Origin of the sequence: Pantoea sp. USHLN298, assembly GCF_037149395.1 — a bacterium.
GTDB classification, from domain to species: domain Bacteria; phylum Pseudomonadota; class Gammaproteobacteria; order Enterobacterales; family Enterobacteriaceae; genus Pantoea; species Pantoea astica.
Genome location: NZ_JBBCRO010000004.1, coordinates 519,043 through 575,499 on the forward strand (window position 1 = coordinate 519,043; position 56,457 = coordinate 575,499).

General features: G+C 56.5%; 47 protein-coding genes, 1 rRNA gene and 1 riboswitch. Of the genes, 19 read left to right on the forward strand and 29 right to left on the reverse strand.

Features of this window, described 5'->3' with window-relative positions:
* Positions 1-402: 402 nt before the first annotated feature.
* On the forward strand, positions 403-798 hold the full coding sequence (locus WFK59_RS13330) for a transposase (protein ID WP_233985563.1): 396 nt from the start codon (positions 403-405) through the stop codon (positions 796-798).
* Between the two features lie 924 nt (positions 799-1,722).
* Here the strand turns inward: WFK59_RS13330 and WFK59_RS13335 are convergent.
* Together WFK59_RS13335 and WFK59_RS13340 are read right to left on the reverse strand one after the other, a co-directional pair.
* Positions 1,723-2,682, reverse strand: a complete 960-nt coding sequence (locus WFK59_RS13335; RefSeq protein ID WP_336755971.1) for a DMT family transporter — start codon at positions 2,680-2,682, stop codon at positions 1,723-1,725.
* Positions 2,683-2,757: 75 nt separating this feature from the next.
* Complete coding sequence (locus WFK59_RS13340; RefSeq protein ID WP_233985565.1) at positions 2,758-3,585, reverse strand: AraC family transcriptional regulator; 828 nt, start codon at positions 3,583-3,585, stop codon at positions 2,758-2,760.
* Between the two features lie 121 nt (positions 3,586-3,706).
* Here WFK59_RS13340 and WFK59_RS13345 point away from each other — a divergent pair, with 121 nt between their 5' ends.
* Positions 3,707-4,240, forward strand: coding sequence for an isochorismatase family protein (locus WFK59_RS13345; protein WP_233985566.1), 534 nt, complete (start codon positions 3,707-3,709; stop codon positions 4,238-4,240).
* 227 nt (positions 4,241-4,467) lie between these two features.
* Here WFK59_RS13345 and ssb1 read toward each other — a convergent pair whose 3' ends face one another.
* Positions 4,468-5,022: a single-stranded DNA-binding protein SSB1 gene (gene ssb1 / locus WFK59_RS13350; RefSeq protein ID WP_094122154.1), complete on the reverse strand. Its 555-nt coding sequence runs from the start codon at positions 5,020-5,022 to the stop codon at positions 4,468-4,470.
* A 224-nt stretch (positions 5,023-5,246) separates the two neighbouring features.
* On the opposite strand from ssb1, the gene uvrA reads away from it, so the two are divergent.
* Together uvrA and WFK59_RS13360 are read left to right on the forward strand one after the other, a co-directional pair.
* Positions 5,247-8,075 (forward strand): excinuclease ABC subunit UvrA, encoded by a 2,829-nt coding sequence (gene uvrA, locus WFK59_RS13355; RefSeq protein WP_262287794.1) that lies wholly within the window; start codon positions 5,247-5,249, stop codon positions 8,073-8,075.
* 229 nt (positions 8,076-8,304) lie between these two features.
* Positions 8,305-9,369: an NAD(P)-dependent alcohol dehydrogenase gene (locus WFK59_RS13360; protein WP_233985568.1), complete on the forward strand. Its 1,065-nt coding sequence runs from the start codon at positions 8,305-8,307 to the stop codon at positions 9,367-9,369.
* A gap of 52 nt (positions 9,370-9,421) precedes the next feature.
* Here the strand turns inward: WFK59_RS13360 and WFK59_RS13365 are convergent, their stop codons facing one another.
* The 6 genes from WFK59_RS13365 to dnaB all read right to left on the reverse strand — a co-directional run bounded on the left by WFK59_RS13365 (position 9,422) and on the right by dnaB (position 14,781).
* Complete coding sequence (locus WFK59_RS13365) at positions 9,422-9,745, reverse strand: MmcQ/YjbR family DNA-binding protein (RefSeq protein WP_094122151.1); 324 nt, start codon at positions 9,743-9,745, stop codon at positions 9,422-9,424.
* Positions 9,738-10,163: a secondary thiamine-phosphate synthase enzyme YjbQ gene (locus WFK59_RS13370; RefSeq protein ID WP_094122150.1), complete on the reverse strand. Its 426-nt coding sequence runs from the start codon at positions 10,161-10,163 to the stop codon at positions 9,738-9,740. The genes WFK59_RS13365 and WFK59_RS13370 overlap by 8 nt, the downstream gene beginning before the upstream one ends.
* A 510-nt stretch (positions 10,164-10,673) precedes the next feature.
* Positions 10,674-11,867, reverse strand: coding sequence for an amino acid aminotransferase (locus tag WFK59_RS13375; protein WP_233988233.1), 1,194 nt, complete (start codon positions 11,865-11,867; stop codon positions 10,674-10,676).
* Between the two features lie 42 nt (positions 11,868-11,909).
* Complete coding sequence (locus WFK59_RS13380) at positions 11,910-12,524, reverse strand: YitT family protein (protein ID WP_159861699.1); 615 nt, start codon at positions 12,522-12,524, stop codon at positions 11,910-11,912.
* A 241-nt stretch (positions 12,525-12,765) separates the two neighbouring features.
* On the reverse strand, positions 12,766-13,245 hold the full coding sequence (locus tag WFK59_RS13385; RefSeq protein WP_233985569.1) for an Lrp/AsnC family transcriptional regulator: 480 nt from the start codon (positions 13,243-13,245) through the stop codon (positions 12,766-12,768).
* Between the two features lie 129 nt (positions 13,246-13,374).
* Positions 13,375-14,781, reverse strand: coding sequence for a replicative DNA helicase (dnaB, locus tag WFK59_RS13390; protein WP_233985570.1), 1,407 nt, complete (start codon positions 14,779-14,781; stop codon positions 13,375-13,377).
* A 96-nt stretch (positions 14,782-14,877) separates the two neighbouring features.
* On the opposite strand from dnaB, the gene WFK59_RS13395 reads away from it, so the two are divergent.
* Complete coding sequence (locus tag WFK59_RS13395; RefSeq protein WP_336755972.1) at positions 14,878-15,861, forward strand: quinone oxidoreductase; 984 nt, start codon at positions 14,878-14,880, stop codon at positions 15,859-15,861.
* Between the two features lie 205 nt (positions 15,862-16,066).
* Here WFK59_RS13395 and pspG read toward each other — a convergent pair whose 3' ends face one another.
* The 3 genes from pspG to WFK59_RS13410 all read right to left on the reverse strand — a co-directional run bounded on the left by pspG (position 16,067) and on the right by WFK59_RS13410 (position 18,859).
* Positions 16,067-16,333, reverse strand: coding sequence for an envelope stress response protein PspG (gene pspG, locus WFK59_RS13400; RefSeq protein ID WP_233985572.1), 267 nt, complete (start codon positions 16,331-16,333; stop codon positions 16,067-16,069).
* Between the two features lie 176 nt (positions 16,334-16,509).
* Positions 16,510-17,502, reverse strand: a complete 993-nt coding sequence (dusA, locus tag WFK59_RS13405; RefSeq protein WP_233985573.1) for a tRNA dihydrouridine(20/20a) synthase DusA — start codon at positions 17,500-17,502, stop codon at positions 16,510-16,512.
* Between the two features lie 106 nt (positions 17,503-17,608).
* Positions 17,609-18,859 (reverse strand): conjugal transfer protein TraF, encoded by a 1,251-nt coding sequence (locus WFK59_RS13410; RefSeq protein WP_233985574.1) that lies wholly within the window; start codon positions 18,857-18,859, stop codon positions 17,609-17,611.
* 451 nt (positions 18,860-19,310) lie between these two features.
* Here WFK59_RS13410 and zur point away from each other — a divergent pair, with 451 nt between their 5' ends.
* Positions 19,311-19,832: a zinc uptake transcriptional repressor Zur gene (zur, locus tag WFK59_RS13415; protein WP_094122141.1), complete on the forward strand. Its 522-nt coding sequence runs from the start codon at positions 19,311-19,313 to the stop codon at positions 19,830-19,832.
* A gap of 73 nt (positions 19,833-19,905) precedes the next feature.
* Here zur and WFK59_RS13420 read toward each other — a convergent pair whose 3' ends face one another.
* From WFK59_RS13420 to WFK59_RS13435, 4 genes are all read right to left on the reverse strand, one after another.
* Positions 19,906-20,118, reverse strand: a complete 213-nt coding sequence (locus WFK59_RS13420) for a CsbD family protein (RefSeq protein WP_094122140.1) — start codon at positions 20,116-20,118, stop codon at positions 19,906-19,908.
* Positions 20,119-20,289: 171 nt separating this feature from the next.
* The gene (dinF, locus tag WFK59_RS13425; RefSeq protein ID WP_336755973.1) at positions 20,290-21,612 is read right to left on the reverse strand and encodes an MATE family efflux transporter DinF; all 1,323 of its coding nucleotides are present in this window, start codon (positions 21,610-21,612) and stop codon (positions 20,290-20,292) included.
* Positions 21,613-21,713: 101 nt separating this feature from the next.
* Positions 21,714-22,328 (reverse strand): transcriptional repressor LexA, encoded by a 615-nt coding sequence (gene lexA, locus WFK59_RS13430; protein WP_094122139.1) that lies wholly within the window; start codon positions 22,326-22,328, stop codon positions 21,714-21,716.
* Between the two features lie 106 nt (positions 22,329-22,434).
* Positions 22,435-22,803, reverse strand: a complete 369-nt coding sequence (locus WFK59_RS13435; RefSeq protein ID WP_233985576.1) for a diacylglycerol kinase — start codon at positions 22,801-22,803, stop codon at positions 22,435-22,437.
* Between the two features lie 128 nt (positions 22,804-22,931).
* Between WFK59_RS13435 and plsB the strand changes: the two genes are divergently transcribed.
* Positions 22,932-25,355 (forward strand): glycerol-3-phosphate 1-O-acyltransferase PlsB, encoded by a 2,424-nt coding sequence (gene plsB, locus WFK59_RS13440; protein WP_233988234.1) that lies wholly within the window; start codon positions 22,932-22,934, stop codon positions 25,353-25,355.
* Between the two features lie 284 nt (positions 25,356-25,639).
* Here the strand turns inward: plsB and ubiA are convergent, their stop codons facing one another.
* The 4 genes from ubiA to WFK59_RS13460 all read right to left on the reverse strand — a co-directional run bounded on the left by ubiA (position 25,640) and on the right by WFK59_RS13460 (position 28,324).
* Positions 25,640-26,524, reverse strand: coding sequence for a 4-hydroxybenzoate octaprenyltransferase (gene ubiA, locus WFK59_RS13445; protein ID WP_336755974.1), 885 nt, complete (start codon positions 26,522-26,524; stop codon positions 25,640-25,642).
* Between the two features lie 11 nt (positions 26,525-26,535).
* Positions 26,536-27,048, reverse strand: a complete 513-nt coding sequence (gene ubiC / locus WFK59_RS13450) for a chorismate lyase (RefSeq protein ID WP_262287793.1) — start codon at positions 27,046-27,048, stop codon at positions 26,536-26,538.
* An 86-nt stretch (positions 27,049-27,134) separates the two neighbouring features.
* Positions 27,135-27,545 (reverse strand): phosphate-starvation-inducible protein PsiE, encoded by a 411-nt coding sequence (gene psiE / locus WFK59_RS13455; RefSeq protein WP_094122135.1) that lies wholly within the window; start codon positions 27,543-27,545, stop codon positions 27,135-27,137.
* Positions 27,546-27,616: 71 nt separating this feature from the next.
* The gene (locus tag WFK59_RS13460) at positions 27,617-28,324 is read right to left on the reverse strand and encodes a UTRA domain-containing protein (protein WP_336755975.1); all 708 of its coding nucleotides are present in this window, start codon (positions 28,322-28,324) and stop codon (positions 27,617-27,619) included.
* Positions 28,325-28,539: 215 nt separating this feature from the next.
* On the opposite strand from WFK59_RS13460, the gene WFK59_RS13465 reads away from it, so the two are divergent.
* The 6 genes from WFK59_RS13465 to WFK59_RS13490 all read left to right on the forward strand — a co-directional run bounded on the left by WFK59_RS13465 (position 28,540) and on the right by WFK59_RS13490 (position 34,804).
* Positions 28,540-29,601 (forward strand): ABC transporter substrate-binding protein, encoded by a 1,062-nt coding sequence (locus tag WFK59_RS13465; RefSeq protein WP_336755976.1) that lies wholly within the window; start codon positions 28,540-28,542, stop codon positions 29,599-29,601.
* Positions 29,602-29,621: 20 nt separating this feature from the next.
* Entirely contained in the window at positions 29,622-30,434 is an 813-nt protein-coding gene (locus WFK59_RS13470; RefSeq protein WP_336755977.1) for an alkaline phosphatase family protein, read from the forward strand.
* Complete coding sequence (locus WFK59_RS13475; RefSeq protein WP_233985582.1) at positions 30,431-31,276, forward strand: ABC transporter permease; 846 nt, start codon at positions 30,431-30,433, stop codon at positions 31,274-31,276. The genes WFK59_RS13470 and WFK59_RS13475 overlap by 4 nt, the downstream gene beginning before the upstream one ends.
* Positions 31,277-31,287: 11 nt before the next feature.
* A complete protein-coding gene (locus WFK59_RS13480; RefSeq protein WP_233985583.1) occupies positions 31,288-32,073 on the forward strand; it encodes an ABC transporter permease in 786 nt (261 codons plus the stop codon).
* Positions 32,074-32,075: 2 nt separating this feature from the next.
* Positions 32,076-33,068 carry an ABC transporter ATP-binding protein gene (locus tag WFK59_RS13485; protein ID WP_233985584.1) on the forward strand — a complete coding sequence of 331 codons (993 nt, stop codon included), beginning with the start codon at positions 32,076-32,078 and terminating at the stop codon, positions 33,066-33,068.
* A gap of 110 nt (positions 33,069-33,178) precedes the next feature.
* On the forward strand, positions 33,179-34,804 hold the full coding sequence (locus WFK59_RS13490) for a Na/Pi cotransporter family protein (protein ID WP_233985585.1): 1,626 nt from the start codon (positions 33,179-33,181) through the stop codon (positions 34,802-34,804).
* Positions 34,805-34,886: 82 nt separating this feature from the next.
* Here WFK59_RS13490 and panS read toward each other — a convergent pair whose 3' ends face one another.
* From panS to lysC, 3 genes are all read right to left on the reverse strand, one after another.
* Complete coding sequence (panS, locus tag WFK59_RS13495; RefSeq protein WP_094122128.1) at positions 34,887-35,804, reverse strand: ketopantoate/pantoate/pantothenate transporter PanS; 918 nt, start codon at positions 35,802-35,804, stop codon at positions 34,887-34,889.
* Between the two features lie 181 nt (positions 35,805-35,985).
* Positions 35,986-36,678 carry an aquaporin Z gene (gene aqpZ, locus WFK59_RS13500; RefSeq protein WP_336755978.1) on the reverse strand — a complete coding sequence of 231 codons (693 nt, stop codon included), beginning with the start codon at positions 36,676-36,678 and terminating at the stop codon, positions 35,986-35,988.
* A 222-nt stretch (positions 36,679-36,900) separates the two neighbouring features.
* The gene (gene lysC, locus WFK59_RS13505; protein WP_233985587.1) at positions 36,901-38,253 is read right to left on the reverse strand and encodes a lysine-sensitive aspartokinase 3; all 1,353 of its coding nucleotides are present in this window, start codon (positions 38,251-38,253) and stop codon (positions 36,901-36,903) included.
* Between the two features lie 116 nt (positions 38,254-38,369).
* Positions 38,370-38,563, reverse strand: a riboswitch (Lysine riboswitch).
* 402 nt (positions 38,564-38,965) lie between these two features.
* Between lysC and pgi the strand changes: the two genes are divergently transcribed.
* The 5 genes from pgi to WFK59_RS13530 all read left to right on the forward strand — a co-directional run bounded on the left by pgi (position 38,966) and on the right by WFK59_RS13530 (position 45,099).
* Positions 38,966-40,612 carry a glucose-6-phosphate isomerase gene (pgi, locus tag WFK59_RS13510; RefSeq protein WP_336755979.1) on the forward strand — a complete coding sequence of 549 codons (1,647 nt, stop codon included), beginning with the start codon at positions 38,966-38,968 and terminating at the stop codon, positions 40,610-40,612.
* A gap of 567 nt (positions 40,613-41,179) precedes the next feature.
* Entirely contained in the window at positions 41,180-41,428 is a 249-nt protein-coding gene (yjbE, locus tag WFK59_RS13515; RefSeq protein WP_233985589.1) for an exopolysaccharide production protein YjbE, read from the forward strand.
* Between the two features lie 193 nt (positions 41,429-41,621).
* Complete coding sequence (locus WFK59_RS13520) at positions 41,622-42,269, forward strand: YjbF family lipoprotein (protein WP_336755980.1); 648 nt, start codon at positions 41,622-41,624, stop codon at positions 42,267-42,269.
* On the forward strand, positions 42,266-43,009 hold the full coding sequence (locus tag WFK59_RS13525) for a capsule biosynthesis GfcC family protein (protein WP_233985591.1): 744 nt from the start codon (positions 42,266-42,268) through the stop codon (positions 43,007-43,009). Before WFK59_RS13520 ends, WFK59_RS13525 begins: the two co-directional genes overlap by 4 nt.
* Complete coding sequence (locus WFK59_RS13530; protein WP_233985592.1) at positions 43,009-45,099, forward strand: YjbH domain-containing protein; 2,091 nt, start codon at positions 43,009-43,011, stop codon at positions 45,097-45,099. The genes WFK59_RS13525 and WFK59_RS13530 overlap by 1 nt, the downstream gene beginning before the upstream one ends.
* A 468-nt stretch (positions 45,100-45,567) precedes the next feature.
* Here the strand turns inward: WFK59_RS13530 and metH are convergent, their stop codons facing one another.
* The gene (metH, locus tag WFK59_RS13535) at positions 45,568-49,251 is read right to left on the reverse strand and encodes a methionine synthase (RefSeq protein ID WP_336755988.1); all 3,684 of its coding nucleotides are present in this window, start codon (positions 49,249-49,251) and stop codon (positions 45,568-45,570) included.
* Between the two features lie 193 nt (positions 49,252-49,444).
* Between metH and iclR the strand changes: the two genes are divergently transcribed.
* Complete coding sequence (iclR, locus tag WFK59_RS13540; protein ID WP_233985593.1) at positions 49,445-50,275, forward strand: glyoxylate bypass operon transcriptional repressor IclR; 831 nt, start codon at positions 49,445-49,447, stop codon at positions 50,273-50,275.
* Here iclR and aceK read toward each other — a convergent pair.
* The 5 genes from aceK to rrf all read right to left on the reverse strand — a co-directional run.
* Positions 50,250-51,998, reverse strand: coding sequence for a bifunctional isocitrate dehydrogenase kinase/phosphatase (gene aceK, locus WFK59_RS13545; RefSeq protein ID WP_336755981.1), 1,749 nt, complete (start codon positions 51,996-51,998; stop codon positions 50,250-50,252). The genes iclR and aceK overlap by 26 nt on opposite strands.
* Before the next feature lie 63 nt (positions 51,999-52,061).
* Entirely contained in the window at positions 52,062-53,363 is a 1,302-nt protein-coding gene (gene aceA, locus WFK59_RS13550) for an isocitrate lyase (protein ID WP_336755982.1), read from the reverse strand.
* A gap of 17 nt (positions 53,364-53,380) precedes the next feature.
* Positions 53,381-54,979, reverse strand: a complete 1,599-nt coding sequence (aceB, locus tag WFK59_RS13555) for a malate synthase A (protein ID WP_336755983.1) — start codon at positions 54,977-54,979, stop codon at positions 53,381-53,383.
* A gap of 262 nt (positions 54,980-55,241) precedes the next feature.
* Positions 55,242-56,171 (reverse strand): homoserine O-acetyltransferase MetA, encoded by a 930-nt coding sequence (gene metA, locus WFK59_RS13560; protein WP_233985597.1) that lies wholly within the window; start codon positions 56,169-56,171, stop codon positions 55,242-55,244.
* Between the two features lie 179 nt (positions 56,172-56,350).
* A 5S ribosomal RNA gene (gene rrf / locus WFK59_RS13565) occupies positions 56,351-56,457 on the reverse strand; the annotation flags it as partial.

The following is a 56,457-nucleotide window of genomic DNA, read 5'->3' on the forward strand; positions in this document are numbered from 1 at the left end:
AGAATCAAATCATGATCCGGAGAATGAATTCAGGATAATTCTTATTATATCTGGCGCGAATCACTTCTTCTGGAAACGATTTCAGGCTGAAAATAGTGCAATCTTCAAGAGACATAACCGCTGAATTAATCAAGTCGGTTATGCTAAATATCCAATGTACGTAGAATTTTTTCGTATTTGGGATGCGATGAATTTATAACAAAAAACCGCCTCCAGGAAGGCGCGCCCCCCTGATCGGAATAAAATAAGATTTATCCCATGATGATATTTATTCTAAATATCTTAATTTAACCTTCGCAATTGAATACGCGCACTTTAATACTGCATTAATAGAAACTTACAGTGCCAGGAATTATTAAAGTCATTCTCATCCATTAATCGATAAGAAAGGTAAGAGCATTTATGAGAAAGTCACGATACAGCGAAGATCAAATCACAAATGCCATTAAAGCTTCTGAATCGGGCGTTAAAGTCAGAGAGATTTGTGAAGAGCTTGGCATCTCTGAAGCTACGTTCTACAGCTGGAAGAAGAAGTTTTCTGGGCTGTCTTCAGAAGAAGGCAGAAAAATCAAAGAGCTGGAGGAAAAACTGCAGAATCTTACCCGTGAGCTGCAGACCCTGAACTCCGACAAGGAGATGCTGCAAAGCGTACTGAAGAACTTCTTTACCACCAATGAAAAGCGTCAGGCAGTCAACTTCCTGCAGAGTACTTTCGACATTGGCACCCGTCGCAGCTGCCGTTTATTAGATATCAGTCGCAGTGTCTATCATTATCCGTCAGGCACCGAGAATCGCTAAACCCAATGCTACCGCGCTTTTTAGACTTAACGCTGAGATTTGTTCTTACCAGAAGAGATGAAGATCATTTAACAGGACAATTGCGGCACCCTTTTCCGCTCCATTTATAACTAATGAATGGCTTCACGGCTAAGCTTCTTTTTTTGCGGTAAAATTGATTCACAACAGCAAAAGTCTCGCATTCTACGCCCCTTTCCCCTCTCCCAATCCCGTTTCGACGGGATTGGGATCTCCTTTTCATTGGTTAAGCTCGGCTAATCATCGGAACTAAACAGAGACTATTCCGTTAAGCCGTCTTAAACATCCGGTCAGAAATAGCCAACCTGCCTTTAAGTTAATGATGGATCTGATCGTCATTTTTACGGTTACGCTTTAATTGGCAAGGAGTGTAAGTTGCCAAAACTTTCACCAGGATTAATCCAGGATAAATAGTTTATTGCTCCTTATCACTAACGTAATGCATCGCAGTTTTTTCTTACTTCATTGCGCATCAATGGTGCCAAACATTAACCTTTAATTAAAAACGCAGCGGCGGAATTTTCTTACTCTTTTATCAATGAATGAAGTTAATGGTGGTTTTTAGCCCCCATTAATCAGGGCCAGAGAGCAATTACAGCGCAGGGTTAAATGCATAATTGTCCTGAATTGCCTGAAATTCGCCTGATTAATGGATGATTTTCCATCACCGTCACGCCGTTAAACCGGCAAAAGGATCGGATTCGCTCGCTGGCAGACTGTTTTTTAGCCTGGCCTGGCCGTCTGGGAAACCGGATGAGGGGAACAACGCGAGGTCAGGCTGGCGCATGAAATCGATTACGCGCCGGAAAAGCGCGCAAAAGGGCCAGAATCGGGATGCGACTTAATCTTAAAAAGCCGCGCGGACCGCTGACCGCGCGAAACGGGAAAAGGAGGCCACTGTGCGTATCAGGTCTTCACCGCCACCACCTGCGGTTGCGGTTTTATCCGCATCGCCCACAGCACGCCCGCCATCAGAAAAATAATTCCGGTTACCGTGAGCAGCGGCGGCCAGCTTTGATGCCAGAGAAAAGTCCATAAAAGGCCAAAGAGGATTTCAAAAACGATCAGCGGCCCCATCAGGACGGTGGGCAAACGCTGGCTGGCTGCATTCCAGCACAGCGTCCCCAGCCAGGAGCAGAGCAGGCCAATCGCCAGCATTAAGGGAATGAACACCTGAGGGTGCGGCCCAAACGGCAGCGCGAATGCGGGCTGTTGCCAGGCGAGCTGAAGGCTGACCAGCGCATAAAGAATTAACGCCATCGGCAGCGTGACCAGCCCCTGCGCCGTCGCCCAGGTTGAGGGCCGGAGTTCAGGATGAGTGCGCAGCCAGCGCGCGTTACGCAGCGGATACCAGGTCCAGCACACCACCGCCAGCATCGCCAGCCCGATACCAGTGAGGTAACGGCTGAGATCCAGCGTCGCGCCCTGGTTGCGTAATTCTGCGGCATTCACACACAGCAGCCCGGCCGCCATCATGATCAAAGCAGGAAACAGTCGCCGCCACGGCAGCCGCCCTTCAAGATGGCCGTAACAGAGGTTGGCGGTGACGGCGATCACCACCGGCAGCGTCCCGATGATCATGGTTGAGACCGGCGCGCCGGTACGCTGGATCGCGTTAGCGAGAAAGGCGTAATAAAGAAGGTTTCCCACCAGCGAGAGTTTTACCGCCTCGCGCCAGGCCGCCGGTGCCAGCTGCCGCAGTCGGTGGCGATCGTGCCAGGCCAGCGGCAGCGCAATCAGGCCAAAGGCGACATAGCGACCAGCCGATTGCAATGCGCCGGGATAGTCAGGCACCAGCAACGGACCGACAAAAATCAGTCCCCACATCAGACCTGCGGTAACAGCAAACAGTACGCCAGCGAGCATGATTTCTTTCCTTTATGACTTTTTGGCGCAGTGTGACGAAATGAGGCGGGAAAGGCTTGTAGCAGATTGCGATTCTCAGGGCTGCTGTACCTGTTTCTGATATCGCACCGGGGTAATGCCATAGCGGTTGGCGAACGCGCGGGTCAGATGTGCCTGATCGGTGAGTCCTACCGCAGCCGCCACGCTGGCCGCGCGCTCTCCCTGCGCCAGTCGTAGCTTGGCGTCATACAGCCGGAATGCCATCAGCATCTGATGAGGTGTCACATGAAAGTGCTGGCGGAAAGCGCGTAAGAAATGCCAGGGCGATAACGATACCAGCGCGGCCAGCTCCTCCAGCCGTACCGGCTCCGCCAGATTTGCCCGCAGATAGTCGCGCACCGGTTCAAAGCGATGCTGCGCCTGTCGCGGACCCGGCGATGACATCCGCGCCAGTGGCCGCATCTGCGACAGCAGTTCCGACAGCAACCCCTGACGTGCCAGCACCGAGTCCGCCTGCCACAGCGCCGCCAGGGTCTGTGACAGCGGCTGCGCCACGCGGGGATCGGTCAGCAGTGCCTCATTAAACCACCAGCCGCGGTCGCCGGTCAGCTCATCCATTAACTGCGGCTGAATATAGATCATCTGATAACGCCAGCCTTCGGTACAGGCCGACTCACCGGTATGCAGTTCGTCCGGGTTCATCATTACCAGCGAATCTTTTGGCGCGGTGTATTGGGTGCCGCGATAGCGAAAGCGCTGAGCGCCCGCTTCAATGGTGCCGATCCCAAAGGCTTCATGGGTATGCGGTTCAAAGGCGTAGCGGGAGATGTGCGCCTGATAGAGTTCCACGCCGGGTAACTCCGACAGCTGCTGAAACTGCGCGCGATCTTTCTCGCAGGGAAAAATAGCCGGAACGCCCTCCACGTCACTCTCCTCAATTCACCAATATGTGGTTTAGCATGCCTCTGATGGGCGATAAAATGCAAAACATTGCTATCCGACCTGCGCCAGGCAACACTGTTTTTTTCACTCCTCAGGATAAAGCATGGCACAGCGAGTGGTATTGGTTATCGATATGCAAAATGGCGTGTTCGCTACGCCCCGTTTTGACCGGCCAGGCCGGGTGGCGCAGATAAACCGCCTGACTGAACGCGCCGACGTCACGGTGTTTATTCAGCACACCGAAGAAGAGAGCCTGCCTGAAGGCAGCGAAGCCTTTGCGCTGTTGCCCGACATCCGGCAGCCTGCCGGCGCCTGCTTTATCACTAAAACCGCCTGCGATAGCTTCTGGCAAACCGGCCTGGCGGCACTGCTTGAGACGCTGGCGGTGAAGGAATTTGTAGTGTGCGGCTGTGCCACGGACTACTGCCTGGATACCACGATTAAAGTCGGGGCCAGTGCGGGCTATCGCATCACCGTGGCGTCGGATGCGCATACCACCGCCGACCGCCGCTGGGCGAGCGCCGAACAGCTGATAGGCCAGCATAATGAGGTGTGGTCATCGCTGCTGATACCCGGCAACGTGCCGCGCGTGCTGAGCTGCGACGCAATTCTGGCCGAATGGTCGTCAGACGTCTGAGTTGTAATGGCTGAGTTCTGAGCTCTGGGTTCTGAGTTCTGAGTTCTGAGTTCTGAGTTCTGAGTTCTGAGTTCTGAGTTCTGAGTTCTGAGTTCTGAGTTCTGAGTTCTGAGTTCTGAGTTCTGAGTTCTGAGTTCTGACAGGATTTGCTGTCTCAGCCGTTACGGACATAAAAAAGGCCCGGTATGCCGGGCCTGTTTATAACAGATGTCACACGGTGACAGGGATCAGAACGGAATATCGTCGTCAAAATCCATTGGCGGTTCGTTGTTGTTGCTGGCAGGTGCGCTTTGTGGCTGCTGCTGCGGACGAGACTGCGCACCGCCGCTGAACTGATTGTTGCTGCCCTGCGGCTGCTGTGGCTGACCCCAGCCATTGTTGTTGCCGCCGCCCTGCGCGCCGCCTGCCGGTGCACCGGCGTTACCGCCCTGCTGACGGCCGCCCAGCATCTGCATGGTGCCGCCAACGTTGACCACCACTTCCGTGGTGTAACGTTCCTGGCCGCCCTGGTCCTGCCATTTGCGGGTACGCAGCTGGCCTTCGATATAGACCTGAGAACCCTTACGCAGATACTCGCCCGCCACTTCGGCCAGCTTGCCAAACAACACCACACGGTGCCATTCAGTGATCTCTTTGTTTTCACCGGTCTGCTTGTCGCGCCAGCTTTCCGACGTAGCCAGCGTAATGTTGGCAACAGCGCCACCATTTGGCATATAACGTACTTCCGGATCCTGACCCAGATTCCCGACAAGAATCACTTTGTTAACGCCACGACTGGCCATGTTGCTGTCTCCCGATGAGTTAATGCATAGAGTCTAATCTACCAATTCTAACACGTCCTGCTGTCTGTTTCCCACTTTAGAGCGGGGTTCCAGTTTTAATCCTCCAGCGCCAAAAGGCAAAGAGTACTGGATATTTATTCAGTCTATTTTTTGTGCCATAATGACACGTTTATTCTGGCCGTGTCGGCAAGGCGCGGTGAGTGCTGCTAATCCGGGAAAGGTGAATGGATAAGATCGAAGTTCGTGGTGCCCGCACCCATAATTTGAAAAACATCAACCTGACCATCCCACGCGACAAACTCATTGTGGTAACCGGCCTTTCGGGCTCCGGTAAATCCTCACTGGCGTTTGATACGCTGTATGCGGAAGGTCAGCGCCGCTATGTGGAGTCGCTCTCTGCGTATGCGCGCCAGTTTCTTTCGCTGATGGAGAAACCGGACGTCGATCATATCGAAGGTTTGTCGCCCGCCATCTCCATTGAGCAGAAATCAACCTCACATAACCCGCGATCAACGGTGGGAACCATCACCGAGATCCACGACTACCTGCGCCTGCTGTTTGCCCGCGTCGGTGAGCCACGCTGCCCGGATCACGATGTGCCGCTGGCGGCGCAGACCGTCAGCCAGATGGTCGATCAGGTGCTCTCCCAGCCGGAAGGCCGCCGCTTAATGCTGCTGGCACCGGTGGTGAAAGACCGTAAAGGCGAGCACACCAAAACGCTGGAGAATCTGGCGTCGCAGGGCTACATCCGGGCGCGTATCGACGGGGAAGTGTGCGATCTCTCCGATCCGCCGAAGCTTGAGCTGCAGAAGAAGCACACCATTGAGGTGGTCATCGATCGCTTTAAGGTGCGCGCCGATCTCGCCACTCGTCTGGCCGAGTCGTTCGAAACCACACTGGATCTCTCCGGCGGCACGGCGATCGTGGCGGATATGGATGACAGTGCGGCCGAAGAGCTGCTGTTCTCTGCCAACTTTGCCTGCCCGATTTGTGGCTACAGCATGAGTGAGCTGGAACCGCGCCTGTTCTCGTTTAACAACCCGGCGGGCGCCTGCCCGACCTGTGACGGGCTGGGCGTGCAGCAATATTTTGACCCGGACCGGGTGGTGCAGAACCCGGAACTCTCGCTGGCGGGCGGCGCGATCCGCGGCTGGGATCGCCGTAACTTCTACTATTTCCAGATGCTGCGCTCACTGGCGGAACATCTCGATTTCGATATTGAAGCCTCGTTTGGCAGCCTGCCGGATAACGTTCAGAAAGTCATTCTGTACGGTTCGGGTAAAGAGAGCATTGAGTTTAAGTACATCAACGATCGCGGTGACACCTCTGTGCGTCGCCATCCGTTCGAAGGCGTGCTGAACAATATGGAGCGCCGTTACAAAGAGACCGAGTCATCAGCGGTGCGCGAAGAGCTGGCGAAATTTATCAGCAACCGTGCCTGTGCCACCTGCGAAGGAACGCGTCTGCGTCGTGAAGCGCGTCACGTCTTCGTGGAGAACACCACGCTGCCGACCATCTCTGAGATGAGTATCGGCCACGCGATGTCGTTCTTTGAAAACCTGAAGCTCAGTGGTCAGCGGGCGCAAATTGCCGAAAAAGTGCTGAAAGAGATCAGCGATCGCCTGAGCTTCCTGGTGAATGTCGGCCTGAACTACCTGTCGATGTCCCGTTCGGCGGAAACCCTTTCCGGCGGTGAAGCACAGCGTATCCGTCTGGCCAGCCAGATCGGTGCCGGTCTGGTTGGTGTCATGTACGTGCTGGATGAGCCCTCTATCGGTCTGCATCAGCGCGATAACGAGCGGTTGCTCGGTACGCTGATTCACCTGCGCGATCTTGGTAACACGGTAATCGTGGTTGAGCATGATGAAGATGCGATTCGCGCGGCTGACCATGTGATCGATATCGGCCCCGGCGCCGGCGTGCATGGCGGCCAGGTGGTCGCCGAAGGCACCGTGGATGAGATCATGGCGCAGGAAGCGTCGCTGACCGGTCAGTTCCTCAGCGGCAAGCGTGAAATCGCCGTTCCGCCGCAGCGCGTTAAAGGCGATCCGGCCAAAGTGCTGAAGGTAACCGGCGCACGCGGTAACAACCTCAAGGATGTGACGCTGACGCTGCCGGTGGGTCTGTTTACCTGCATCACCGGCGTCTCCGGTTCAGGTAAATCGACGCTGATCAACGATACCCTGTTCCCGATTGCCCAGCGGGCGCTGAACGGCGCAACCATCGCCGAGCCAGCGGCCTATCGTGAAGTGACCGGCCTGGAGCATTTCGATAAGGTCATCGACATCGACCAGAGCCCGATTGGCCGTACACCGCGCTCCAACCCGGCCACCTACACCGGCATTTTCACGCCGGTGCGTGAACTGTTTGCTGGCGTGCCGGAAGCGCGCTCGCGCGGCTACAATCCGGGCCGCTTCAGTTTCAACGTGCGCGGCGGACGCTGTGAAGCCTGTCAGGGCGATGGCGTGCTGAAAGTCGAAATGCACTTTTTGCCGGACATTTATGTGCCGTGCGATCAGTGCAAAGGCAAACGCTATAACCGCGAAACGCTGGAAGTGAAGTACAAAGGCAAGAGCATCCACGAAGTGCTGGAGATGACCATTGAAGAAGCGCGTGAGTTCTTTGATGTGGTGCCGGCGCTGGCGCGTAAGTTGCAGACGCTGATCGATGTCGGTCTCTCTTACATCCGCCTTGGCCAGTCAGCGACGACCCTTTCCGGTGGTGAAGCACAGCGCGTTAAGCTGGCGCGTGAGCTGTCGAAGCGCGGTACCGGCCAGACGCTCTATATCCTGGATGAGCCAACCACCGGTCTGCACTTTGCCGATATTCAGCAACTGCTGGAAGTGCTGCATCAGTTGCGCGACCAGGGCAATACCATCGTGGTGATTGAGCACAACCTTGACGTGATCAAGACCGCCGACTGGATTGTCGATCTCGGTCCGGAAGGCGGCAGCGGCGGCGGCGAGATTCTGGTTGCCGGTACGCCAGAAACGGTGGCGGAGTGTGAAAAATCACATACCGCACGCTTCCTCAAACCGTTGCTGAACAAATAAACCTCAGGCCCGCCGCGTGCGGGCCTTTTTTTCTGCTGCTCATTCAGCCAGAGAAATGCAGGATCAGGCAAGATTCAGACACCTATAGGCATATACGCTTTCCGCTACGCTGACTATCCTTAATCGGTTCCTCTTTGGCACGCCCTGCGCGTCGCCCTGTTTTCGCCGCAGCCGTTCGCTGCCGCGCTTCAACGAAAAACACTCACGACACATCGAAACTGGAGACACCATGAATATTACGCATGCGTATGCTGCTCAGGATGCAAAATCCAAACTGGCACCGTTCGATTATCAGCCGCGTGAGCTTCGCGCTCATGACGTACAGCTTGAGGTCCTGTTCTGTGGCGTCTGCCACTCAGACCTGCATCAGGCACGTAATGAGTGGAAGAACACCATTTTCCCGGTGGTGCCTGGCCATGAAATCGTCGGCCGCGTCACTGCCGTGGGTCCGCAGACCCAGAAATACAAAGTCGGCGATCTGGTCGGCGTCGGCTGCATGGTCGACTCCTGCCGCAGCTGTCCGAGCTGTCAGGAAGGTTTAGAGCAGTATTGCGAAAACGGCTTTGTCGGCACCTATAACGGTGAAGATCGCGAAACCGGCGCGATTACCTACGGCGGCTACTCAACCGCGATGGTCGTCGATGAGAGCTTCGTGCTGCGCATTCCTGAAAATCTGGAGCTGGCTGGCGTTGCTCCGCTGCTGTGTGCCGGTATCACTACTTACTCTCCGCTGCGTCACTGGAATGTCGGTCCCGGCAAAAAAGTGGGTATCGTGGGGCTGGGCGGTCTCGGTCATATGGGCGTCAAAATTGCCCATGCGATGGGCGCGCATGTGGTGCTGTTCACCACTTCGCCATCTAAAATTGAGGATGGTAAACGTCTGGGTGCCGATGAAGTGGTGATTTCGAAAGATCCGGAGCAGATGGCGCAGCACGCTAACAGCTTCGACTTCATTCTGAATACCGTGGCGGCACAGCACGATCTTAACCCGTTCATCACTCTGCTGAAGCGCGATGGCAACATGACGCTGGTTGGCGCACCGGAGCACGATCACCCGGCCCCGCAGGTGTTTAACCTGATCTTTAAGCGTCGCAGCATCGCCGGTTCACTGATTGGCGGCATCGCGGAAACGCAGGAGATGCTCGATTTCTGTGGTCAGCACGGCATCACCTCTGACATTGAACTGATCGCCATGGATCAGATCAATGAAGCCTACGAGCGTATGCTGAAGAGTGATGTGAAATATCGCTTCGTTATCGATATTAATACCTTACGTAATCAGCCTGCCGCGTAAACGCGATACCCGATCGCCCTCTTCCTGACGGAAGAGGGCTTTTTATTGCCGCTTATTTGGCAGTCGCAACCTGATCAAAGGAGGCATCAACCAGATAATAGATCTGCGAATCTTTCAGCGAGCCATCCAGAAACAGGGTGCTCCAGTGTGATTTGTTGAGATGTTCGCTGGGAAAAATATCGTTATGCTCTTCGCGCAGCAGTTCCGCCAGCGCCGGCGTCGATTTCAGCGAGACCGCGGGCCGCCCTTTGACCTCATGCACCATCGCAAACAACACGCCGTTGCTTTTAATCTGAGTCGCTTTCCAGTCACTGTGGACGCTCTGTTCCGCGCCCGGCTTGCTCATGCAATAGGTCAGTAAATCTGAATTAGTCATTAGATTCCCCTTGTAAAGTGGCGACAATCCGCCGCGCACCGCCATCAATGCGGTGTTCGCCCAGCCAGATACCCTGCCAGGTGCCGAGCACCAGACGTCCGCGCTGAACCGGTAACAGTAATGATACCCCTAAGGTCGACGACTTAATGTGCGCGGGCATATCGTCACGTCCTTCGTAGTCGTGCTGATAAGGCGCATCTTCCGGCACGTGCCGCATGAAGTGCTGCTCCATATCGCTGCGCACCGTCGGGTCGCAATTCTCGTTTAAGGTTAACGACGCCGAGGTGTGCTGCAACAGCAGATGCAACAGGCCGGTGTTGATGTTACGCAGTGCGGAAAGCGCATCGACGATCTCATCGGTGACCAGATGAAATCCGCGTGGTTTCGCGCTAAGCGTCAGAATTTGTTGATGCCACATAATTTTTCCTGAAACGATGACCCCGTTTAAGTGTGCAGCATGTCGGCAAAAGGTAAACCCTGAGGACAAATAAAAAAACCGCCGGAAAGAGTGGTAGTGCTCGTCAGTTGAGCCACTGATGATAACGCAGTCTGGTGATGCAGTCTGGTGCCGCTCCGGGGCTGGCGGTCCTCGCGCCGCTGCGCGGTGCCTTCACGTCATTCCTCTGCCTGACGGACCGCCGGGGATGGCAGATCCTGTGCCGCCCCGCCTTTCGCCCGCGTCCTGCGGGCTCTCCTGGCTAATGTTCAGCGCTGCGGATTGCCTGCCCCTGATCGGCTCCAGCCTGCTCTGAAACTTCAGTGCGTGCCGTTTTAAAGGGCACGAGAGCAGAGGCGCTCAGGCCCGCACTGCGGCTCGCTCGCCCAAAAAAAAGCTGCCACGTTTGACCGTGACAGCCTATACAAATCTCACCTTCACTGACCAGCATTACGGACAGGGTCGGCGTTTTTTTGCAGAACGGATCGGTTGTTACATCACCGCGGCAAAGGCTTCCGCCACCTGATGCACATTTTTGCTGTTCAGGCCGGCAACACACATCCGGCCGCTGCCGACCAGATAGATGCCGAACTCATTGCGCAGGCGATCAACCTGCTGCGCGCTCAGGCCGGTATAGCTGAACATGCCGCGCTGCTTCAGCAGGTAGTCAAAGTTTTTACCCGGCAGCGCGGTGCTCAGCACCTCTACCAGCGACTGACGCATGGCCAGAATGCGCAGGCGCATCGCTTCCACTTCCGCCAGCCAGTTCGCTTTCAGGGCCTCATCGTTCAGCACCCGCGCCACCACCTGCGCACCGAAATTCGGTGGGCTGGAGTAGTTGCGGCGTACGGTGGCTTTCAGCTGGCCCAGCACCCGAGCCGACTCTTCGGCGCTGTCGCAGACGATCGACAGTCCGCCAACGCGTTCGCCGTAGAGGGAGAAGATTTTGGAGAAGGAGTTGCTGACCAGCGCAGGCAGTCCCGCTGCCGCTACCGCACGCAGGGCATACGCATCCTGCTCCATACCCGCACCGAAGCCCTGGTAGGCGATGTCGAGGAACGGAATCAGCTGCTGTGCCTTCAGCACCTCAACGGTCTGATCCCACTGCGCATCAGTCAGATCGGCACCGGTTGGGTTATGGCAGCACGGATGCAGCAAGACGATGCTCTGCGCGGGCAGTGCTTTCAGCGCGCTGATGAAAGCGTCAAACCGCACGCCGTGGGTCTCCGCGTCATACCACGGATAGGTATTGACCTCGAAACCGGCACCGTTAAAAATCGCGACGTGGTTTTCCCAGGTCGGATCGCTGACCCAGACCGCAGACTGCGGGAAATAGCGCTTCAGGAAATCCGCACCGACTTTCAGCGCGCCAGAACCGCCCAGCGTCTGAATCGAGGCGATGCGTCCCGCCTGCAGCATCGGATGGTCGGCACCAAACAGTAATGGCGCAATCGCGCTGCGATAGCTGTTCAGCCCTTCCATCGGCAGATAAAGCGACGCCTGCTGAGGCTCAGCGTGCATCTGCTGCTCAGCGGCAGCCACCGCTTTCAGCTGCGGGATGATGTTCTGCTCGTCATAATAAAGCCCGATACTGAGGTTCACTTTGTGTTCGCGTGGGTCTTGTTTAAAGGCTTCCATCAACGACAGAATCGGGTCGCCAGCATAGGCATCAACGTTTTGAAACACGGTGTAGGTCTCCATGAGTGGTCTTCGGGTAACAGAGTGTCATTAAACCAGGTAACGTCCTGGACGGTGGTTCATTGCGATAATCAGGTTCAGGATAACCGCGCCGCCAATTGAGGCGAGCAGAATCGGCACGCTCACCACAAACAGTGATGCCAGCACCACGCAGGTATCCACCGCCATTTGCAGCTTACCGGCACGAATGCCGAAGCGATCCTGTAGCCACAGCGCCAGAATGTTGATGCCGCCCAGGCTGGCTTTATGACGAAACAACACTATAAACCCGATTCCCATGATGACGTTACCGAACAATGTCGCATAGAACGGATCGAGGGCGGAAAAATGGACAAACAGCGGATGCAGGTGGGTAAACAGTGACACCAGCCCGACGGCACAAAAGGTTTTCAGGGTAAATTCCCAGCCCATGCGTTTTACCGCCAGCCAGTAGAACGGAATATTAATCAGAAAGAAGGCGCTGCCAAAAGATAGCGGCGACAAATAGCTGATCAGGAAGGCGATGCCTGCGGTACTGCCGGTCAGCGCGCCGGCCTGTTTCAGCATAATGACGCCAAACGAGACCATCAGCGTGCCAAGCACAATCGCCAGCGCATCTTCAATGCGGGAATGGGGAATGCGGGAAGGTTCTGCAACGTTATCCATGGGGTTATCTCAATGCAAATGATGCGGGTCAGATGCAAAAAACGCACCATACCGGTGGCATGAAGCGGCCACCGGCAGGGTGCCAGCGATTATCCCATTGATATCTAAGGCGCTTTATTGCAGGGTTTGATGCAAAAATCTACGGTATAACCGTCAACTCATGCACAAATATCTGTTCTGGTGCGCGTTCTTTGCATTATTTGCCGCAAGTTTGCACCAAAACCGCACAACACGCACCTTTTTAGCGCGTCTTGTGCTCAGGCGTCATCATTAGCCCGTTCTCTTTCAGCCGTCCCAGCACCACCGAGGTTTTAACGTGGGAAACGCTTTGATGTCCCGCCACCAGCTGGCTGATTAATGCGCTGAGTGAGTTGAGATCGGCCACGGCCACTTTCAACAGATAATCGGCATCGCCGGTGGTTTTGTAGGCATCAACAATCGCCTCTTCCTGCTCCACCATCCGATGAAAACTGTCGACATATTCGGCAGTGTGATTAATCAGGCGCACCTCAATTAACCCGACCATTCCCAGTCCAATCGCATCTGGCGACAGCCGGGCGTGATAGCCAAGAATCAGATTGGCCTGTTCGAGATTGATCCGGCGGCGTGAGCATTGTGACGCCGACAGGCCGACCAAATCGCTTAATTCCTGATTGGTCAGTCGGCCGTTAGATTGTAATAAAGTCAGGATCTTAAGATCGTAATCGTCTACGTGAGTCATTCCGTTTCCACAGCGTTATAGGCATCGCTTTGTTACAGATAACCCGATAATCGGCGGGGTTGTCCAACACTATTTTCTGATGATGGGGGCTGTCATGCACAGATCGTGCATGACAGCACAAAGATGGGATTATTCGTCGTCGTATTGCGGGCCAGCGTAGTTATCGAAACGCGACCACTGTCCGTTAAAGGTCAGACGCACCGTGCCAATGGGGCCGTTACGCTGTTTACCGAGGATGATCTCGGCGATCCCTTTAAGATCGCTGTTTTCGTGGTAGACCTCATCGCGATAGATAAACATGATCAGATCCGCATCCTGCTCGATCGAGCCGGATTCACGCAGATCCGAGTTAACCGGCCGCTTATCGGCACGCTGCTCCAGTGAGCGGTTCAGCTGCGACAGCGCAACGACCGGCACGTTCAGCTCTTTGGCCAGCGCTTTCAGCGAGCGCGAGATCTCGGCGATCTCCAGCGTACGGTTGTCCGACAGGGAAGGCACGCGCATCAGCTGCAGGTAGTCGATCATGATCATGCTTAATCCCCCGTTTTCACGGTAGATGCGGCGGGCGCGCGAGCGCACCTCGGTCGGCGTCAGGCCAGAAGAGTCATCAATGAACATGTTCTTCTTTTCCAGCAGGATGCCCATGGTGCCGGAGATTCGCGCCCAGTCCTCATCATCCAGCTGGCCGGTACGAATACGGGTCTGATCCACCCGCGACAATGAGGCCAGCATACGCATCATGATCTGTTCGCTGGGCATTTCCAGGCTGAATATCAGCACCGGTTTATCCTGCAGCATGGCGGCGTTTTCGCACAGGTTCATCGCGAAGGTGGTTTTACCCATTGAGGGACGCGCCGCGACGATAATCAGATCAGAGCGCTGCAGACCGGCGGTTTTCTTGTTCAGATCCTGATAACCGGTATCGACGCCGGTGACGCCATCGTGCGGCGTCTGATAAAGCGATTCGATTCGGGAAACGGTCGCCTCAAGGATCTGCTCGATGTTTTTCGGGCCGACATCCTTATTAGCGCGCGCTTCAGCAATTTTAAAGACGTTCGATTCGGCGAAGTCCAGCAGCTCTTCGCTGTTGCGGCCCTGCGGATCGTAGCCCGCATCAGCGATCTGGTTGGCAACCGAAATCATCTCACGGACGACAGCGCGTTCACGCACGATATCGGCATAAGCGCCGATGTTCGCTGCGCTGGGGGTGTTTTTCGCCAGTTCAGCAAGGTAGGCAAAGCCGCCAGCCATCTCCAGCTCGCCGCGCGTTTCCAGCGACTCAGAAAGCGTGATCAGGTCGATGGGCTTGCTGTTTTCCAGCAGCCGCTGCATCTCGGAAAAAATCAGCCGGTGCGAACGGTTGAAGAAATCACTGGCGACCACGCGCTCGGAGACGTTATCCCAGCGCTCATTATCCAGCATTAACCCACCGAGCACCGATTGCTCCGCTTCCAGCGAATGCGGGGGCATTTTCACGCCTTCCAGCTGGCGATCCTGCGTTTCGTTCGATTTGTTGGTGGGTTTATTTCCTGCCATAGTGAATGCATTACCGATCTTCTGTGGGGACGCGCAAGTATACCTCAGTTGGGGTGCGCGCCTCACCCTCATGATGAAACAATCACAGGAGTAAGCATGGCAAAGCGTATTCAGTTCAACGCGCACGGCGGCCCGGAAGTTCTGCAGTGGGCTGATTTTGAACTTGCCGACCCTGCCGGAAATGAAGTTCAGGTAGAAAATCGCGCCATCGGCATTAACTACATCGATACCTATCTGCGTAGCGGGCTCTATCCGGTCAGCGATTTCCCGTCCGGTCTTGGCACCGAAGCGGCTGGCGTGGTGACGCGAGTGGGCCGTGACGTCACCCTATTTAAACCGGGCGATCGGGTCGTCTATTGCCAGGCCGCGCTTGGCGCCTACAGTGAAGTGCATAACGTGGCAGAAGATCGCCTGATGCATCTGCCGGACGCGATCGGTTTTGAGCAGGGTGCGGCCAGTTTCCTTAAAGGGCTGACGACTCAGTATCTGCTGCGCCAGACCTATAAAGTCAAAGCGGACGAAACCTTTCTGTTTCACGCTGCCGCAGGCGGTGTTGGCCTGATCGCCTGTCAGTGGGCCAAAGCGCTGGGTGCGCACCTGATTGGTACCGTCGGCTCGGCAGAAAAGGCGGCGCTGGCAAAAAACGCCGGCGCCTGGGCCACCATTAACTATCGCGAAGAGAACATTGCCCAGCGCGTCAACGAACTCACTCAAGGGAAAAAAGTCGGCGTCGTCTATGACTCGGTCGGGAAAGATACCTGGGAAGCGTCGCTGGATTCGCTACGCCGCCACGGTCTGATGGTCAGTTTTGGCAACGCTTCCGGCCCGGTGACCCGCGTCGATCTGGGCATTCTGAACAAGAAAGGCTCGCTGTTTGTTACCCGCCCTTCGCTGTTCGGCTACATCACGAATCGTCAGGAGCTGGAAACCGCCAGTGCCGAGCTCTTTTCACTGCTGGCCAGCGGCGCGATCAAGGTAGAGGTGCCGGAACAGCAGAAGTTTGCCCTGAAGGAGGCGGGTAAAGCGCATCAGATGCTGGAAAGCCGCGCCACCCAGGGGTCGAGCCTGTTGATCCCCTGATCGGCAGCAAAGCGTAATAAACAAAAAGAGCTTCCCGCAGGAAGCCCTTCTCTATTTTTTATTTTCGTTCGCGCTGGTGTAGGGACAGCGGCGATAAATACGTTTTGACTCAACGGCGACTATCCTGCCAGAAAACATAAGTAAAAAATATGTTTAATTGCAGATAACGTCTAAGCAGAGCCTCACTCTGTGATCATCTCCGCATTTATCGCCAGCCTTTTCTGTCTAAGCTGTTGATCTTACGTTTGAGTTTACGCCATTCGCGCGTATTGCGATCGCCGAAAAAAGCGCGATGCAGCCAGACAGCGGCCACCGCCAGCACCAGCCACGGCAACACTTTGATAACAAGTGCAAACAGTCCGCCGACGAACATTACCAGGGTAGCGACTACCAGCGCAGCCAGCACGCCGAGCAGTGACACACCGGTGACCAACAGCATCAGGAAAAACCCCAATACAAATAAAATTTCCACGTTAGCGCTCCTTATTGAGACTCGTTGTAACGATCATTACAAGAAACGTGCCAACCTGTAAGTGATTGTTTTATCGGACTACAGCCCAAACAACAGACCCATTACTCGTCAAAAAAACCAAATTTCGGCGTAAAAAAAACCAGCCCACCGGGCTGGTCTCTTTTCACGCAGATCGATCAGGCTTCCTGCGGGATTTTATCCGCGACCAACGCCAGCGCAGCTTCCAGCACGCGCACATCCGCGCCCGGTTTGTGGGCATTTTCACTGAGATAGCGTCGCCACTGGCGAGCGCCAGGAATCCCCTGGAACAGACCGAGCATATGACGGGTCACATGGCCCAGGTAAGTGCCCTTCGCCAGTTCAGCTTCAATGTAAGGATACATGGCGCGAACCACCGCCACCGGATCGGCCGCCGGATGCTGGCGACCAAACAGTTGCTGATCTACCTGCGCCAGAATGCCGGGATTCTGATAGGCTTCGCGGCCCATCATTACGCCATCCAGATGCTGCAGGTGAGTCTGCGCTTCTTCCAGCGTTTTCACGCCGCCGTTAATTGCCAGCGTCAGGTGCGGGAAATCCCGTTTCAGCTGATAGACGCGTGGATAATCCAGCGGCGGAATTTCGCGGTTCTCTTTCGGGCTCAGGCCCGACAGCCAGGCTTTACGCGCATGGATGATAAACGTTTCGCATCCGCCGCGTTCGGCTACCGTGCCGACAAAATCGGTCAGGAACGCATAGCTATCCTGCTCATCAATCCCGATACGCGTTTTCACCGTCACCGGAATCGATACCACATCGCGCATCGCCTTGATGGCGTCAGCCACCAGATCGGCTTCCGCCATCAGGCAGGCGCCGAAGCGGCCATTCTGTACCCGGTCAGAGGGACAGCCGACGTTGAGATTCACTTCATCATAGCCGCGCTGTTCAGCCAGCTTCGCGCAGTGCGCCAGCGCGGCGGGATCGCTGCCACCGAGCTGCAAAGCAACCGGATGTTCATCCTCGCTGTAGGCCAGGTAATCGCCTTTACCATGAATGATCGCGCCGGTGGTGACCATTTCGGTATAGAGCAGCGTATCGCCGGTAAGCTGGCGATGAAAATAGCGGCAGTGGCGATCGGTCCAGTCGAGCATCGGGGCAATCGAGAAACGTTGCGAAGAAAATGTATCCATGAAGCGCAGGCAATCCGGTATCTAAGAGTGATGGAATTCTGTGCAAGGATAACACAAGGGCGGGCGATAGTGCATCGCCCGCCCCGGAACCGCGGCTAAAAGAGGATCAGAAATTGAAGCCGAGCTGCATCATCGCGCCCCAGGTATTGTTAGCGCCCACCGAGCCAGCCAGGTCCAGATGGACCGCCTTGTTAAACGGTGACAGGCCAAAACCAGCGGTCGCGACGTTCTCATCATTTGAACGCATATCGGCGCGATAACCGGCCCGTAACTGTAACCAGTCGAGCACCCGATATTCCGCACCGACCGCGGCATACTGGCTGTTATCCTGAGTTTTAAAACGTTTGGTTTCGGTCAGGTCAACATCACCGGTAACGGTAAACGGCCCTTTATCCCAGGCCAGACCGGTAGTGACCAGCGGACGGATCTGGTAAGTATCGCGGAAGCCGTTAACCTCTTTGGTCTGCAGATCGCGGGAAACCAGGTTTTGTCCGGTGATACCCAGCGTCCAGTTTTCAGCAAAGGTGGTTGCCAGGCCGGCATCGACGTTAAAGCCGGTGTCCGAGCTGCGATACTGGCTATTGTTGATGTCACTTTTGTCGTAGTTGTAGATGCTGGCGGTGTAGTTATAGAGCCAGGTTTTCTGCAACTTCGGCGTGACGCCCACCGACACCGGCTGACCGGCAATGGTAAATTCATGCGCCACCGCAACACCGTAATCGGTGACCAGCGCCGCTAAACCGTTGGCGCTGGAACGCAGGTTGTTCTGGTCGCCCGGACGTGGGAGCACCGTGCCGTTAGCCACGCCGCGCAGATAATCGATATCGCTCTGGACGACGTTGGCACGCACGTGTGCCGAGCCATAGGCTTTGGTAATAAAGGCAAAAGGCAGCGTCTCATTGGGAACAGTGACCGCCAGCGCCACCCCGGCACTGCCGTCTGCTTTGTTGCCGCGCAGATCGTTTAACTTGTTGGCGACGTCGCCTGAGGCGGCGCGCACTTCAGGATAGCCACGCAGATAATCGGCAAAGGTCAGGTTGCCGATCACATCGCGGTAACGATCAACGGTATCGGTGATGTCATCCACTTTGTCGATCAGGTGATCTTTGTCGGTAACCTGAATACCGGCTGAAGGGAAAATAATACTGACGCTATCATCGGGTTTGGCTCGCGTCATTAAAGCCGGGTTGGCCAGTACCGCGGAGCCATAAAGAGAAGATGCGACGCCGGTACCGCCCATGGCGTCATTACGTGCATCATACCAGGTTCCCGCCGCCATGGCGGAAGAAGAAAGGAAAAGCGCATTCAATACAGCGGTGTACACCAGCGCTGAGCGTTGAGCGGATTTTTTCACCATTTGCCTGCCATCACCTGAGAAATTGTCGTTGAAACATTCAACGACTGAATAGTTTGTTAACCCTATTGTGAACGTTGGCTAACGCGTTATTGCTGTGAATTCAAAGGAAACAGTGCCTTAATTCGAAGGATTGGAGGTTTTCCAATCAGAAAGTCATAATTTTTATTCAAAATACAGGGTAAAAATTAAAATAATACCAGACATTTATTAAGTCTTTCTGAACATTACTTCTTAACTCCGTGAGATGCAAAGCAAAAGCGCTAAACGGCGCGTTGCGGGCCGTCATCATGTGGATCTGATTTATCCCCGATAACGCGCCATCGCGATGCCCTACTCCTCTTTGCTGCTGTTTTTACGCGCAAAAAGGCGTGCTGCTCCGCCCGGCAACCAACCTCTGCGCGGCTAAATTTTGTGTGATAAAATAACATCACTTATCCAGCGGAGAACTTTCATGTCAAACATGACGTCACAGCAAATAATGACCCAGGCGGAAAAACTGTGCCTGCAGCGCGGTGTGCGTCTGACGTCGCAACGGGCAGAAGTGTTGCGATTAATGGCTGAGCAGCCAGGTTCAATTAGTGCCTATGACCTGCTGGATCAACTCCGGGTCAGCGAACCGCAGGCCAAGCCGCCCACCGTTTATCGGGCGCTCGATTTTCTGCTGGAACAGGGCTTTATCCACCGGGTAGAGTCCAATAATAGCTATGTTATGTGTCACCATTTCGAGGCGCCGGCCCACACGTCGGTGATGCTGGTATGTGACCGCTGTGCCGCTGTAACTGAGAAACAGGCACAGGGCGTCGAAAAGATCATCGCGACACTGGCTGGCGAGGCACAATTTGCCCTGCGTCACAGCGTGATTGAAGCACATGGATTATGTGAGAGTTGTGTTGCAGTGGAAGCCTGCACGCACCATGAAAGTTGCGAACACGATCATCAGAGCGAGGGTAAAAAGCGGGGAAAACGCGGGTAATGTGCACATCCTTGTGCGGTTGCCAGTATGAGCCGTACCGGCGGGTAGGAGCTTTATCCGTAAATCTGCGTGATTACCAACGGTAATCTTTGTTCTGACCTTCCCAGTCCGTTACTTCGCGCTCTGCATCTTCTTTTGCATAGCCATAACGTTCCTGAATTTTTCCGACCAGCTGATCGCGCTTGCCTTCAATAACCTGCATGTCATCGTCGGTCAGCTTGCCCCATTTCTCTTTCACGTTGCCTTTAAACTGCTTCCAGTTGCCGCTCGCTTGATCTTTATTCATGGCAGACCTCTATGTCATCCTTTGGTTGCATCATTTATCTTGAAAGAAAACAAAATGACGATATAAAGCGCTGGTTTACTGCGCTGCTTACGGTTAATTGTAGTAGAAGATTTTAGGGTTGCTGGAATAATACAGAATAATCTGTAGCGCACCGGCTAAAGCCGCCCGCTATCAGGCGTCGAACCAGCTGTTCTGCTGCCAGTGTTTACGCCAGATTAGCCACAGCGACACGCCGCGCAGCGCCAGGAAAACCGTTACCGCCAGCCACAATCCGTGGTTGCCCAGTATCGGGACGCTGAGCAGCGTCAGGAAGTAGCCGAGTGCCGCCACCATCATGCTGTTACGCATCTCCCGGCCACGGGTCGCGCCAATAAACATGCCATCCAGCAGATAACACCAGACGCCAATCAGCGGCAGAATAACCTGCCATATCAGATAGCGATCGGCGGCCTGTTGCAGCGGTTCAAGGGAGGTCAGCAGCGCCACGATGTGCGGGCCGCAGAGTGCATAGAGCAGCGAAAAACCGATTGCCACTACCACCGCCTGGCGGCAGGCGGCATGCCAGACGCGCAGCAATTTGCTGCCATCTTTTGCGCCGTGTGCTTCGCCGGCAAAGGCTTCCACCGCATAGGCGAAACCGTCAAGCGCGTAGGCGGTAAAGGTGATAAACATCAACAGCACCGCATTGACTGCCACCACCTGCGGACCGATGCGCGCGCCCAGTACGGTCAGTGAGGCAAAACAGAGCTGCAGCAGTAACGAACGCAGCATGATGTCGCGATTAAGCCGCAGCAGGCGCTGAATATCACCGCGCCAGCTCTGCTTCAGTATTGCCGTAGTGATGCCGCGCAGTTTCAACACACGCCAGACCATTACCGCACCGACGGCCAGCGTGATGTACTCTGCCAGTGCGGTCGCGGTTGCCGCTCCCGCCACGCCCCAGTGCAGCCCCATCACCAGCCACAGATCCAGCACAATATTGACCAGATTACCGACCACCAGCAGGATGACCGGTGCCCGCGCATACTGCACACCGAGCAGCCAGCCAAGGATCACCAGGTTTGCCAGCGTGGCAGGCGCACTCAGCCAGCGGATCTGAATAAACAGCGTCGCCTGTTGCAGAACCTTGGGATCGCCGCCAATCAGAGAGGTCGCCAGGCGGGTGATGGGGGTACGCAGACAGATGAACAGCACGCCAGCCAGCAGCGCAATGATTAAAGGCTGGGTCAGCGCGCGTGCCAGTGCCGTTTTATCGCCCGCGCCGAATGCCTGCGCCGTCAGGCCAGTGGTACTCATTCGCAGGAACAGCAACAGCATGAAGAGGAAACTGGTGACTGTCGTCCCGACCGCCACCCCGCCAAGATAGACCGGGCTGTCGAGATGACCAATGACAGCGGTATCGACCACGCCCAGTAAGGGTACGGTGATGTTAGAAAGGATCATCGGCAGCGCGAGCCGCCAGAGTTTTTTGTCGGTAGCCGTTAAAAAACGCATTCGCAGTTCCGTGCTCAGCGCTGCAGAGAGGGGAGCTGCAGCGACAAAATTAGGGCCGACAGAATAGCATCAGACGCTACGAATGCGCGGTTATATCAGGCTCAGAGCCACTCGCCGTTGCGAACCACACCCACCGCCAGACCTTCAACGGTCAGTGACTGCGCGCGCGTATCGACGACGATCGGATCAAAATCGCTGTTTTCCGGCAGGAGATGCACGATAGCGCCCTGCTTTTTCCAGCGTTTCACCGTCACTTCATCATCAATGCGGGCCACGACAACCTGGCCGTTACGGACGTCCTGGGTTTTATGCACCGCGAGCAGGTCGCCATCCATAATCCCGATATCTTTCATCGACATTCCGCTGACGCGCAGCAGGAAGTCGGCAGAGGGTTTGAACAGGCCCGGATCGACTTTGTAATGAGTTTCGATATGTTCCTGCGCCATGATCGGCTCACCGGCAGCGACCCGGCCAATTAACGGCAGACCTTCAGAGGCCTCTTCTTCCATTAACAGACGGATACCGCGCGAGGCGCCAGAGACAATCTCAATCACCCCTTTACGTGCCAGCGCTTTAAGATGCTCTTCTGCCGCATTCGGCGAGCGGAAACCCAGCTGCGCGGCAATTTCTGCACGCGTAGGCGGCATGCCCGTTTGAGTAATATGGTCGCGAATCAGGTCATAGACCTGCTGCTGCCTGCTGGTTAATGCTTTCATCCCGCCCCCTGGTTGTTTATACAGTCGCTGTGAGTATATACAGGTATTGGCGAAATGGAAACCGATTCTCAGGCAAAAACGCGCCAGATGGCGCGTTGTGGAAGGGTTATCGCAAATGTGTCCAGAGCAGCGCGATCCAGACAAACAGTGCCAGTAAGATACTGATCAGCACCGCTGCCGAGCCCATATCTTTTGCCCGACCGGCTAACGGATGGCGCTCCTGACCGATACGATCCACAACCGCCTCGATGGCGCTATTGAGGATTTCAACGATGACTACCAGCACCACAGCGCCAATCATCAGGATGCGCGAGACGATATCGACATCCAGCCAGCAGGCCACAATAATGGCGACCAGCGCGGCCAGCGCTTCCTGCCGAAAAGCCGCTTCATGCTGCCAGGCGGCACGCAGGCCCTGCCATGAGTAACCTGCGGCTTTCACAATTCTTACAAGACCGGTGGCATTATTTGCCATATTGGTGGAACCCTTTCATCGGATTGACGTCAATGTCTGGGCTGCGTGCAATTGGCACCACCACAGATCTTCGCTGCGCTTTCTGGTATGCTTGCGGCGCTTTGCTAACAAGAGGCTTCATGTTGTCTATGTCAGGTTGGCGTAAACTTTATTACAAATTACTGAATTTACCACTGTCGTTTTTGGTAAAGAGTAAGGCCATTCCGGCCGATCCCGTTTCTGAACATGGTCTGGACCCGACCCGGCCCATTATGTACGTTCTGCCTTACGATTCGAAGGCCGACTTACTGACTTTACGCGCGCAGTGCCTGCGGCATCATCTGCCCGACCCGCTCTCTCCGCTGGAGATTGATGGTTCACTGCTGCCGCGCCACGTTTTTATCCACGATGGCCCGCGCGTCTTCCCCTATTTTGTGCCCAGCGTCGAATCGGTGAAGATTTTTCACGATTATCTCGACCTGCATCGCAATAACCCCAAACTGGATATCCAGATGCTGCCGGTGACGGTGATGTTTGGTCGTGCGCCAGGCCGTGAGGTTCAGGGCGAAGATGCACCGCACCTGCGGGTACTGAACGGCGTGCAAAAGTTCTTTGCGGTGATCTGGCACGGACGCGACAGTTTTGTCCGTTTCTCGCCGACCGTTTCGCTGCGCCGCATGGCGACCGAGCACGGCACCGACAAATCGATCGCCCAGAAACTGGCCCGGGTGGCGCGCATTCACTTTGCCCGTCAGCGTCTGGCGGCGGTTGGCCCGCGTTTACCGGCACGTCAGGATCTGTTTAATCGCCTGTTGCAGTCTAAAGCGATTGAAAAAGCCGTCGAAGATGAAGCCCGCAGCAAAAAAATCTCCCATGAAAAAGCGCAGCAGAATGCGGTTGAGATGATGGAAGAGATTGCGGCGAACTTCTCTTATGAAGCGATCCGCGTGACGGATCGCGTGATGGGCTGGCTCTGGAGCCGTCTCTATCAGGGCATCAACGTTAACGGCGGCGAAAAAGTGCGTCAGCTGGCGCAGGATGGACATGAAATCGTCTATGTGCCGTGCCATCGCAGCCACATGGATTACCTGCTGCTCTCTTACGTGCTCTATCATCAGGGACTGGTGCCGCCGCACATTGCCGCCGGTATCAACCTCAACTTCTGGCCAGCCGGACCGATCTTCCGTCGTCTGGGCGCGTTCTTTATTCGTCGTACCTTTAAAGGCAACAAGCTGTATGCCACGGTGTTCCGTGAGTATCTCGGCGAGTTGTTCACCCGCGGCTATTCGGTGGAATACTTTGTTGAAGGCGGTCGTTCCCGCACTGGTCGTCTGCTCGATCCGAAAACCGGGACCTTAGCGATGACCCTGCAGGCGATGCTGCGCGGCGGTAATCGCCCGATTACCCTGGTGCCGATTTACATCGGTTATGAGCACGTGATGGAAGTCGGGACTTACGCTAAAGAGCTACGCGGCGCGGCGAAAGAGAAAGAAGGCTTCATGCAGATGGTGCACGGCTTGCGTAAGCTGCGTAACCTCGGCCAGGGCTACGTTAACTTTGGCGAACCGCTGCCGCTGGTTAACTACCTTAACAAGCGGGTGCCGGAGTGGCGTGACGCCATCGATCCGATTGAGCCGCAGCGTCCCAGCTGGTTAACCCCGACCGTCAATGACATCGCAGCGAGCCTGATGGTGCGCATCAATGAAGCGGGCGCGGCCAACGCCATGAACCTGTGCGTGACCGCGCTGCTCGCCTCACGTCAGCGCTCACTTACCCGCGAACAGCTGATTGAGCAGCTTGAGTGTTATACCCAGCTGCTGCGTAATGTGCCTTACTCTGCCAATGCCACCGTCCCTGACCTCTCCGCTGAGGCGCTGCTGGACCACGCGATGGGCATGAATAAGTTTGAAAGCGAGAAAGACAGCATTGGCGACATCATCATTCTGCCGCGTGAGCAGGCCGTGCTGATGACCTACTATCGCAACAACATTCACCACATGCTGGTGATGCCGTCGCTGATCGCCGCCATTGTGCAACAACACCAGACACTGAGCGAAGCTGAGTTGCTGCGCCAGGTGAGCCTGATCTACCCGATGCTGAAGAGCGAACTGTTCCTGCGCTGGCAGACCGATGAGCTGCCGCAGCTGCTGACGGAACTCAGTCAGGAACTGGCGCGTCAGGGCCTGATTACGCTGGATGATGGCCAGCTGCGCTTTACGGCGGCCCGTTACCGTACGCTACAACTGCTGGCTGCCGGGGTGCGTGAAACGCTCCAGCGTTATGCCATCACCTTCTCGATTCTCAGTGCGAAGCCGGCGATTAACCGCGGGACGCTGGAAAAAGAGAGCCGCACACTGGCACAACGTCTGTCGGTGCTGCACGGTATCAACGCGCCGGAGTTCTTCGACAAAGCGGTCTTTACCTCGCTGGTGCTGACGCTGCGTGATGAAGGGTATATCAGCGACAGCGGCGATGCCGATGTGGTGCAGACGCTGGCGACCTGGCATATACTGGCGGACCTGGTCACCAGCGATGTGCGCATGACCATTGAAAGCGCCGTGGCACACGACTGACACAACAAGCGTACAGTAAAAAGGCGACCTCATGAGGTCGCCTTTTTTATAGGTCAGGTCTGGTCAGATTCGCGTTGAGACGGTGCCTGCTCAGGGAACACGGTCAGATCGGAAAGACGCAAAAGCGTCATCCCTGACTGCTCGGGCCGCGGCCTCCCTGGCGCGGGACGCTTTCCTCTTCTGCCCGTATTCCCTGCGCGTTGAGCTTATCCATTGCTGTCGGATTCATCCTGCATCGGGTTTGGCGGCCTCCCGGATCGCCTTTTTGGTGCCTGAATCCCCTATCAGAACAGCTGGCTGAACGGCGGCGTATTCATCAGTACGCCGAGGAACAGTACCAGCCCGACATAATTGTTGTTCAGGAAAGCCTTAAAACAGGCGGGGCGCTCACGCCGGACGATCAGCTTCTGTTGATAAACGAACAGAGCAGCAGCCAGTATCAGCGTCCAGTAAAAGGCCGCGTTGAGTTGCAGCAGCATACCGACCCACGCCATTAGCAGCAGCGTCGCCAGCTGCAGCAGACCGATGATTAACTTGTCGAAACGACCAAACAGAATCGCGGTCGACTTGACGCCAATCTTCACATCATCGTCACGGTCCACCATCGCATAGAGAGTGTCATAAGCCACGGTCCAGCAGATGTTGGCGAAGAACACCAGCCAGCAGACCAGCGGTAAGGACTCACTAACCGCAGCCCAGGCCATCGGGATCGCCCAGCCAAACGCGGCACCCAGCACCACCTGCGGCAGATGGGTATAGCGCTTCATGAACGGATAAACCCAGGCGAGCGCCAGACCGACCACCGAGAGCAATATCGTCATCAGGTTCATGGTCAGCACCAGCGCAAATGCCACCAGCGCCAGTACCACGAACAGCAGTCTGGCTTCCCGACTGGTGACCGCGCCACTGGCTAAAGGCCGATGTTTCGTTCGCTCAACGTGTCCATCCACCTTACGGTCGGCAAAGTCATTAATGACGCAGCCCGCTGCACGCATCACGAAAACACCGGCAACAAACACCAGCAGCACCGGCAGCGGCGGGATCGCCATATCAGCCAGCCATAATGCCCACAGGGTGGGCCACAACAGCAGTAAGGTGCCGATCGGTTTATCAATGCGCATCAGGCGGCTGTAGGCCTGCCATTTATTGATATGTAAGCTCTTTTCCACCACAGGATTCCTCAGGCCAGGTCGCGATAAAGCGGCGAAGCCGGTAAAAACAGTTCCGTCAGCAGCAGCGGTTTGCCGGAGAGCCGCAGACGCGAGCGACGTCCCCACAGCGCATCAACTTTGCCCGGTTCGATAAAATCACGGGTCAGGGTTGATGAGGAGAACAGATAACGGCCCAGCGGGCGCGTACCCAGCTGCTGCAGCATCGCTTCCGGGCCATTCAGGGTACTTTCCGGCACCAGCGTGCGGCCAGCCAGCCAGGGTACGCCGTCGCCGAACAGCAGCACTTCGCGCAGCCAGAAGCGTTTATCGTCCGGTAACAGGGCCTGTTCATCGTCTAACTCGCTGGCGTCAATAAAGCCTTCACGTATCGGCTCTACCGTCACCTGCTGGCAATGCTGCTCGAAACGGCGGGTCATGGAATCTTCCTCCATCAGCCAGTCAAGCAGCGACGGCGCAAGCGCGGCCTGCGTCGGTGAAAGCCAGTTGAGCGCACGTAATAAGCTGAGTGCGTCTTGCGACATAGCACCACTCCCAATAATTTTCAGGGCGCCAGTTTAACGCAGAGTCGCGCGATGAACACCTGCCGTCGTTGCAGACGGCAGCGGGTTTATTCGCGTTTCAGGCGGTTGCTGTTCGCCAGCCACAGCGTCACCACCAGAATCAGAATCGCGGCGGAATAGCAGAGGGTATCGAAGGGATTTTTATGATCGACAATGATCAGGCGGATAATTGCGGTGATACCGATATAGACAAAATAGCGTAACGGGAAGTGATAGCCAGACTGAAAATACTTAACAATCAACGCAATAAATTCAAAATAGAGGAAATAGATCACTATTCCCTCAATCAGCAGATAGGAAGACGACTCTTCACCGGTACTGAACAGTACGTTCGCCAGGTGAATGGTTTCTTTGCCGAGAAAGACAATCAGGATAATCGCCAGGCTAAGCAGGCCCAGATTCAGCACCCATTGCAGTACGGTCGCAAGGTGGCGGGCCAGCGGATTTTTGTCACTCATGTAGCGCCTCAGAAGAGAGTTATTAGCGGACGCTATCATGCGTGAGCGTGACCTGAATCACAATATGGCGCTTAGGCTTCGACATCAACACACAGCGCATCGTAGCGCCAGTATTCGCAATCACAATCAATGACCTGCTTTTGCCGATCGCGGTTAATCCGGGTAATCAGTAAGCCCGGGCTGCCAGGGGCAACGTTCAGCGCGGGCGCGGCGATCTCTGGCAACGGGCCTGGCAGAATGGTAAAGCGCGCGCCACCGTAGCGAATGCCGTAGCGCTGGTCATAGAGATCGGTCAGTGAGCGGGTGAGATCTTCATCAAGCAGGCCGGGGAAAAAACGCGGATTAAGATAGTGTTCCACATACAGCACCGCGCGGCCGTCAATGCGCCGAAGCCGACGAATGCAGTACACCGTTGTTCCGGCTGGCAACAGCAGTGCTGTCGCTATCGCGCCCTGCACCGCAACCTGTTCAGCCGCAATCACCTCGGTGGTTGCCTGGCGCCCCTGCTCGCTTGCCATGGCATGAAAATGGCTGTGATGCAGCGGATTGTAGATCAGCCTTGGCGGCGCAATAAACCAGCCACGACGCAGTTCACGGTAGATCACGCCCTGCGCCTCCAGCTTGCCTAAGGCTTCACGCAGGGTGATGCGGGTGGTACTGAACGCCTCACTCAGCGCGCGTTCCGCAGGCAGTCGCCCGCCGCTGAACTCACCCGCCTGAATACGGCTGAGTAAGGCGCTGGCGATCACGTCCGCCGTTTTGAGTGCTATCGACTCCACAACAGTAGCCTCATTTTGGTGCGATTCCGCACTGTGACCGTTCAGATGCGCGCCTCAGCCCTTGCCAGAAACTGGCGGAGGATGAGCGCTGGCCTTCCGTCATCCCCGCACAGTATCGCTTTGTCATAAATCGTTCATATACAGGGGCTACATTGGCTCGGTTCTTGCTGGACTAGACCAGTCAGGCCCATCAACTTACACCCGGAGCAACTGAGATGAAAGCGTTTATCGCCTCTGTAGTAGCCAGTGCTGTAGTGCTCGCCCTGCCCGTTGCGCAGGCCGCCGATAACGACCTTGCCGCGCTGGAAAAAGCCGCGCGCAGTGAAGGTCAGATTAACAGCGTCGGCATGCCGGACAGCTGGGCCAACTGGAAAGATACCTGGAACGATATCAGCAGCAAATATGGCCTTAAACACAGCGACACCGATATGTCATCGGCCCAGGAGCTGGCGAAATTTGATGCCGAGAAAGAGAACGCCAGCGCCGATATCGGCGATGTCGGCGCGGCATTTGGCCCGGTAGCGGTGGCGAAAGGCGTCGCTCAGCCTTATAAACCCACGCACTGGGATCAGATCCCCGACTGGGCTAAAGACAAAGAGGGGAACTGGGCGCTGGCCTATACCGGCACCATCGCCTTCCTGATCGACAAGCAGCAGGTGAAAGATATCCCGCACAGCTGGGCCGATCTGAAAAAAGGTAAGTATGTGGTTACTATCGGTGACGTGGGCGTGGCTGCTCAGGCGGCGAATGGCGTACTGGCAGCAAACTACGCTTTAGGCGGCGATGAGAAGAACCTGAAACCGGCGCTGGCCTTCTTCGGCGATCTGGCGAAACAGGGTCGCCTTGGCGTTACCGATCCGGTGATTGCCAACATCGAAAAAGGTGAAGTTCAGATGGCGGTGGTGTGGGACTTTAACGGCCTCAACTATCGCGACCAGATCGACAAAAATCGCTACGAAGTGGTGATCCCGTCAGACGGCTCGGTCACCTCCGGCTATACCACCATCATCAACAAATATGCGAAACACCCGAACGCCGCCAAACTGGCGCGCGAATATATCTTCTCAGACCAGGGTCAGATCAATCTGGCGAAGGGTTACGCCCGTCCGATTCGTGCGGAACATCTGACGCTGCCAGTCGACGTTCAGGCTCGTCTGCTGCCGCAGTCTGAATACAAAAATGCCCGTCCGATTCAGGATCAGGCCGCCTGGGATAAGTCCTCGAAAATGCTGCCGCGTCTGTGGCAGGAAAACGTCGTTATCAATATGCAGCAGTAAAGCGCGGCAAGGAGAACGGAATGAAGACTATCCTGGTGGTGCTGGACGGGTTGAGCAATCAGGTGGCGCAGTATGCAATGGGCTATCTGCACGCCGAATGTGCCCAGGGCAACGGTCACTATTATCGTCTGACCTGCGAACTTCCCTCGCTGTCGCGTCCGCTTTATGAGTGTATTCTGACCGGGGTTACGCCGGTCAGAAGCGGCATTATTCATAACGGCGTCAACCGATTAAGCCGCGAGCGCAGCGTATTTCACTATGCGCGTGCTGCCGGGCTGACGACCGCGGCGGCGGCCTACCACTGGGTGAGTGAACTCTATAACCGGACGCCCTTTGTTCCGGCGCGCGATCGTCACACCGACGCGCCGGAACTGCCGATTCAGTACGGACATTTCTACTCTGATGACAGCTATCCCGACTCCCATCTGTTTGAAGATGCCGAAAGCCTGCGGCTGCGCCATGACCCGGACTTCCTGCTGATTCATCCGATGAATATCGATGATGCCGGTCACAAATCGGGACTCTCCTCCGCGCAATACCGCAACCGGGCGCGCATCGCCGACGGTCTGCTGTCGCTCTGGATGCCAGGCTGGCTGGCAGCGGGCTATCAGGTGATTGTGACCGCCGATCATGGCATGAACGACGATCGCTCCCACGGCGGTATCCTGCCGGAAGAGACCCAGGTGCCGCTGTTTGTATTTGGTGCGGCGTTCTCGCAGCAACCTGATCTACTGCCGCAGCAGACTGACCTGTGTGGCACCCTGTGCGAACTGCTCGGCGTCGCGCACGATAAACCGCTCTGTCGCGGGCTGCTGGCGGAGCGGCGACTATGAAGGGAAGAGGACTAGCCCTGCTACTGCTACTGCCTTTTACCCTGTTCTGGGTCGCCTTTCAGCTGGCACCGCTGTTGTGGATTGCCATCAACAGCTTCTGGAGCGAAATGAACACCCGCTGGGGCTGGGATAACTATCACGATATTCTGACGTCACCCTTCTATCTGCAGGCATTTCGCTTTTCGCTGGATATCTCTTTCTGGTCAAGCGTCTATGGCTTGCTGATTGCGCTGCTGACCGGCTATTCGCTGCATCAGCTCGGCGGCGGTCGGCTACAGCGCTTCCTGATCTCGTTTACCAATATGACCAGCAACTTTGCCGGCGTGCCGCTGGCGTTCGCCTTTGTGATCCTGCTGGGGCTGAACGGTTTTCTGACCCTGCTGCTGCGCCACTATGGCGTCATTGATGCGTTCAGGCTGTTTTCGCGCAACGGCATGGTGCTGGTTTACACCTGGTTCCAGATCCCGCTGGGCGTGCTGCTGCTCTATCCGGCGTTTGATGGGCTGAAACGCGAGTGGCAGGAGTCCGCCGCCCTGCTGGGCGCCAGCCGCTGGCGCTACTGGTGGCATATCGGCCTGCCGATTCTGTTCCCGGCGCTGCTGGGAACCTTTGTCATTCTGCTGGCGAATGCGCTGGGGGCCTACGCCACCATTTATGCTCTCACCACCGGTAACTTTAACGTGGTGCCGGTGCGTATCGCTGCGCTGGTGTCAGGGGATATCTCGCTCGATCCCAACACCGGCAGCGCACTGGCGATGCTGCTGGTGGCCATTATGGCGCTGATCACGCTGGTACAGCAGTATCTGGTGCGCCGTAGCTACCTCAATGCGAAACAGCCATGAAAGGAGCCGTCATGTCCCGCGCCGAACATCTCTATCATCGGGTGATGGTCTGGTTACTGTTTATCGTGCTGGCCCTGCCCCTGCTGGCAACGCTGCTCTATGCGCTGTCGTCTGACTGGAGTAATACCCTTCTGCCACAGGGTTACACGCTGAAATGGTTCGTCCAGCTGTGGAGCGATAGCCGGTTTCTGACGGCCCTGGGTCATTCCCTGCTGATCTGCTTTGGCGCCCTGCTGTTCTCGCTAGTGCTGGTGCTGCCTGCCATGTTTGTAATCGCTTACTACTATCCCCGGCTGGATGCGGTGATGAACATTCTGATCCTGATGCCGTTCGCTGTTCCGCCGGTGGTCTCCTCGGTGGGATTGCTGCAGCTTTACTCTTCGTCTCCGCTGATGCTGACCGGCACGCCGTGGATCCTGATTGGCTGTTATTTCACTATCGCTCTGCCGTTTATTTACCGTGCGCTGGCCAACAATATGCAGGCGATCAACCTGAAAGAGCTGATAGATGCCGCCCAGTTGCTGGGTGCCAGTACCTGGCAGGCGGCGCTGTGGGTGGTGCTGCCGAATCTGCGCAAAGGAATGCTGATTGCCGTTCTGCTCTCTTTCTCGTTCCTGATCGGCGAGTTTGTCTTCGCTAACCTGCTGGTCGGTAACCGCTATGAAACCCTGCAGGTTTATCTGTTCAATATGCGTAACGGCAGCGGTCACTTCACCAGCGCGCTGGTGATCTCCTACTTCTTTGTGGTGCTGCTGGTCACCTGGCTGGCCAACGCCCTGAACCCTGAACGAGGCTGAGAATGAGCTACCTTGAGGTCAGACAGCTGAATAAGCGCTATGGACCGACGACGATATTCGAACAGATCGATTTCAGTGCCGACGAAGGGGAATTTGTCACCCTGCTCGGTCCCAGCGGCTGCGGCAAATCGACGCTGCTGCGCTGTCTGGCTGGTTTAACCGGGGTCGACAGCGGCGAGATCGTTATCGCGGGCAAAGATATCGTGCCGCTGGCTCCGCAGAAGCGCGCCATCGGCATGGTGTTTCAGAGCTATGCGCTGTTTCCCAACATGACGGTGGAGAAGAACGTCGCATTTGGCCTGAAGATGCAGAAGCTGCCCGAGGCACAAATTCGCCAGCGGGTGCAGGAGGTACTGGAGCTGGTCGAACTGACCGATTATGCGCGTCGCTATCCACATCAGCTGTCGGGTGGGCAGTGTCAGCGTGTGGCGCTGGCACGTTCGCTGGTGACCCGTCCGCGCCTGCTGCTGCTGGATGAGCCGCTGTCAGCGCTGGATGCGCGCATCCGCCGTCACCTGCGCGATCAGATCCGGCGTATCCAGCGCGAGCTGAATCTCACCACCCTGTTCGTCACCCACGATCAGGAGGAAGCGCTGACCTTATCGGACCGCATTGTGCTGATGAACCGCGGCAAAATTGTGCAGAATGGCGATGCCGAAGCGCTCTATACCCAGCCGGTCGATCTGTTTGCCGCGGGTTTTATTGGCAACTACAACCTGCTGAGCGCCGAACAGGCGACGCAGTTAACCGGCCAGCCGTTCCACAGCCAGGTGGCTATTCGTCCCGAGTCGATGCAGTTCGTCGCGCCAGGGCTCGGCATTCCGGCTGAAATCCTCAGCCACAGCCTGCTCGGCAACGTGATTCGCTATCGTATCCGGGCGCAGGGCGTGGAGCTCGCTGTCGATGTGCTGAACCGATCTGCCGCCGATTTACACCCCGACGGCCAGCAGATTGGTCTACAGTTAGAGATGTCGACTTTGCGCCAGGTGGCTTAAAACACAGGAAAAAATCACGCAAAGCACGGCAATCCCCTTCACAGATTGCACTCTCCGTCAGGCTGGCAGTCTGTGCTGCTTAAAGCCTGATGGTCGAGGAGCATCGCGACGTGTTAACCCTGCTTAATTTACTCTCTGCGGTAGCCCTGCTGGTGTGGGGAACCCATATTGTGCGTACCGGCATTATGCGGGTCTACGGTGCCGATCTGCGCAGGGTACTGAGCCGCAGCGTAGAGAAAAAACCGATGGCGTTTCTGGCCGGCATCGGCGTCACCACGCTGGTACAGAGCAGTAACGCCACCACGCTGCTGGTGACCTCCTTTGTGGCGCAGAATCTGGTCAGCCTGACGCCGGCGCTGGTGGTGATTCTCGGCGCGGATGTCGGCACCGCCATCATGGCACGTATCCTCACCTTTGATCTCTCCTGGCTGTCGCCGCTGTTCATCTTCTTTGGCGTGGTCTTTTTCCTCAGCCGCAAGCAGACGCGGGCCGGTCAGCTTGGCCGGGCCAGTATCGGCCTGGGGCTGATCCTGCTGGCGCTGCAGCTGATTGTCGAAGCCGCCCGGCCGATTACTCAGGCCTCCGGCGTACAGGTGCTCTTCTCCAGCCTGACCGGCGATATCATGCTGGATGCGCTGATCGGCGCAGTCTTTGCCATTATCAGCTACTCCAGCCTGGCGGCGGTACTGATTACCGCCACGCTCACCGCCACCGGCGTGATCTCGTTTAAAGTGGCGCTCTGTCTGGTGATAGGGGCCAATCTCGGTAGTGGCTTACTGGCGATGATCAACGCCAGCGGCTCTAACGCGGCGGGCAAGCGTGTGGCCCTTGGCAGTTTGCTGTTTAAGCTGATTGGCTGCGCGCTGATCCTGCCGTTCGTTAATCTGGTGGCGGACTGGCTGGATAAGCTGCCGGTCAATGACGAAGAGCTGGTGATCTTCTTCCACGTGTTTTACAACCTGATCCGCTGTGTGGCGATGGTGCCCTTTGCCGACCTGATGGCGCGCCTGTGCCGCCGGCTTATTTCTGACGACGTTGAAAACGATCTGCACCTGAAACCGAAACATCTCGACCGCAGCGCACTCGATACCCCGGCGCTGGCGCTGGTCAACGCTGCCCGGGAGGCGTTGCGTATGGGTGATGTGCTGGAACAGATGCTGGAAGCCTTTAATAAAGTGGTGCACGGTGAGCCGCGCGAAGAGCGCACGGTGCGGCGGCTGGATGATGATGTCGATGTGCTCTACACCGCCATTAAACTCTACCTGGCGCGGATGCCGAAAGAGGATTTGCCAGCGGAAGATTCGCGCCGCTGGGGTGAAATCATTGAGATGTCGCTGAATCTGGAGCAGGCGGGTGACATCATTGAGCGGATGAGCGGCGACGTGGCCGACAAATCGCTGGCAGCGGGTCGCGCTTTCTCCGCCGAAGGGCTGAAAGAGCTGGAGACGTTACAGGAGCTGCTGATCGCCAATCTGCGTATGAGCCTGTCGGTGTTTCTGTCGCATGACGTCACCAGCGCCAAACGCCTGCGCCGCGCTAAGCATCGCTTCCGCCTGATGATTCGTCGCTATTCTCATGCCCACGTTGACCGTCTGCATCAGCAGAACGTGCAGAGCATTGAGACCAGTTCTTTGCATCTGGGCTTACTAGGTGATATGAAACGCCTGAATTCGCTGTTTTGCAGCGTCGCCTATACCGTGCTGGAGCAGCCGGACGATGAGCGCGATTACGAGTAATGGAGGGTTCAGGCGACGGGTTGCGCCGGGAGATGAGCTTCCCGGCGCGGCATGATGCCAGCGCTGACCTGCGGCGCCTGACTTATTTCTTCTTGATCGGCTTACCTGACCAGTAACCAGCCAGCAACGAGCCGGAGAGGTTATGCCAGACCGAGAAGAGTGCGCCAGGCAGCGCCGCCAGCGGCGAAAAGTAGAGTTTACCCAGCGTGGCGGCCAGGCCGGAGTTTTGCATTCCCACTTCCAGCGCCAGCGTGCGGCAGGTTGACTCATCAAAGCCAAACAGCTTGCCGCCCCAGTAGCCGCCAAGCAGGCCAATGGCGTTGTGCAGGATCACCGCCGCGATCACCATTAATCCGACCGATCCGATAAAGCCCTGACTGCCCGCTACCACCGCGCTGATGATCAACAGAATGCAGACCATGGAGAACGCCGGTAGCCAGGGTTCGACCCGGCGCACCACGCTGTTCATGCTGTGGTGAATGATCAGGCCGAGGCTGATTGGGATCACCACGATCTTCACGATACTCAGCAGCATCCCCACCACATCCACCTGAATATGGGTATCCACATAGAAACGGGTTAACAGCGGCGTGGCGAACACCCCGACCAGCGCGGAAACTGAGGAGATGGTGACCGACAACGCGACGTCGCCCTTCGCCAGATAGATCATCACGTTACTGGCAGTGCCGCTGGCAACGCTGCCCACCAGAATCATACCGGCAGCCAGATCGGGCGGCATATGAAACAGTTTCGCTAATCCCCATGCGGCCAGAGGCATTACCAGATAGTGCAGGAAGGTACCGGCAATCACCGGCGCAGGCCGGGTCAACACCCGTTTGAAATCGTCGATATTCAACGTGACACCCATGCCGAACATGATCAGCATCAGCAGGTAAGTGACCCACGGACCGATACCAAGAAACGTCGCGGGAGAGAAATAGGCGGCGACAGATAACAGCACGGCCCACAGCGGGAACAGGCGGGTGACGGTGGCGAGCATAGCCAGACTTCCTTATAAGAATGTTATGTTTTGCAGGTTTGCCATAGAGTTACGCCAGGCAGGAACGACTGCACAAGCGAAGGCGGGATCATAACATTTCGTTATCACGGCGTAAGGCGCAGATGGGGTCAGAGAGGAAAATGCGGATCGACTGCTGCCGATCCGCCGATAATTAAAGAAATTACGCTGCTTTTTCGTCTAAAACGCGGTAGATCACACCACCAATCACGGCACCGATAATCGGCATCAGCCAGAACATCCACAGCTGAGACAGCGCCCAGTCGCCCTGGAACAGCGCGACGGCGGTACTGCGCGCCGGGTTGACGGAGGTATTGGTCACCGGAATGCTGATCAGATGGATCAGGGTCAGCGCCAGGCCGATGGCGATCGGGGCAAATCCTTTAGGCGCACGCTGGCTGGTCGCACCCATAATGACAATCAGGAAGACCGCCGTCAGGACGCCTTCAGTAATCATGCCCGCCAACAGGCTGAAGCCACCAGGTGAGTGCTCACCGTAGCCATTCGCCGCAAATCCGCTGGCGGCGGCGTTAAAGTCGCCTTTGCCGCTGGCGATCAGATAGAGCACGGCGCCTGCCGCAATGCCGCCCACCAGCTGGGCGATGATGTAAGGGATGACCTGTGACGCCGGAAACCGTCCGCCGGCCAGCAGGCCCAGCGTCACCGCCGGATTAAAATGGCCACCGGAAATATGTCCAACCGCGTAGGCCATTACCAGTACGCTTAGCCCGAACGCCAGCGCCACGCCCATAAAACCAATACCAAGGCCGGGGAAGGCGGCCGCCAGTACCGCACTCCCACAACCGCCCAGTACCAGCACGAAGGTGCCCAGCGCCTCTGCCACTAACCTTTTCATGTTATTTCCTAAAAATGGGTGAATTGATTCAGCGGCGGGATTATAAATCTGCAAAACAGCAGCGCAACGGAAGTACACAAAATGCGCAGAGAAAGGTAGCTTCATTTGGCAATGAAACAGCTCAGGGCATTGTATTTTATAGGGTAAAAACAGGCGGCTTATCGCGGGGGGAAGAGGCAGCTTTGCCGATCGCACCAGGGCGACCGGCAAACCGGTCTGCGGTTATTCGAACAGATTGTGATGCAGGGTACGGACTACGCTTTCCGCGTCGGTGCCGGGCACCAGGAAGCAGAGGTTGTAGCTGCTGGCGCCGTAGCAGATCATCCGCAGGTTAAACGGCTCAAGCACGCCAAATACCTCTTTACCGACGCCACAGGCTTTCGACAACTGATTGCCGATAATGGCCACCAGTGCCAGATCCTCTTCGACTTCAACCCGACACAGCGACGAGAGCTCAGTCAGCAGCGCCTGAGTCAGCAGGCTGTCGCCGGTTGAGGTGGAACCGGTGGTATCGAGCGTCAGCGCCACGCTGACTTCAGAGGTAGTGATCAGGTCAACAGAGACGTTATGACGCGCCAGAATATTGAAAAGTTCGGCAAGGAAACCAAACGTATGCAGCATGTTAAGGCTGTGCAGCGTCAACAGCGTCTGCTTGCGGCGTAACGCCAGTGCGCGAAACAGCGGAGGATTGCGGGTTTCGTTGCAGACGCGAGTCCCGCCTGCTTCGGGATCTTTGCTGGAGCCGACAAACACCGGAATATCACAACGCACCGCCGGCAGCAGCGTAGCCGGATGCAGCACCTTGGCACCAAATGTCGCCATTTCAGCGGCTTCTTCGAAGGTAATTTCATCAATGCGCTTGGCGGTCGGTACCACGCGTGGATCGGTGGTATAGATACCTGGCACGTCGGTCCAGATATCCACCCGCGCCGCCTTCAGCGCTTCACCCAGCAGCGCCGCCGTGTAATCACTGCCGCCACGCCCTAAGGTGGTGGTGCGGCCTTTGCTTTCGCTGCCGATAAAGCCCTGAGTGATCACCAGCGCCTGTTCCACGCGCGGCTGCAACTGGGCAAGCGCCAGCTCCGCCAGCAGCGTCACATCCGGCTCTGCCCGGCCAAAACGGTCATCGGTACGCAGCACTTTACGCACGTCAAACCATTCGGCATTGACCTGGCGTTCACGCAGAATTTCGACAAACAGCAGCGACGACATCAGCTCGCCGTGGCTGACCAGCTCATCAGTCAGCGCATGGGAGGTCGCCAGCGAGGCGGCTTCCGACAGCATGGCGATGTTGTCGATCATCCGATCGATTTCATCACGGATTACATCGGGGCGCTGCAGGCGATCGATAATGGCATACTGGATACGGCGGATATCATCCAGCAGGACGGCACGCTGTGGCAGCGGCTGACCTTCTGCCAGCGCCACCAGCAGGTTGGTAATGCCTGCCGAAGCGGAGAGCACCACCAGACGGGTACCGGCATCTTTCAGCACCACGTCGGCGCTGCGGTTCATCGCATCAAAATCGGCAACGCTGGTGCCGCCAAATTTTGCCACAATCAGTGTTTGAGACATGTATGACCTCGTGTCAGGTTATCTTGTTCTCGCCGGCGATAATGCGGTCGGGAAACATTTTTTCAGCCAGGCACAAGGAAAGAGCAGAAACGGGCAGACCAGATCGGGTAGACGAGTCACCCAGAAGCGCCCCACCTTGCGAAACGTCCGACTGTGGACGTTTCTGGTGACAACCCAGAGGATTCAGCCCCTGTAGCCGACAGGCAACACACCGCGTGTTAACCCACCTCGGCGTCGCTCCCCATCATGTGTTTTCACCGGATACGGTTCCTCCAACACACTGCCTGGGCGACGCGCCTCTTCTGGCTTGCGCACGGGTGCGCAAGTAGCCGCATACATTTATCGGTTTCTGGCCCTGCTGTCAATCTCAGCGGCCGTCAGATTTTTGCTTTGCGGCGCACCGTAAAACAAATTTACCCGCCGCGCAGCGACTAGAGTGCTAAAAGGCTTCAGCCAGTGCAACAATCACTGATACGGCACAAGGATTTATTGCCGCCTTCACGCCACACTTTTGCGGCATGAAATAACAGGCGATTCGCACCAGCCAATGCTGGCGTGCCGCGCAGACGCGCCATCGCCCAGGTCCGGCTCATCCGGCGGCGGGTGACAAAATTTTTCCTTTCAGTAGCAACTGTGGTCATACTGAAACGCTAACCGGGTACGATGTGCCCCCGATGGAATGACGGTTCTTAATATCAACAAGAGTGTTGCCATGAAAAATATCAATCCGACACAAACCGCAGCCTGGAAAGCGCTGCAACAGCATTTTGAGCAGATGAAATCGGTGGAAATTGCCGACCTGTTTGCCCAGGATGCCGATCGTTTTGCCAAATTCTCTGCCACCTTTGATGATCAGATGCTGGTGGATTTCTCCAAAAACCGCATCACTCAGGAAACCCTCGACAAATTACAGGCGCTGGCCAAAGAAACCGATTTAAGCGGCGCGATTAATTCTATGTTCTCGGGTGAGAAAATTAACCGCACCGAAGAACGTGCGGTGCTGCACGTTGCGTTGCGCAACCGCAGCAACACGCCGATTCTGGTCGATGGCAAGGATGTGATGCCTGAGGTCAATGCGGTGCTGGATAAGATGAAGGGCTTCTCAGAGCGCATCATCAGCGGCGAATGGAAAGGCTATACCGGTAAAGCGATCACCGACGTGGTGAACATCGGCATCGGCGGTTCTGACCTGGGTCCTTTCATGGTGACGGAAGCGCTGCGTCCTTACAAAAACCACCTGAACATGCACTTTGTCTCCAACGTTGACGGCACCCATATCGCCGAAACGCTGAAAGACCTCAGCCCGGAAACGACGCTGTTCCTGGTGGCGTCAAAAACCTTTACCACTCAGGAAACCATGACCAATGCGCACAGCGCGCGTGACTGGTTCCTGAAAACGGCCGGTGACCAGCAGCATGTGGCGAAGCACTTTGCGGCGCTCTCAACCAATGCCAAAGCGGTTGGCGAATTTGGTATCGACACCAACAATATGTTCGAATTCTGGGACTGGGTTGGCGGACGTTACTCACTCTGGTCAGCGATTGGCCTGTCGATCATTCTCTCTATCGGTTTCGATAACTTCGAACAGCTGCTGAGCGGCGCGCATGCGATGGACCAGCATTTTGCCACCACACCAGCCGAACAGAACCTGCCGGTGCTGCTGGCGCTGATTGGCATCTGGTACAACAATTTCTTCGGCGCAGAAACCGAAGCGATTCTGCCGTATGACCAGTACATGCACCGCTTTGCCGCCTATTTCCAGCAGGGAAATATGGAGTCGAACGGCAAGTATGTCGATCGCGATGGCAATCCGGTGGATTACCAGACTGGCCCGATTATCTGGGGCGAACCGGGCACCAATGGCCAGCACGCGTTTTATCAGCTGATCCATCAGGGTACCAAGCTGGTGCCGTGTGACTTTATCGCACCGGCGATCACCCACAATGCGCTGGCGGATCACCATCCAAAACTGCTGTCTAACTTCTTTGCTCAGACCGAAGCGCTGGCGTTCGGCAAGTCACGCGAAGTGGTAGAGAAAGAGTTTACCGATGCGGGTAAATCGGCCGAGTCGGTGGCGCATATCGTCCCGTTCAAGGTCTTCGAAGGTAACCGTCCGACCAACTCCATCCTGCTGCGTGAAATCACGCCTTACAGCCTCGGCGCGCTGATTGCGCTGTACGAGCACAAAATCTTCACGCAGGGCGCGATCCTGAATATCTTCACTTTCGATCAGTGGGGCGTGGAATTAGGTAAGCAACTGGCAAACCGTATTCTGCCGGAGCTGGAAAATGACGAGAAAATTACCACTCATGATAGCTCCACCAATGCCTTAATTAACCGCTATAAATCCTGGCGTTAATCTGTGGTATTTGCTCCGGGCGGCATCAGTGCCGCCCTTTTTTTGCCGATTTTTTGCCCGCCCAGGCTAATTTCCCGCTTATTATTACCCCGCTTCGGTTGGATAATTCTTAAAATGACCTAAGATAATTCTGAACATAACCTGGCCAGCATCGCCGGAATCCAGTTTAAACTGGACCTGAAACGCGAACCAACTAATAGTTACCTGTTGATTTTTAATGAGTTTAAAATTTAGCAATCCTGAGTAAATTCTGATTATTCTTATTCCGTACCAAATATAACTAAAAAAGAACAATCCGCTTTGCATCTATTTTATCCCTGGTGAAATATCCGGTATTAACCCGAAATCTTCCGATATAAAAAGGTGTTAAATTCAAACTGGCTTATTATCCCGCCATTTTTTCCTGCCCGTTCCCCTGCTTTTTCCCCTGCTGAACTCTGGTATTTTGTTGCCCTATACTGAACGCGCCCGCAATGGGACTGCCTGTGGCGTTTGCCGCGTTCTGCTCTGCGCGGCGAGTGTTGCGGGTCAGAAATCCTTCATTCACTCAATGCAGGAAACGTTGTTATGAAAAAAACCATGGTTGCCGGTGCAGCCCTGATTTTCGTTGCTGTCTCTTCCAGTGCTTTCGCAGCGCCGGAAGAAGCGGGTGCCGCAGCTGGCGCGCAGGCGGGAGCTATCTCCGCTGGCACGTCAACCGCTGTCGGTATCGGCGCACTTGGCGCGTTAGTCGGGCTCGGCATTGCTGCTTCTGGCGGCGGTGACGGTGCAAATACCGGTACAACAACCACGACCACGACGAGTACCACTCGTTGATGGATACCCAATGCGTTCGGGGACCAGACAGAGGCTGAGCGGCCACGGCGGAACCACTGACCTCGGTGAGTGATCGGCTAAGCCATGCAGCACGCTGCGCTGGAACGCGAACTCTGCGGGTATAGGACCTTTAAACATAACCACACGCCTGTGTGGTTATTTTTACTTTGGCATGACTTATCAGGGACACACAGTGCGCCAACTTCCTCTGCTGCTCGCTTGCCTGCTGCTGCAGGCCTGCACACAAACGCAAAAAGGCCTTGAACAGACCCTCATGCTGGCCGTTAACGGGCCGGATGACGTCACCGTTACCGACCAGCAGGTCGATGCCCTGCCCTATGCCAGCCTCTATGCCCGCCTCAATGACGGCCCGCGAATCTTCGTGGTGCTTGGCTACAACGAAGCAGGCCAGCAGAAATGGGTGACGCAGGATCAGGCGATGCTGGTGACACAGCACGGCCGGCTGGTTAAAACCCTGGGGCTGCCTGATAACCTGCTTAGCGTTACTAATCTGCAGCAGGATCCGCTGGCGGACAGCCTGCACCTCCGCAACGGTGCCAGCTGGACCCGCATCGTGCAGTGGACCGAACAGGGCAATGTCCGCGGCGGGACGATTCGCTCCACCTTCCAGCGCGGCACCGATGAAGTGCTGACCGTCGCGGGCAACCGCATCGCCTGCCGCGTCTGGCATGAGCAGGTGAGCCTCGACAGTAGCAACCGCGAGTGGGAAAACACCTTCTGGATCGACAACAGCAGCGGCGATGTGGTGCAGGCCCATCAGATGCTGGCGGCTGATGCCTTCCCCGTAGAGACCACCATTCTGAAGCCGGCGAAATCATGAAAAAAATTACACTCCTGCTGGCCGGATTGAGTCTGTTCAGCACTTCAGGCGCGCAGGCCGCTGCGCAGGTCACGGTCCATGCACCGCACAACGGCGCGCAGGCAGAGCTCAGCCAGGTCGCCGATCTGGCGCAGCTGGTCAGCCAGCCCGCACTTCAGCAATCGATCGACTGGCGCAGCAGCGTCATTGCGGAACGCGGCGCCAGCGCCGTCGCGCAGCAGCAGTATCAGCAGACGCTGGGCCAGTTACGCGCCTGGCGAGCCGACAGCAGTGGCGATCGTGCCGCCGCGATTGATGAAGTGATCCACCAGCTCAGTACGATAAAGGTCACCGGCCGTCAGTTCACCCCGCTCGACCCCGACTGGGTGCGTCTGCATCCGGCCGACAATCGCCGTCTTGAAGGCAGCTACGACCTTTATCTGCAAACCCGATCGGATTCCGTGTTACTGCTGGGTGCCATCGCCGGCGCGGGTAAGGTGAGCTGGCAACCGGGCCGGTCGGTACGCGACTATCTGGCCGATCACGCACGCCTGTCTGGCGCGGAACGAAATTTTGTCACGGTTATCGCGCCTTCAGGTGCGACGCAGCAGGTGCCGGTTGCTTACTGGAACCACCGTCACGCCGAAGTAGAGCCTGGCAGCATTATCTGGCTTGGCTTCTCATCGTGGAGCCTGCCCGGCGACTATGACGATCTGAATAACCGCATCCTTTCCGTTCTGACTCACCGGATACCAGACTGATGAAAAAACGTTATCTCTTCAGCCTGTTGGCTGTTTCTGTGGCGACAGCCTGTCAGGCGCAGGCGGAAACCTGGCCCGCGCCGGTGGGACCTTCACAATCTGATTTCGGTGGCGTTGGCCTGATGCAGGTACCGACGGCACGCATGGCCAGAGAGGGCGAGTTCAGCCTGAACGCGCGCGACAACGATCAGTACCGCTATTACTCCGCGTCGCTGCAGTTGTTCCCGTGGCTGGAAACCACCGTGCGCTACACCGACGTGCGCACCCGCCGGTACAGCGCCGTGTCAGACTTCAGTGGCAACCAGAGCTACAAAGATAAAGCCTTCGATCTGAAGCTGCGTCTGTGGCAGGAAGGTTTCTGGCTGCCGGAAGTGGCGCTGGGTACCCGCGATCTTGGCGGTACCGGCCTGTTCGACAGTGAATATCTGGTCGCCAGCAAAGCCTGGGGTCCATTTGATTTTACGCTCGGCCTCGGCTGGGGTTATCTCGGCAACAGCGGCACGGTTAAGAACCCGTTCTGCTCCTACAGCGACAGCTACTGTCAGCGTCCGCGGGTCGGCGAAGCCGGATCGATCAATGGCTCGCAGATGTTCCATGGCCCGACGGCCTTCTTTGGCGGCGTCGAGTATCAGACGCCGTGGCAGCCGCTGCGGCTGAAGATGGAGTATGAAGGCAACGATTATCAGGATGATTTCGCCGGCCGGCTGACGCAGAACAGCAAGGTTAACGTCGGGGCGATCTATCGCGTCACCGACTGGGCCGATATCAATGCCAGCTACGAGCGCGGCAACACCTTTATGTTTGGCGTGACCATCCGCACCAACTTTAACGATCTGCGCCAGGCGCATATCGACAGCGAGAAACCGGCCTATAACCCGCAGCCTCAGCCGAAGCTGCTGGAGCCAACCGTGGTCGGTAATCAGCTGACGGAGCTGAAGTACAATGCGGGACTCGACGGTCCACGTATTCAGACCAAAGGCCACACGCTGTATGTTTCCGGCGAGCAGACCAAATATCGTGATACGCAGGAAGGGGTCGATCGCGCTAACCGCATCGTCATGAATCACCTGCCAGCGGACATTGATACCATCAGCGTCACCGAGTCCCGCTTCAATATGCCGCAGGTCACCACCGTGACGCCGGTTGCCAGCCTGCATAATACGCTGGCCGGTTATCCGCTGGGCCATGAACAGCCGCTGCAGCAGACGCGTGAAAATCCGGTCGATCCCGGCCAGACCGAACAGGGGATGTTTATTCGTAAAGATCGCCTGAACTACAGTCTGTCGCCGGTGCTCAATCAGTCGGTAGGCGGCCCGGAAAGCTTCTACATGTATCAGGTTGGCGTAATGGCTAACGCTGATTACTGGCTGACCGATCACCTGCTGGTGGGCGGTAGCCTGTTCGGTAACCTCGCCAACAACTATGACAAGTTCAACTACAACGGCGCACCGGCGGATTCCAGCCTGCCACGCGTGCGGACCCATATCCGCGACTACGTTGAGAACAACGTCTACGTCAACGACCTGCAGGCCAACTATATGGGCCACCTCGGTAATGGCTTCTATGGTCAGCTGTATGGCGGTTATCTTGAGACCATGTATGGCGGCGTGGGCGGCGAGCTGCTCTATCGTCCGGTTGATGCTAACTGGGCAGTGGGCGTTGATGCCAACTATGTCCGGCAGCGTGACTGGGACAACATGATGGAGTTTACCCGTTACAAAGCCTCAACCGGCAACCTGACCGCTTACTGGCGTCCGTGGTTCATGCAGGATGTGCTGGTGAAAACCAGCGTCGGTCAGTATCTGGCGAAAGATAAGGGTGTCACGGTAGACGTGTCGAAACGCTTCGACAGCGGTGTGATGGTGGGCGTCTATGCCACCAAAACTAACGTGTCGTCTGAAGAGTATGGCGAAGGTGACTTTACCAAAGGGTTCTACATCTCCATCCCGATGGATCTGTTCACCGTGACCCCAACTCGCGGTCGTGCGCAGGTTAACTGGGTGCCATTGACGCGTGATGGTGGTCAGATGCTGGGCCGTAAGTACCAGCTGTATGATTTAACCTCCGATCGCGACGCGCGTTTCAATTAAGCAGGACGCGGCACCAGGCCTGATGCGCGCCAGTTGAGCGACAGGTGATAATGCAGTCTGGTGCCGTTCAGGGGCTGGCCTGCTCTGAAGCCTGAGTGCGTGTTGTTAAAAAGGGCACGATGGTAGAGGCCTGAGTGCGTGTTGTTAAAAAGGGCACGATGGTAGAGGCCTGAGCGCCGCTGAAAGGGCTATCCGCAGCGCTGAGGCGTGACGTTGAGCCAGAACGCCACGCCGGGAAGCGTGGAGAGTTCGGGGCCGGCCTGGGAAGGCCGATCCCCGAACGGTTCGTCGGCACGACGTCAAAGCCGAAGGCACCGCGCAGCGGCGCGAGGATGGCCCGGCAGCAGCGGTGCTCAGGCCCGCACTGCGGCACGCCTGCCCAGAAAAAAGCCGCCACGTCTGACCGTGACAGCCTTTGCAAATTTAACCTTAACTGACGAGCATCAGGCCCTCAGCCCGCTTTTTTATTTAGTCCGCGTCGTAGCCGAGATTCGGTGCCAGCCAGCGCTCGACCTCGGTCACCGACATCCCTTTGCGCGCCGCATAATCCTCTACCTGGTCGCGCTGAATCTGTGCCACAGCGAAGTAGCGGCTATCAGGATGGCTGAAATACCAGCCGGAGACCGCTGCGCCTGGCCACATGGCAAAGGATTCGGTCAGCTGCATACCGGTCTGCTTTTCCACATCCAGCAGACTCCAGATCGCCGCTTTCTCGGTGTGCTCCGGACAGGCGGGATAGCCAGGTGCCGGACGTATGCCCTGATAATTTTCGCGAATCAACTCTTCGTTACTGAGGTTTTCGTTGGGCGCGAAGCCCCAGATCACTTTACGCACCCGCTCATGCAGATATTCCGCAAAGGCTTCGGCCAGCCGGTCAGCCAGCGCTTTCACCATGATCTTGTTGTAGTCGTCATGCTGACGATCGTACGCCTCTGCCAGCGCATCCTCTTCCAGCCCGCCGGTTACCGCGAAGGCACCGAGATAATCCGCTTTGCCGCTCGATTTAGGTGCGACAAAGTCCGCCAGGCAGTAGTTGGCGAAGTCGCTTTTTTCGGTCTGCTGACGTAAGTGATGACTCACAACTCGTACCTCGCTGCGGCGCTCATCGCGATAGATCTCGATGTCATCGCCGACCCGGTTAGCCGGGAAAATACCGACCACACCGCGCGGTTTCAGCAGCGCCTGCTGGCTTAGCTGATCCAGCATCGCATTCGCATCGGCGAACAGACGCTGCGCCTCTTCTCCCACCACGTCATCCTCAAGGATGCGCGGATATTTACCGGCCAGCGACCAGGTCATAAAGAACGGCGTCCAGTCAATGTAGTTGCGCAGCGTTTCAATGCTGGCTTCGACCGGGCTGACGCCGGGACGATGCGGCACCGGCGGCGTATAGCTCTGCCAGTCAATCGAGGTGGCGTTGTCGCGGGCCGCCTGCAATGACACCGGCGGCGTACGCGGTTTTTTACGCGCGTGCTGGATACGCACGGTTTCGTACTCTTTGCGGGTCCGCGCCACAAAATCGTCTCTCAGCGTAGCGGAGAGCAGCGAGGACACCACGCCGACGGTGCGCGAGGCGTTCTGTACGTAAACCGTCGGACCGCTGTAGTTCTGCTCAATCTTCACCGCGGTATGCGCTTTGGAGGTGGTTGCGCCACCAATCAGCAGCGGTAAGGTGAAGCCCTGCCGCTCCATCTCCTTTGCCATATTGACCATCTCATCCAGCGATGGGGTAATCAGGCCGGACAGACCAATGATGTCGGCATTCACTTCACGCGCCGTTTTCAGGATCTTCTCGCCCGGCACCATCACGCCGAGGTCAATAATTTCGTAGTTGTTGCATTGCAGCACCACGCCAACGATATTCTTTCCGATGTCATGCACATCGCCTTTCACCGTGGCCAGCACGATTTTACCGTTGCTGCGTCCCGCCTCTTTACTGGCTTCGATAAACGGCTCCAGGTAGGCCACCGCCTGCTTCATTACGCGCGCCGATTTCACCACCTGCGGCAGGAACATCTTGCCTTCGCCAAACAGATCGCCGACCACGTTCATGCCGGACATCAGCGGGCCTTCAATCACCTCGATCGGACGTGGCACCTGCTGACGCGCCTCTTCGGTATCCTGCTCAATAAATTCGGTAATGCCTTTGACCAGCGAATATTCCAGCCGCTTCACCACGTCCCAGCTGCGCCACTCCGCCAGCTGTTTCTCCTGGGAGCCGTCACTTTTGCCGCCGCGGTATTTTTCCGCCAGATCCAGTAACCGCTCGGTGCCGTCATCGCGCCGGTTAAGGATCACATCCTCTACCGCGTCGCGCAGTTCCGCCGGCAGATCGTCATAAATCGCCAGCTGACCGGCGTTGACGATACCCATATCCATGCCTTTCCGGATGGCGTAGTAGAGGAATACCGCATGTATCGCTTCGCGCACCGGATCGTTGCCACGGAACGAAAACGACACGTTGGAGACGCCGCCAGAAATCATCGCGTGCGGCAGTTCGCGCTTGATATCTTCACAGGCACCGATGAAATCCATCGCGTAGTTGTTGTGCTCATCAATGCCGGTCGCCACCGCAAAGATGTTGGGATCGAAGATGATATCTTCCGGCGGGAAACCGACCTGCTCGGTCAGGATGCGGTAGGCACGGCGACAAATTTCAATTTTACGGGCGCGGGTATCCGCCTGGCCCACTTCATCAAATGCCATCACCACCATCGCCGCGCCGTAGCGGCGGACCTGACGCGCATGATGAATAAAAGCCGCTTCTCCCTCTTTCATCGAGATAGAGTTAACGATGCCTTTACCCTGAATGCACTGCAGCCCTTTCTCAATCACCTCCCATTTTGAGGAGTCGATCATAATGGGGACGCGGGCAATATCTGGCTCACCGGCAATCAGATTGAGGAAGCGCACCATCGCCGCTTCGGCGTCGAGCATCCCCTCATCCATATTGATGTCGATGATCTGCGCACCGCTTTCAACCTGCTGCAGCGCCACTTCCAGCGCTTCGTTATATTTCTCTTCTTTAATCAGCCGTTTGAATTTTGCTGAACCGGTGACGTTGGTCCGTTCGCCGACGTTAACAAACAGCGATTCGGCGGTGATGTTGAGCGGCTCAAGGCCGGCCAGGCGGCAGGCAACCGGGATGTCCGGCAGCTTGCGCGGGGCAACGCCCTCCACGGCCGCCACCATGGCGGCGATGTGCTGCGGTGTGGTCCCGCAACAGCCGCCGATAATATTCAGGAAGCCCGAGATTGCCCATTCACCAATCTGCTGCGCCATCAGCGCCGCGTCGAGATCGTATTCGCCAAAGGCATTAGGTAAACCGGCGTTCGGGTGCGCCGTGACGTAGCCCTCGGCGATGCGCGACAGCTCCGCCACATACTGACGCAGCTCATCCGGTCCCAGCGCACAGTTCAGGCCAAAGGAGAGCGGCTCAGCGTGACGCAGGGAGTTGTAAAAGGCTTCGGTGGTCTGGCCGGAGAGCGTTCGCCCGGAGGCATCGGTGATGGTGCCAGAGATCATCAGCGGCAGCGTCACGCCGAGCGCTTCCATCTCGGTCTGCACCGCATAGATGGCCGCTTTGGCGTTCAGCGTATCAAAGACCGTTTCGATCATGATGATGTCGGAACCGCCCTCCACCAGCGCGCGGGTCGATTCGCGGTAGGCCTCCACCAGTTGATTAAAAGTGACGTTGCGGTAGGCGGGATCGTTAACATCGGGCGAGATCGAGCAGGTACGGTTTGTAGGTCCGAGCACACCTGCGACATAGCGCGGGCGATCCGGCGTTTTTGCCGTCCATTCATCGGCACAGGCACGCGCCAGACGGGCCGCTTCGTAGTTGATCTCTGCCGATAACGCTTCCATCTGATAATCCGCCATTGCGATGGCGGTGGCGTTAAAGGTATTGGTTTCGAGAATATCGGCACCGGCAGCCAGATAGGCGTCGTGGATCTCGCGGATCACCGCCGGTTTACTCAATACCAGCAGATCGTTGTTGCCTTTAAGATCGCAGGGCCAGTCGGCAAAACGGCTGCCGCGAAAATCCTGTTCATCCAGCTTATAGCTCTGGATCATGGTGCCCATACCGCCGTCCAACACCATAATGCGTTGTGCGAGTTGCTGATGTAGTGCGTCGATTTTATTGCTCACTGTTGGCCCATCCGCGTCAATCTGCTGGCTGAAATAGCTGTTCCTCATTCTGTCACAAGCGGGTTAACCCACAAAGCAACCTTAGCTGAGACATTTTCAGGTCGGCCGCTAACAGGTCTGACCAGAAAACCAGCGTTTGCAAAGCGCGTGATTAAAACGAAAATGATTTCCACATTCCTAAGGAGATTTGATCATGGCGACGCCTGTTCCCGTAAAGCGCGGCAAAAAACCTCGCGGCACTGCTGCCACTGCCGCACCCGCGGGCGGCCAGGTGCAATCCCTGACCCGCGGCCTGACGCTGCTGGAGCTGATTGCCGACTCGCACGGCAGCGTGGCGCTGACTGAACTGGCGCAGCAGGCCGGGTTACCCAACTCCACGACGCATCGTTTGCTCAGCACCATGCAGCAGCAGGGCTTTGTCCGTCAGGTGGGCGATCTGGGATTGTGGACCATCGGCGCGCACGCCTTTGTGGTGGGCAGCAGTTTTCTGCAAAGTCGTAACCTGCTGGCGCTGGTGCATCCGGTGCTGCGCAGCCTGATGGAGGCCTCGGGCGAAACGGTTAATCTGGCGGTACTGGATCTCAGCGATCATCAGGCGGTGATCATCGATCAGGTGCAATGTACTCAGCTGATGCGCATGTCCGCGCCGATCGGCGGCAAGCTGCCCATGCACGCGTCGGGAGCAGGCAAAGCGTTCCTGGCCCATCTCAGCGATGAGCAGGTTACCACGCTGCTGCATCAGAAAGGGTTGCATTACTACACGCCGAAGACCCTGATGTCGCCGCAGAGCCTGAAAGAGAATCTGGCCCAGGTGCGTAAAGCGGGCTTCTCGTTTGATGATGAAGAGCACGCGCTCGGACTGCGTTGTGTCGCGGCACCGATCTATGACGAGCACGGCGAGGCGTTTGCCGCCCTCTCTATCTCCGGTCCAATCGCCCGGATGACCGACGATCGCATTACCGAGCTGGGTGCGCTGGTGATCCGGGAAGCGCGTCAGGTCACGCTGGCGTACAGTGGCCGCTGATCGCCTCCGTCGCGTAACGTACGCTGAAGCGCTGCGCCTGCCGCCAGGCGATGACTTCTTCAACATGGCCTTCGGCAATGCGTTGTTGCTGGGCTCGCCACCAGCGGGCTTCAAAGATCTCAGGATGCAGTTCCAGCAGCAAGGCACCGGTGGCGGCATCGCTGCATAAGGCGTAGCGGAAGGTCTCCGGAAACACATCGTCCGGCCCGACGCTATACCAGGGCTCGGCGCTGAGCTCATCCTCTTCGTAGCGTGCGGCCGGCACCTCACGGAAGTTCAGCTCCTGCATCGGCCGGATCTCATCGTAATCGTAAAACACCACCCGGCCATGGCGGGTTATGCCGAAGTTTTTAAACAGCATGTCGCCCGGAAAGATATTGGCTGCCGCCAGCTGCCGGATGGCATTGCCATACTCCTCAATCGCCTGGCGCCGTTGCGCAGCACTGGCCTGGGCCAGATAAAGGTTAAGCGGCTGCATACGCCGCTCCAGCCACAGATGCCGAATGATCAGCCGGTCGCCTTCAATCTGCAGCTTCTCCGCCGCACAGGCGTTCAGCTCCGCCAGCAGTTCTGGCGAGATACGCGCCAGCGGCAAGGCAAACTGCTCAAACTCCTGGGTATCCGCCATCCGTCCGACACGATCGTGCTCTTTGACCTGCTGATAGCAGGCGCGCACCTGCGCTTCCGTCACCTCTTTTTGCGGCGCGAAGCGATCTTTAATCACCTTAAACACCCGATCAAAGCCCGGCAGCGTGAAGACCAGCATCACCATGCCGCGAATGCCCGGTGCGATCTCAAAGGCAGCCGTATTCTGCTCCAGCGCCTGCAGATATTCACGGTAACTTTCGGTTTTGCCATGCTTCTGGCAGCCAATCGCCATATAACGTTCGGCCAGGGTCTTGGCAGGCAGAATCGGTTGCAGCCACGCCACCAGCGCTGCCGGCATCGGCGCATAGACCATGAAATAGGCGCGGGCGAAACCAAACACAATACTGGCGTCATCCACCTCCGTCAGACAGGTATCGATCCAGAGTTCGCCCGCCTCACTGCGCTGAATCGGCAACAGGCAGGGATGGATGGCGTCCGGCAGGTGCAGGCGCGCCACCAGCCAGGCGGTTTTATTGCGATAAAACAGCTCACAACTGACTTCAAGCCAGCCCTGATCCAGATGAGAAAAGCGCGTCTGCAGATGACGGACAATCCATCCGATATCCCGTTCGCGCTGCTGCCACGGCAGCGTTAACGGCAAATCGCGCAGCACCTGCTCGATCAACTCCCGCCAGCCCTGCTGCGGATGATAGCCGCGCGCCAGCGGACGCGACGGGCTGCCCGGTGCCGAAGGTGATTGAGAGCTGAAGATAAACAGCCGTTCCGGCTGCAGATCGGCATGGCCATGCAGCCGGCAGTAGACCGAATTAAAGAAGCTCTCGGCAATTTCATAACGTGGATAGCCCGGCAATAAACTTTCATAGTGGCTTTTTACCCGCAGCCAGAACGCCTCATCCCAGCAGGCTGCGCCGTTCAGCACCCGCAGCTGATCGGCAACCAGCCCGACATGGTGATCGTAGAGATGAATTCTCGCTTTCATGGCCTGCTGCACTGCCTGCCATTCTGCCTGTTCAAAGCGCTGCTGAGCCCCGGCCGTGATGTCGAGAAAACGGCCATATTGTGCGTCGAAGCCCTGCAGGATGGTGTGTGCAATCAGCGATTCGCGTGGCGGCATTTTCAGCTCCGGTAAAGCCCGCCCGCGGCGTGCCGGGCGGGAGTCAGTCTGTCAGGGATTCACTCAGAACTGGTGCTCTTCGGTCGAACCGGTCAGCGCCGTTACCGACGATTTACCGCCCTGAATGGTGGTGGTGACCCGGTCAAAATAGCCGGTGCCCACTTCCTGCTGATGCGATGAGAAGCTGTAACCGCGATCGCGGGCGGCAAATTCGGGCTGCTGCACTTTCTCAACGTAGTGGCGCATACCCTCGCCCTGCGCATAAGCATGGGCCAGGTCAAACATGTTGAACCACATGCTGTGGATACCGGCCAGCGTAATGAACTGGAAGCGATAACCCATCTCGCTGAGCGCCTGCTGAAAGCGGGCGATGGTGCGATCGTCGAGGTTCTTCTTCCAGTTGAATGACGGTGAACAGTTGTAGGCCAGCAGCTTGCCAGGGAAGCGCGCATGAATCGCATCGGCAAAACGCTGCGCCATCGCCAGATCCGGCGTTGAGGTTTCACACCACAGAATGTCAGCGTACGGGGCATAAGCCAGCCCGCGACTGATCGCCTGCTCAATCCCGGCGTTAGTGCGGAAGAATCCTTCGGCGGTACGGTCACCACAGATAAAGGGACGGTCGTACTCATCGCAGTCTGAGGTAATCAGATCGGCCGCATCGGCATCGGTGCGCGCCAGCAGCAGCGTGGGGACGCCCATGACATCGGCACCCAGCCGTGCCGCCACCAGTTTTTGTATCGCTTCCTGAGTCGGCACCAGCACTTTACCGCCCATATGACCGCATTTTTTCACCGCCGCCAGCTGATCTTCAAAGTGGACGGCCGCCGCGCCCGCCTGAATCATCGCTTTCATCAGCTCAAACGCATTCAGCACGCCGCCAAAACCGGCTTCCGCATCGGCGACAATCGGCAGAAAGAAGTCGGTATAGCGACTGTCGCCCGCTTCAATCCCGCTGGACCACTGAATCTGATCGGCGCGTTGAAAGGTCTGATTAATGCGCGTCACCACTTCCGGCACGGAGTTAACCGGATAGAGTGACTGATCGGGATACATCTGGCCCGCCACGTTAGCGTCGGCGGCCACCTGCCAGCCAGAGAGGTAGATCGCCTCAATCCCCGCTTTCGCCTGCTGCAAAGCCTGCCCGCCACTTAATGCGCCAAGGCTGTTGATGTAGCCCTTTTTCGCCTCTCCATTGAGCAGCGCCCACAGTTTTTCCGCGCCGCGCTGGGCCAGAGTACAGGCGGGCTGTACCGAGCCGCGCAGATTCACCACCTCTGCCGCACTGTAAGGACGGGTGATGCCTGCCCAGCGCGGGTGCTGCCAGTGCTGTTCGAGTTGCTGGATTTGTTGAGTACGTGTCATGGCAATGTCTCCGAGAGTCAGGGGATCAGGCGATAGCCCGGCAGAGTGAGGAATGAGACCAGCTCGCGTTCGGTGGTGATTTGCGCCATCAGCTGCGCCGCTTCGCCATAGCGACCGGCACTGAATTGGGTTTCGCCCAGGTTCTGCTGCAACAGGTGGAGCTCTTCGTTTAGCCAGCGCAGAAACAGTTCAGCGGTGACCTGCTGACCACTGCTCAGGGTTTGCTGATGACGTATCCACTGCCAGATTGAGGTACGGGCTATCTCTGCCGTGGCGGCATCCTCCATCAGGCCATCAATCGGTACGCAGCCGTTGCCACTGATCCAGGCTTCAAGGTATTGCAGCGCCACGCGGATATTGGCGCGCATGCCCGCTTCCGTGCGTTCACCGGTACAGGGCGCCAGCAGCGCCGCCGCCTCGATCGGCGCATCCTCTTCCCGAGTGACCGATAACTGATTAGGCCGGTTGCCCAGCACCGCATCAAACACCGCCATGGCGGTATCCGCCAGGCCGGGATGCGCAATCCAGGTGCCATCATGACCATTGTCCGCTTCCCGCTGCTTATCCTCTGTAACGCGTTGCAGTACCCAGGCATTACGCGCCGGATCTTTACTCGGGATCAGGGCTGACATACCGCCCATCGCAAACGCACCGCGTCGGTGACAGGTTTTGATCAGCAGGCGTGAATAGGCATCCAGGAAGGGCTGAGCCATGGTGACGGACTGACGATCCGGCAGTACCCGATCCGCATGCTGTTTCAGCGTTTTGATATAGCTGAAGATGTAATCCCAGCGGCCACAGTTAAGGCCGACGATGTGATCGCGCAGATTCCACAGGATCTCATCCATCTGGAAGACCGCCGGCAGGGTTTCAATCAGTACCGTGGCTTTGATGGTGCCGCGCGGCAGATCGAATCGATCTTCGCTGAAACTGAAGATCTCACGCCACCAGGCGACTTCCTGCCAGCTTTCGGTTTTGGGCAGATAAAAATAGGGGCCGCTGCCTTTCGCCAGCAACGGGTGAACGTTGTGAAAGAAGTAGAGCGCGAAATCAAACAAGCCGGCGGGAATCGGATTGCCCTGCCAGCTGACATGCTTTTCCGACAGATGCAGTCCGCGCACCCGACACATCAGCACGGCGGGATCGGCGCGCAGCTGGTAAATTTTACCGGCGTCGCTGGTATAACTGAGGCTGCCCTGTACCGCTTCACGCAGGGTCAGTTGTCCCTCAATCAGCTTATTCCACTCCGGCGACAGTGAATCCTCAAAATCCGCCATAAAAACTTTTACGTTCGCATTCAGGGCGTTAATGACCATTTTGCGATCCGGCGGGCCGGTTATTTCAACCCGGCGATCTTGTAAGTCTGCCGGAATCGAACGGATCGTCCACTCACTGGCTCGAATGGAAGCTGTTTCCATATCGAAGTCTGGAAGATAGCCCCGATCGTATTGCTGCTGTCGCTGCTGGCGGGCCGTCAGTAACGCGTCACGCTGTGAGGCAAAGCGCGTCACCAGCGCATCTAAAAACAGAATCGCCTCGGCAGTAAGAAGCTGTTGTTCGGCGTGGTTAAAGGGCTGGCTGAAGGTCAGGGTATGGCTGATCACAGAATCTGTCATGCTGGCGCTCTCCTGTATTCAGAGGATCGAATAACGCGGATCCCCGGATCGACTGTTTTGTACACTACAGGATCAGAGCATATGCATTTAATTAATTAAATCAAAAACTATTTCCATTTTATTATTTAAACATACTTATCCTATTGTTTTTAATGTAATTAAAGTTAGAAACTTTAAGGGAACAGTTTTCATCGTATCATTCAGGCGAAAAAAAACCGTGTCGCCAGCGGCTAACACGGTTCAGTTGAGGATAATCCTGGCCCTATTCGAGAGTAGGATTCATACGGCGTAAATCAAACGGTGTGATCTGGTAGACGTAATAGTTAAGCCAGTTGGAGAACAGCAGATTGCCATGACTACGCCAGGCGGCACGCGGCGGCAATGCCGGATTATCCTGCGGGAAGTAGTTATAAGGCACCTCAGGATTGAGGCCGGCTTCATAGTCACGGTGATATTCACCCGATAAGGTCAGTGCGTCATATTCCGGATGGCCGGTAACAAACACCAGTCGTTTGTCTTTACTCGCCATCAGGTAAGCGCCGGTTTGTTCCGATTCAGCAAATAATTCCAGATCGGTGTAATCAGTGATCAACTGGGTCGGAAAATCGGCATAACGTGAGTGCGGTGCCAGGAAATTATCATCAAATCCGCGGGTCAGTAAGGCATGCGGATGCAAGATTTGATGCTCAAAGACACCAGACAGCTTGTTGTGCCGGGTCTGCTTTGGAATGCCATACAATATATTCAATGCTGCCTGGACTGCCCAGCAAACAAACAGCGTTGAGGTGACATGCTCTTTGGCCCAGTGCAGCACACGTTGGATCTGTGGCCAGTACGCCACATCATTAAAATCGACCAGCCCCAGCGGGGCACCTGTCACGATTAAGCCATCAAAGTTGTCGTGCTGAATATCTTCAAAATTACAGTAGAAGTTATTGAGGTGCTCAGTGGGTGTATTGCGTGACTCACGGCTGTCGATGCGCAGCAGCTGAATATCGATCTGTAATGGCGAGTTGGAAAGCAGACGCAGAAACTGATTCTCCGTTTCGATCTTTTTCGGCATCAGATTCAGTATGAGCACTTTAAGCGGGCGGATCTCCTGAACACTGGCGCGTGACGAGGTCATCACAAAGACATTTTCGTCACGCAAAAAATTCACTGCCGGTAATTCGTCGGGAACCCTGATTGGCATAACCTGCTCACCTCTTACAACCATATAAACGTTTAGACATCCAGATGCCCAACATTAGCCTGGTGGCTGTGTAATGTCGAGGGTTCATGCGGAAAATGAAAATGTTTCAGCTTAAAGTGGCAAATAGCAGACGTAAAAAAGCCCCGCACTTCCGTGCGGGGCTTCTTCACTGATATGATGCCTGGCAGTTCCCTACTCTCGCATGGGGAGACCCCACACTACCATCGGCGCTACGGCGTTTCACTTCTGAGTTCGGCATGGGGTCAGGTGGGACCACCGCGCTACA

Coding starts and splice junctions, on each gene's coding strand:
- WFK59_RS13330 (WP_233985563.1), top strand. CDS start 403: ATGAGAAAGTCACGATACAGCGAAGATCAAATCACAAATGCCATTAAA.
- WFK59_RS13335 (WP_336755971.1), bottom strand. CDS start 2,682: ATGCTCGCTGGCGTACTGTTTGCTGTTACCGCAGGTCTGATGTGGGGA.
- WFK59_RS13345 (WP_233985566.1), top strand. CDS start 3,707: ATGGCACAGCGAGTGGTATTGGTTATCGATATGCAAAATGGCGTGTTC.
- ssb1 (WP_094122154.1), bottom strand. CDS start 5,022: ATGGCCAGTCGTGGCGTTAACAAAGTGATTCTTGTCGGGAATCTGGGT.
- uvrA (WP_262287794.1), top strand. CDS start 5,247: ATGGATAAGATCGAAGTTCGTGGTGCCCGCACCCATAATTTGAAAAAC.
- WFK59_RS13360 (WP_233985568.1), top strand. CDS start 8,305: ATGAATATTACGCATGCGTATGCTGCTCAGGATGCAAAATCCAAACTG.
- WFK59_RS13365 (WP_094122151.1), bottom strand. CDS start 9,745: ATGACTAATTCAGATTTACTGACCTATTGCATGAGCAAGCCGGGCGCG.
- WFK59_RS13370 (WP_094122150.1), bottom strand. CDS start 10,163: ATGTGGCATCAACAAATTCTGACGCTTAGCGCGAAACCACGCGGATTT.
- WFK59_RS13380 (WP_159861699.1), bottom strand. CDS start 12,524: ATGGATAACGTTGCAGAACCTTCCCGCATTCCCCATTCCCGCATTGAA.
- WFK59_RS13385 (WP_233985569.1), bottom strand. CDS start 13,245: ATGACTCACGTAGACGATTACGATCTTAAGATCCTGACTTTATTACAA.
- dnaB (WP_233985570.1), bottom strand. CDS start 14,781: ATGGCAGGAAATAAACCCACCAACAAATCGAACGAAACGCAGGATCGC.
- WFK59_RS13395 (WP_336755972.1), top strand. CDS start 14,878: ATGGCAAAGCGTATTCAGTTCAACGCGCACGGCGGCCCGGAAGTTCTG.
- dusA (WP_233985573.1), bottom strand. CDS start 17,502: ATGGATACATTTTCTTCGCAACGTTTCTCGATTGCCCCGATGCTCGAC.
- WFK59_RS13410 (WP_233985574.1), bottom strand. CDS start 18,859: ATGGTGAAAAAATCCGCTCAACGCTCAGCGCTGGTGTACACCGCTGTA.
- zur (WP_094122141.1), top strand. CDS start 19,311: ATGTCAAACATGACGTCACAGCAAATAATGACCCAGGCGGAAAAACTG.
- WFK59_RS13420 (WP_094122140.1), bottom strand. CDS start 20,118: ATGAATAAAGATCAAGCGAGCGGCAACTGGAAGCAGTTTAAAGGCAAC.
- dinF (WP_336755973.1), bottom strand. CDS start 21,612: ATGCGTTTTTTAACGGCTACCGACAAAAAACTCTGGCGGCTCGCGCTG.
- lexA (WP_094122139.1), bottom strand. CDS start 22,328: ATGAAAGCATTAACCAGCAGGCAGCAGCAGGTCTATGACCTGATTCGC.
- WFK59_RS13435 (WP_233985576.1), bottom strand. CDS start 22,803: ATGGCAAATAATGCCACCGGTCTTGTAAGAATTGTGAAAGCCGCAGGT.
- plsB (WP_233988234.1), top strand. CDS start 22,932: ATGTCAGGTTGGCGTAAACTTTATTACAAATTACTGAATTTACCACTG.
- ubiC (WP_262287793.1), bottom strand. CDS start 27,048: ATGTCGCAAGACGCACTCAGCTTATTACGTGCGCTCAACTGGCTTTCA.
- psiE (WP_094122135.1), bottom strand. CDS start 27,545: ATGAGTGACAAAAATCCGCTGGCCCGCCACCTTGCGACCGTACTGCAA.
- WFK59_RS13465 (WP_336755976.1), top strand. CDS start 28,540: ATGAAAGCGTTTATCGCCTCTGTAGTAGCCAGTGCTGTAGTGCTCGCC.
- WFK59_RS13470 (WP_336755977.1), top strand. CDS start 29,622: ATGAAGACTATCCTGGTGGTGCTGGACGGGTTGAGCAATCAGGTGGCG.
- WFK59_RS13475 (WP_233985582.1), top strand. CDS start 30,431: ATGAAGGGAAGAGGACTAGCCCTGCTACTGCTACTGCCTTTTACCCTG.
- WFK59_RS13480 (WP_233985583.1), top strand. CDS start 31,288: ATGTCCCGCGCCGAACATCTCTATCATCGGGTGATGGTCTGGTTACTG.
- WFK59_RS13485 (WP_233985584.1), top strand. CDS start 32,076: ATGAGCTACCTTGAGGTCAGACAGCTGAATAAGCGCTATGGACCGACG.
- panS (WP_094122128.1), bottom strand. CDS start 35,804: ATGCTCGCCACCGTCACCCGCCTGTTCCCGCTGTGGGCCGTGCTGTTA.
- aqpZ (WP_336755978.1), bottom strand. CDS start 36,678: ATGAAAAGGTTAGTGGCAGAGGCGCTGGGCACCTTCGTGCTGGTACTG.
- lysC (WP_233985587.1), bottom strand. CDS start 38,253: ATGTCTCAAACACTGATTGTGGCAAAATTTGGCGGCACCAGCGTTGCC.
- pgi (WP_336755979.1), top strand. CDS start 38,966: ATGAAAAATATCAATCCGACACAAACCGCAGCCTGGAAAGCGCTGCAA.
- yjbE (WP_233985589.1), top strand. CDS start 41,180: ATGAAAAAAACCATGGTTGCCGGTGCAGCCCTGATTTTCGTTGCTGTC.
- WFK59_RS13525 (WP_233985591.1), top strand. CDS start 42,266: ATGAAAAAAATTACACTCCTGCTGGCCGGATTGAGTCTGTTCAGCACT.
- WFK59_RS13530 (WP_233985592.1), top strand. CDS start 43,009: ATGAAAAAACGTTATCTCTTCAGCCTGTTGGCTGTTTCTGTGGCGACA.
- iclR (WP_233985593.1), top strand. CDS start 49,445: ATGGCGACGCCTGTTCCCGTAAAGCGCGGCAAAAAACCTCGCGGCACT.
- aceK (WP_336755981.1), bottom strand. CDS start 51,998: ATGCCGCCACGCGAATCGCTGATTGCACACACCATCCTGCAGGGCTTC.
- aceA (WP_336755982.1), bottom strand. CDS start 53,363: ATGACACGTACTCAACAAATCCAGCAACTCGAACAGCACTGGCAGCAC.
- aceB (WP_336755983.1), bottom strand. CDS start 54,979: ATGACAGATTCTGTGATCAGCCATACCCTGACCTTCAGCCAGCCCTTT.
- metA (WP_233985597.1), bottom strand. CDS start 56,171: ATGCCAATCAGGGTTCCCGACGAATTACCGGCAGTGAATTTTTTGCGT.